The sequence below is a fragment of the Parasutterella muris genome (assembly GCF_943193095.1).
In the GTDB taxonomy this organism is placed as follows: Bacteria; Pseudomonadota; Gammaproteobacteria; order Burkholderiales; family Burkholderiaceae_F; genus Parasutterella; species Parasutterella muris.
Genome location: NZ_CALPCV010000020.1, coordinates 1 through 45,423, shown reverse-complemented (window position 1 = coordinate 45,423; position 45,423 = coordinate 1). Strand labels below are relative to the sequence as shown.

Below are 45,423 nucleotides of genomic sequence, written 5' to 3'. Positions count from 1 at the left end.
ATAAGCCGAAGGGCTCTTTTTAATAATGAGCGGAGGAAGTTTTGGCGTATTCATAATTACAATCGATTATCTAATTAGGTAATCTAGTATAACACAAAAAATCATTTTATTCCACTGAAATAAAATGATTTTTTGTGATTTTTAAATTTTTAGTTCTCTAGTTCTGCAATTTTTCAGTATCGACAAGGAGTTATGCAATGCCGCTAACAAATGATTCGGCAGCGGCGCCGTGCTCTCTCGTTACGGTAAATATTAAATAATTGGAAGAGGAATAAAATGGTAGCAGTATGGATGACCAAAAAAGAAACTGCTGAGTACTTGAAACGAACGCCCCGAACAATCGACATTTGGATCAAACTCAATTATTTCCCAAAAGGCATTTATAAAATGGGTCGCCCTTATTGGAGAGTTGATCAGGTTGATAAATGGATGACCCAGCGGCCTGATCTGAAGCGCTAAAACGCAGAAACCCCGGAGTGAATAACTTCGGGGATTATTTTTTCTTCGTGGGCCATTTAGTGGGCCATTTTTCTTTAATCTCTGAAAACCCGCATGGATATTGGGGTCTTGGTGGAGAAAATGGGGATCGAACCCACGACCTCTGCATTGCGAACGCAGCGCTCTCCCAGCTGAGCTATTTCCCCACCGATTCGGAAACTTTCGACATTGTGCACTAAAAAGAAGCTTCTAGCAACTCAACAAACTAAGGGTTTTTACTTACTTAATAGAAGGTTGGTTAGAATTCAAATAGTTATTGAGCGCTTCTTCTCCGTCAATTTCCTGCGCTTTCTGAATTTGTTCAGCGCTCATTCTGTTTTCCAGTGCGGTAAAAGCCTGTTTAACTTCGTCAGTCGCGTTTTTATCCAATGCGCATTGATTGAGGATCGAATAAGCTGTGACCGGATCAAAATGGATCCAATTGGGCTGAGACAGTCTCATTGCGAATTCACAAACCTGTGAGCGGTCTCCTTTCTGTATAGCTGCCAGCGAGAGTGCGCCGCCTAAATTAAAGTTTTTGCGCACGCCGGTACCGTTCCAGAAACGGTCGGCTTCATTCTGAAGTTCTGATGTTGAGGCTTTTTTAATATAGATATCCAGATACTTCTGGGCCTGATCCCGGCTTCTAACGCTTTGCGGTCCGGTTTGGTAAAGTTTGACAAGAGAAAGCAGATCGTCGTTTCTTGCATATGGCGCCGCCTTTGTCAGCCACTGAACCGCCTTGACCGGATCCGGTTCCACGCCCTGCGCGCCGTCTCGGTAAAGTCTTCCCGTCTGAAGCTCAGCCGCGCCCAAGCCCTTCTCTGCCGCTTTTTCAAACCAGCTGAGTGCCTGCGGATAATCCTGACGATTCCAGTAGCATTCGCCTAAATAAAACATCGCGTTAACGCCGCCCTTCTTAGCAGCGGCCTTGGCCCAGAAAATTGCTTTGTCTTCATCTTTAGGCAGACGATAGCCATGCCCGTACGAATAACTAATGGTATAGAGCTCACTCGGAGAGCCGTTTTCGAGCAGCGTATCAATCAGGAAGCGGCCTTTTGCCTGTGCCTGCGGATCGTCTGTCTTGGCAAGATACTTTTCCCCGGTCACCACGCGCGCCAGTTTGTGTCCGTTTTCTGCGGCTTTTTCAAGCCAATAGTCAGCCTTTTCAGCAGACTTCTCGACTCCGGTGCCGTCGCTGTAGAAAAAGCCCAGAGCGGCCATCGCCGGTACATAATCTTTTTCCGCTGCTGCTTTTGCGAGTTCAAACGCTTTTTCGGAGGACTGCTCAACTCCTGAGCCTCTGCGGTACAGAGTTGAAAGGCGCATCATTGCTTTTGGGCTCCCAAGAGCAGCCGCCTGAGAATAGAGATCGGCCGCTTTAGCCAGATCAACCGGAACATGGTCGCCGTAAAGATAAACTTCAGCTTCCTGAATCAGCTTAGCGATCTTATCTTTGTCTTCAGCAGATACCGCAGCTGCGGGCTCCGAAGCTGACTCTGACGCCGAACTCTCGGCCGAGACCGCGGGTACTGTCTCCGCATTCTGCTGCTGAGCGTGTGCGGTCATAAAAAAGAGCGCCGAACACAAACCACCGACGAGGATGGAAGTTCTGAATTTCAAATGGGCCATGAAAACTCTCCTTCCCGTAATTTTTGCAGATTTATCCCTGCAAAAACGAATCTTTTGTGAGAACGAACAGCGTGATTAAAGACAAATGCCGAACAATATTAGAGGTAATCACGATCAGGAAAATACTTATGATTTTTGTCCTGAAATCACCATTAAACGCTGAAATTGTTTATTACAATTTCAACTTTGCTTTTAATTATAAAAACGCCAATCAACCACCGGATATTAAAGATGAATTTTATAGGGTTATTTGTCAGACAAAATCCGCTTAGAGACTGCGGCTCATGGGGTGGGTTTACTGAACATTACAGACGATTGTTACCCCGTATAGGTGATATTTGAACGAAAATCTTAATAAAAAAACGGATTTATAAAAATTGTTTTTATAAATATATTCATAAATTCAAATAAATAGTAAATCGGTATTACCCCGCTTAGAACAAACGATAATCCCCCTTGAAATGGTGGGGTGAAATCTTTAATATTTGTCTGTAACAATAATAATTCTAAGGATGGACCGCTATGAAGAATGCACGATGGATTAAGCTGGCAAATGATCTGACAAAAGGAATTACGACTGGGGAATTCCCTCTTCATTCCTATCTTCCGACTGAAGCAGAGCTGTGCGCACAGTACAACGTCAGCCGCTATACCGTTCGTCTCGCTCTTGCGGATTTAACTCGCATGGGGTTAATCCGTCGCTGGCCGAGACTTGGTTCTAAAGTCGTCTCGGTGGGTTTTGACGAAAGCTACGCGCGCTCTTTTACTTCAGTCTCTGAAATCGATCATCTCTCAAGTACCCATAAACGTGAAATCCAGTTAACTCAGGAATGCGTTGTCGATCAGGAGCTCGCTCAGAAACTTGAGTGTGAAAAATATCTCCGTTTCCTTCGCTTCACAAATATTCGTACCCATCCGACCGATGAAGGCAAACCGGTTGTCTGGACTGCGGTCTACGTCAACGCCGCCTATTCCAAGCTTCCGGAACTCGCAAGACACAACCCGCTGGTTCTTCTTTCAACGCTGATTGAAAAGGAATACGGAGAAAGATGTCAGGAAGTCACTCAGAAAATTTCCGCGGTTCCCCTTCCCGCTGAAGCGGCGATCAGTCTGAACGCGACACCGGGTTCGCCTGCGCTGAGAATCCTTCGTCACTATCTTGGCATTCGCAGAAATATCCTTGAAATTTCCGAGTCTTATCACCCGGGCGATCGTTATTCTCTCACGATCAACATGCAGAACGGCCGAAGAGATGTTCGGTAATTTGCACTAAAATAAACAGGGCCTTCGGGCCCTTTTCTTTTCCTCGCGTCTTGCGACTTTTTGGTGGATTGCTTCAGTGGCAGAGTCTAAAAACGTATACGGCAGAAAGCCCGGTCAGAAACTTGCGCCGCTTAAAGAGCGGCTGAAAAAGCTCGGTCTCTCAAGAGACTGGGACTTTGTGCTTCATTTGCCGCTGCGCTATGAGGACGAAACCTCTGTGACGCCGATTGCCGACCTTGTCCCCGGTGTGGATCAGCAGGTTGAGGGAGAAGTGGTTCGCAGCCAGGAAAACCGTTTTCGAGGCTCATTCGAGGCTTGGATTGACGACGGATCCGACGTTCTGAAACTGCGTTATCTCCATTACTTCCCTTCTCTGCGCGAGGTTCTGAAGGAAGGAAAGCGTGTGCGCCTTTTCGGCAATCCCCGCCGCAGCTACGGCGGTGAACTCGAAATGATTCACCCGAAAACCCGTAATATCAAGTCGGACGCGGAATTGCCTAAAACGCTGACGCCGGTGTATCCGGCGGGCGAAGGTATTACTCAGCCGTGGCTCAGAAAACGAATTGACCGCGCTCTGATGGACGTGGATATCAAAGACCTGCTGACTGAAGAAGAAAGACAAAGCCTCGGTCTTCCGGAATTGAGAAAGGCGATTGAATCGCTGCACCATCCTGCCCCCGGAGCCAGTCTCGAAGCCCTGCAGGAAAAAACCGATCCGGCCTGGCAAAGACTCAAGTTTGATGAACTGCTCGCGCAGCAAATCGCGCTGAAACGCTCTCGTAAACTCAGAGAGACGAATAAAGCGCCTCTGATGCCCTTTCCGAAAGGAAGGACCGACTCTCTGAGCTTTAAATTTTATAAGTCTCTGCCGTTTAAGCTGACAGGCGCTCAAAAGCGTGTATGGAACGAAATTGTCGGTTCTCTGCAGTCGGATCGTCCGATGAACCGCCTGGTTCAGGGCGATGTGGGAAGCGGCAAAACCGTTATCGCGGCGCTCGCCGCCTGTCAGGTGATTGACTGCGGCTATCAGGCGGCGCTTATGGCGCCGACCGAAATTCTGGCCGAGCAGCATTTCAGAAAGATTATTTCCTGGCTTGAGCCTTTTGGCGTGCGCGTCGTTTGGCTCTCGGGAAAACAAAAGGCGAAAGAAAAGCGCGAGGCGCTTAAGGCGATCGCGGACGGCGCTGAACTTGTGGTCGGCACCCACGCCCTCATTCAGCCTGACGTCGCTTTTAAAGCGCTCGGTCTGGCGATCGTGGACGAACAGCACCGCTTCGGCGTGAATCAGCGCCTGCAGCTGAGAGCAGAACGCGAGGACGGCTTTATGCCGCATCTGCTGATGCTGTCGGCGACTCCCATTCCGCGAACACTCGCGATGAGCTATCTCGCGGACGTGGATGTTTCGGTCATTGATGAACTTCCGCCCGGCCGACAGAAAATCGAAACTAAACTGCTCTCGATGCAGCGTAAGGAAGAACTGATCGAATCGATCGGCCAGTCGCTCAGTCACGGAGCTCAGGCCTACTGGGTCTGTCCGCTCATTGAGGAGAGCGAAAAAATAGATTTAACCGCGGCGACGGAAACCTGCGAACAGATCTGCGCCCTGCTTCCGAACTATCGGATTGAGCTGCTGCACGGCAAAATGACGCCGGAAGAAAAAAACGTCATTATGGACAGATTCGTTAAGGGCGAGACTCAGCTTTTAGTATCGACCACGGTTATTGAGGTGGGCGTCGATGTGCCTAACGCGACCATCATGGTGATTGAACACGCCGAGCGCTTCGGACTGGCGCAGCTTCACCAGCTTAGAGGCCGAGTCGGACGCGGCAGTGAAAAGAGTTTCTGTGTCGCGCTCTTCGGCAATAAACTTTCCGATATCGGCAAGGAACGTCTTAAAGTCTTTAAGAGCACGACGGACGGTTTTGAAATCTCAAGAAGAGACCTTGAACTCAGAGGTCCGGGAGAGTTTCTCGGCGCCCGTCAGAGCGGAGTCGCCCTGCTTCGCTTTGCCAACCTCGACACAGATGTCGATTTGGTGGAAAAGGCGACCCATTTGGCGCAGCGCTGGATTGATGAAAATGACGAGCGGGCTGACACGCATGCAGCCCGCTGGTATGAATCTAAAGAAAAATTCCTTGAAGCTTAATCTTTTTTGGATTCCAGGTTTTCATGGAACGCTTCGCCAAGCTCAGCGGATCTGCGTCTGCAGGCGTCCATCGCGTCCTGCATCATTTCCATGAAGCCTCTTTCCTGCATAACTTTTAATGCTTCATAAGTGGTGCCGCCTTTACTGGTGACTTTTGCACGAAGCTCTGCAGGCGGCTCGTCGCTCTGTCGCGCCAGTTCCGCAGAACCCAGAACTGTGGCAATCGCGAGTCTTCTTGCCTGCACCTCGTTAAAGCCGTAGCGAATACCGGCGTTTTCGAGTGCTTCAATAAAACGGAATACGTAAGCGGGGCCGGATCCGGAAACCGCGGTCACGCCTTCGAGCATCTCTTCCTTATCGCACCAAATCAGATCTCCGCAAGCCGCAAACACCTTCACGATAAAGAGGTGGTCTTCGTCCGCCTCAGCAGTCGCGTAAAGACCGCAGACGCCCTTGCCGATTTTCATCGGCGTATTGGGCATGGCGCGGCAGATTCGATTCTGTCCGAGCATGGCCCGCAGATCTTCAATTCGTACGCCTGCGGCAATAGAGATAATCAGCGCCTCATCCATCCATTCTTTTGCCGAGGCGATCGCGTCGGGAAGCTGCTGCGGCTTAACCGCCAAAACGACAGAATCGATCTGCGCCATCCAGGAGCCGGGTTTGTCATGGACTTGAACGCCGAACTGTTTGCTGAAGCGCTCAAGCTTTTCCGCGTTGCGGTCGATCACATGAATGTCTTCACCGGACCAATCGCTTGTGACCATCTTAGAAATAATGGCGGACGCCATGTTGCCGCCGCCGTAAAAAACAATGGTTTTTCTGTTCATTTTGATTCCTTATTGCCGTAGTCTCTGGGCCCGAAGATCGCGGAACCGACGCGCACCATAGTTGAGCCGCACTCCACTGCTTCTTTCATGTCGGAGCTCATGCCCATAGAAAGCGTATCAATATCAAAGCCCATGTCTTTGAGCTGAGTATATAGAGAAAACATCTCCCGAAGCGGCGCTTTTTTACCTTCTTCCGTATCCGACGGAGCGGGAATCGCCATCAGACCTCTCAATTTGAGATTAGGGAGCGTTGTGACGGCCTGGGCTAAAGCGGGCACATCCATAGGTTCACAGCCGCCCTTGGAGTCTTCACCGGAAATATGGACCTCAATCAGCACGTTCAGCGGCCCAAGCTCCACGGGCCTTTGCTCGGAGAGCCGTTCGGCGATTTTAAGGCGGTCCACGGTCTGCACCCAGTCAAAATGCTCAGCGACCGGGCGGGTTTTGTTGGACTGGAGTCTGCCGATGAAATGCCAGGTTAAATCCAGGTTCGGTTCGTTCTCTCTGAACCATCGGATCTTCTCGATACCCTCTTGGACATAGTTTTCTCCAAAGGCGTGCATTCCGCATCCGACTGCTTCCCGAATCGCCTCAATGTCAAACGTTTTTGAGACCGGAAGAAGAAATACGCTTCCGGCTGCGCGGAGTGATTCTTTCTCTGCAAGGGCTAAATTTGATTTAACCTTTTCGTACCTGTCCGCAAGACCCGGTTTAAGAACTGACATTTCAAACCCCCAAAATTAAATTTCTTGTAAATAGTAGTCTTATTTTAGGGTTAGTAACCAAACTTACAAATATCTGATTAATAAAAACGGGGGATGATTGTCATTAATAAAAAATCATTCTACTCATAATCAATAATATTATTTTTTATCGTAAATGGTATATTATTCACATAACCGAACCGCTTGGATATAAATATAAATATTCAAACGGAGACAAACCACAGTGTAGTACTTGAATATTTCCGAAATACGGGAGCCTTACAATATGCCAAAAACTGAAAAAACAGCGAGAGGGCTTGGAAAGCTTGCCAAGAAACCGACGGCTGCTGCGACTAAGACAACAGATGCCGCCTCTGCTCGTAAAGCTCTTCCGCGTCATTCCTTTGAGACACGTCAAAAAGCGCTGCTTATTTTTAAAAACGGCGGAAGCTACAAGAGCTGCGCCAAGACTCTGAACATTCCGATTTATACTGCGCGCGACTGGCACCGCAGCTTCCTGATTGGCACGTTCCGTGCGGAACACGGTGCGCGTCAGCAGTCCTACACGCCGGAGCAGAAAGCTGAAGTGCTTCGTCTCCGCCGTGAGGAAGGAAAATCCTACAACGCGATTTCGCAGCTCACAAAAGTTAACCGCGCAACAGTCCTTCAGTGGATTCACAAAGATAACGCCGAACGTGCGGAAGCTGCCCGCGTTCAGGCTGGTGAAACCGCTCCGGTTGAATTCGATGTAGAAGACAGCGGCGTCATGACACCGACTGCATAAAAAGCTGTCAGCCCTATAATTAGCAGGATTTTTTAATCCTGCTAATTTTTTTATGACTTTAGAAACACCTGAGGCCCCCTCAGAAGTCCTTCTGCATTCGTGCTGCGCGCCCTGCTCGGCTGCGATTCTCGAGTGGATGCTCGATCACGGGATCAAACCGACGATCTTCTTCTATAACCCGAATATCTATCCGCAGAAAGAATACCTGATCCGCAAGCGGGAAATTGACCGTTACGCGGAAAAACTCGGCGTACGTATTATTGACGGCGATTACTGTCACGAGCTCTGGCGGATCTCTGTACTCGGACTGGAAAATGAACCGGAACGCGGAAAGCGCTGTCTCGCCTGCTTCAGCCACCGCTTATTGGTCACTGCAGAGTGCGCCCGTAAAGAAGGTATTACCCATTACACGACCACGCTTGCCGGTTCCCGCTGGAAAAGCCTGGAACAAATCCGGGCCGCGGCTGAGCGAGCCGACAGTCTCATCCCCGGCGTGCGCTACTGGGATGTCAACTGGAAAAAAGGCGGTCTTCAGGAAAGGCGCTCGGTCCTTCTGAAGGAAAACAACTTCTATAACCAGCTTTACTGCGGCTGTGAGTTCTCAATGGGACACCTTTCCGACGAGCAAAAGATCATCATTCTGAAATAGATAATTAGGCAATTACCTCTCCTTATATTCTTAAAGTTTATGAGGAGATTTTTTTTAATTTTATTTAGATTTGATTTTTGATTTATTAAATAAATCGGGCGGGGTGTTTATATATATGTTTGATTTCTATTTAGTCTGATATTCCTATATTTATTTTTTAATAACCGATTTGTTTTTCAAACTCGATATTGGGTTATTGTTTTAATTATTTATTACCCCTCATAAGAAAATAGCGAACCAGTCGCCCCCTCCTGTCCTCCAGTTGATTTCTTATATATAGTTTTCCAGTCATTTTCTTCCGGAGAAAAAGAAATAATCTTTTTTTTAGAATATTCATACAGTTTTTGTAGTCATCAAAGCAGCGCGGAAACCGTGTGCCGAAAGGATTGCCGCATTCAAAAATTCTCAAAGATGTTGTAAAAAACACACATTCAGTGTTTAAAAAGCTGCTTTATATATAGTGAGTAAATCAGTAAAAGCCGATTTAAAGGGCCTTTGTAAGTGCTTCCCTCCTTTAAAACAGGTGTCATTCTTGTAAAATTGATCCGTACCAGGCCTTGTTCGGCCTTGTTCTAAAAAAACGGCATTTAAAGCCGAACTGCTGAAATCCCGACGGAGTTATTCCGTTTTTATAAGAGAGAAAATATGAAAGAGTCCGATTTGTGCGTCGTCGCCGTCGTTTACGGAGTCGCCACATGGTTCCTTGTGATGACTCTGCAGCTTCCGCCGCAAGCTCAGTCCTATCCGCTGATCCTTTTAACCGCCCTCTACGTCTGTAATACACTGCTTTTGGGCAAACAGCTCTACAGCTTCTTCCGTCATCGTCTCGTCCTGAACGACTTCAGAAAGATTTTTGCTTCCTTTGTGCCCGGCCAGTTCTTCGGCGTTATCGCGGGCTGCCTGATTTATATGGCGGTAGTGAATTATCTCGGCTACTACATTTCGAGCATCCTGTATCTGCTGCTTGCTCAGTTCTTCCTTAAGGTTAAGCCGATTCCCGCGGTCATTACCTGCGCAGTCATCATGATCGTGACATATCTGGTTTTCTCGCTTTTCCTGCACGTTCCGCTGCCGGTCGGCGTTTTCTTTGAATAAGGAGAAGGAACATGTTGGAAACACTTTCTCTGATGGGTGCCGGTTTTGTACACGCACTCTCTCCGCTTAATATCATTCTGATGATCGCCGCCACGGCGCTCGGTATCACAATCGGCTGTCTGCCCGGTCTTTCCGCCGCGATGGGTGTCGCCCTTCTGCTGCCGGTTACATTCGGTATGGATCCGGCCACCGGCCTGATCGTTCTCGGCGGTATCTACTGCGGCGCCATTTTCGGCGGATCTATTTCCGCGATTCTGGTTCATACACCGGGTACGCCCGCTTCGGCAGCGACCGCGATCGAAGGCTACGAGCTTACGAAAAAAGGCATGGCCGCCAAAGCGCTTGCCGTTGCCTGCTTCGCGTCTTTCTGCGGCGGTCTTCTGAGCTGTATCTCTCTATACTTCTTCTCCCCGTTCCTTGCCGAACTTGCGATGAAGTTTAAGAGTCCGGAATACTTCTGGCTTTCCATCTTCGGTCTGACCGTTATCGCGGGCGTCTCCTCCAAGTCTCTGATCAAGGGCTTTATCTCCGGTATTCTCGGTCTTCTCATCTCCACGATCGGTATGGACCCGATGGAAGGCGTTGAGCGCTTCATGATGGGTTCAAGCTCGCTTTACAACGGCGTGAACGTGACCTGTGCGCTGATCGGCCTCTTCTCCATGTCTCAGGTTCTGATCCTTGCTGAGAAAGCGATCGCCAAGCGAGCCAAAGCGGCCAAGTTCTCCGGAAGCCTTCTTTTGAACGGTTCTGAAATCAAGCGCCTGATGCCGACCATTACCCGCTCCTGGGTCATTGGCAACGTGCTTGGCATTCTTCCTGGTGCCGGCGCAACGATCGCCTGCTTCATGGGCTACAACGAAGCAAGACGCTTCTCTCACCATAAAGAAGAATTCGGCAAAGGCTCCATTGAAGGCGTCGCCGGTTCAGAAGCCGCCAACAACGCGGTTACGGGCGGCTCTCTGATCCCGACACTGACACTCGGTATCCCGGGCGAAAGCGTGACCGCAGTGCTGATGGGCGGCCTGATTATTCACGGCCTGCAGCCCGGACCCGAACTCTTCTCCACCTACGCTCCGATGACATACACGTTCTTCGCGGGCTTCGTGCTGGTTCAGTTCGCAATGCTCGGCATCGGCTTAGTCGGCTGCCGCCTCTTTGCGCAGGTCTCCAGACTGTCGGACTCCATCCTGATTCCGTCCATCTTCCTGCTCTGTGTGGTGGGCTCCTTCGCGATCCATAACAACTTCGTTGAAGTCATCATCATGTTCATCTTCGGCATCATCGGCTACTTTGTCCGTAAGTTCGATCTGAATGCCGCCGCGATCGTACTCGGTCTCATTCTCGGACCGATCGGCGAAAACGGTCTGCGCCGCTCTCTGTACCTCAGCGACGGCGATCCTTCGATTCTTTTCAGCACTCCGCTCTGCTGGCTGCTGATCGCGATGTGTATCCTCGGTACCGCTTCTCCCTGGCTCATGGCAAGATGGGAAAAGCATGTTGAGGCCAGATCTCATCACTAAATAAGTGAATCTTTCTAAAGGCGCCGCACAGTCGGCGCCTTTTTGCATTAAAAAAATATTCCTATTATTTGGGGATTGCGTTATCATTTGTAACGTGCGCCGAAACATCGATTATTCGGGGCCTGCCTTGTTCACTTTTAAGGCTTGAAAATACAATTTTGATCCCTCAGGAGGACATTAGACATGAAAAAAGTGCTTTTAGCTATGGCTGTTGCCATGACCGTTCCTATGACAGCTATGGCTTGGGAGCCGACCGGTGATATCAATGTTATCGTCGCTTACAAAGCCGGTTCCGGTACAGATACAGGTGCCCGCCTGCTCGCCACTGAAGCCGCTAAGTACATTCCGAAGACCATCATTATTCAGAACCTTCCGGGCGCTGACGGTAAAATCGGCTGGACAAAATTGGTTAACTCCAAACCCGACGGCCAGACAATCGGCTTTATCAACCTGCCGACATTCACTACTTTAGCTGCCCAGCCGGGGGCTCCCTTTTCTTCTCATGACATTGTGCCTATCGCCAACCATCTGACAGAAACCGGTGTTGTCGCTGTTAAGGCTGATTCTCCATACAAGACAATCGAAGAACTCGTTGCTGCTGCTAAGAAAGGAAATTTGAAGGCTTCCACCAACGGTGTTAAGGCTTCCAACCACACCGCTGCTCAGCTTTTCTCCAAGAGCGCCGGCTTCAACTACAAAGCCGTTCCTTACGGTGGCACAGCTGACCAGCTGCTCGCTCTCCGTCAGGGCGAAGTTGACTTCACATGCGCTAAGGTTGCTGACGTTGCCAAGCTCGTTAAGGGCGACAAACCCGAACTTCGCGTTCTCGCTGTTTTCAATACAAAACGTGACGCCGAACTGCCGAACGTTCCGACTCTTGGTGAAAAAGGCTTCTATCCCGAATGGTACGGCTCTGCCCGCGCTCTTGTCGCTCCTAAAGGCACAAGCCCCGAAATCATTGCTTACTACGTAGACGCCTTCAAGAAGACAATGCAGGATCCGGCTGTTGTTGAAGCCCACAAGAAAGCCGGTATGGCTCTTGACTTCAAAGACAACAAAGAACTCGGCTCTCTGATCGACGCTCAGGACAAGTTCGCTCGTGACGTTGTCAACAACCTCTACAAGTAATCTTGTATAAGCGGCCTTAATAGGCCGTCTCGAATAGGCCCTTCCTCCGCGAAGGGCTTATTTATTTCTTTAATCGAATAAGGAAAGTGTTTCGCCTTTGCGCACGCGCTTTTTCTTAGCAGGTTTCTCCAGATCCCTTCGAATCCACTCACAAATCACCGCGCTGAGTTCGTTGAGTTCACGATCTGAGAGCTCCCTATTCTTTTCAATACCGTGCCACTTGAATAAGCAGCTTCGGCAGCAGCATCCGGTTGCGTGTTGGGCTGTAAAAACCGGCTGTCCTTTGTAAGGCGTCTGTTTGCCGTCGTTTTTCGGATGCGAAGCGCCAATGCGATTTTTTAAAATCTCATGCGCATGCTGATTGAGAAGCTCGGGGCTCCTCAGCTCAGCGAACACACGATCATCGCCTGTGAGGCGAAATTTGGAACGAAATTCGGATCGAGCCAGCGCTTCAAAAAGCGCGTCAAAGGTTTGGTACTTCAGTGTCATTCAAAGAGTCGGACGCTTAAAACCGGATCCAGACACTCCTGAACATAAGCAAGGAAACGCTCTTCGTCGCTCTTGCGCAGCGCTGCGGCGTCCTTCTGGGAGAGGATATACATCATCAGAAGACGCGCTTTTGCCGCCGTGGTTTCTCCGGCAAGCAGACAGCCCAAGTCCAGACACTCGGTCACGCTGCCGCAGTAGTCGCCCGAGTCAAGCACGCGGCCTGAGGCGGCGCGCGTCGCGATAACCACCAGCACGCCCTTTTTAAGGGCTTTTTTAATCGAGGGCATCATGCCGCCCGGAAGGTTTCCTCTTCCGAAGCCTTCAATAATGAGCGCATCCGCGCCCGCTTTCACGGCGGCGTCGACCATGAGGCCTGTGTCGCCCGTTTGCGCCTTAATGATCTCTACGGACGCACTCAAACGCTTCGGCGTCGGAAAATTAAGTCCCGTATCCAGTTCAAGGGCGCCCGCACGAAAGTAAACGCGGTCCTTGTCCGCATAGCCTACGGGACCCCAGCCCGGAGAGGAAAGCGCCGCCGCATTGATCGTATGCGAAATCTGAGCGCGGGAGGCCGCGTGAATTTCGCTATTCATGCAGATCACAACGGTCGGGATATCGCCCTTGCCGTCATGACAAGCCGTGCGTACCGAATCCAGAAGGTTTCTTCCGCCGTCATGGAACGGCACGTCGGAGAACATGGCCGAAGTAAAGACAATGGGCTTGGAATTGCTGTTTTGGAACTTATCCGAGAGTGAAATGCTGACAAAGTACGCGCTCTCCTCGATCGCATCCGGAGCCTGTGTTACTACGACCCCGGCGACATCCGGGTTGGAGAGCGCCTTCTGAATGCTCTTGGAGAGATCGAGCATCATCGCGGGCGTCGGAATATTGCCGCGGAAGCGGAATTGTTTCACCGTATCAAGATTGCAGTAGTCGCTGATTTCCGGAATTTCCTCTAAAAGCGACTGAGTAATCTCCTCTTCACTCAGTTCGCTCTTTTCCGTAAGATTTGGAAGAATTACGTCGCCCACCACAAAAAGGGAAACGGTCTTATCCTCCATGACATCGATATAGCCGTCATCGAGGACTTCAGAGGCCAAATCTTTTTCTTTATAAGGAACGACGTTTTTAGATGTTGTCTTTTCAGATTTGCTCATTTTTTTACGCTTCTTAGATTTAGAAGATTTGGCCACAATATCCTCGAAAGTTAGTAATTCCGTTTCGGCTTCAGGAGCTTTCCGGGGTTCAGAATCCCATGGGGATCCAGCGCCTCTTTGATTCTATCCATCAGTTCAATTTCAAGCGGAGCTTTGAACTGATAATTATGCTCGAGCTTGAGCATACCGATTCCGTGCTCCGCTGAAATCGAGCCCTCAAATTCGTTAACCGCAGTGTAAAGGATGTCGCGAATACCTTCCTCGTGGTGGTATGTCGCTTTCGGGTCCTCGGGGCTGACGAAATTAAAGTGCAGGTTTCCGTCTCCTAAATGACCGTAAATAGAGAGGCCGAGCCAGGGATAGGCTTCAAGGAGTCTTTGGCTTGTGATTTCAATGAATCCGGGAATCTTCGAAATCGGAAGACTGATATCGCTGTGAATGCTGCCGCCCGCGGTTCTGTCGGCAAGCGGAATCGATTCTCTGACGTGCCAGAAGACTTTAGAGTCGCCGATGGAGTTTGCGATCGCCGCATCCGAAATCAGTTCGCTCTCGAACGCGCTTTCCAGAATCGGCATCAGAACGCTCTCCTCGCCTTTCTGCTCGAGAGAAAGCTCTATCAGCACTTTCCATTTTGATTCGGAAAGCTGTGGCACTTCGATATCAGGAAGGTACTTGACCACGCGCTCGATCGGCGCGCTGCTGATAAGTTCAAACGCGGTCAGCGAGGATCCGGCGCTTGCCTTGGCTTTAGCGAGCAGTTCAACCGCTTTTTCGGGAGAATCCAGACACACAAAGGCCGTTTCCTTTTCTTTGGGAATCGGAAACAGCTTCAAGACAACCTGCGTGATAATGCCGAGCGTGCCTTCGCTGCCCACAAATAAATCCTTGAGATCGTAGCCGGTATTGTCTTTACGCAGTCTTCTCAAGCCGTTGTAGATTCTGCCGTCGGCAAGAACCGCCTCGACGCCAAGAATCAGATCTCGTGTTGTGCCGTATCGGAGCACCGCGACGCCGCCCGCGTTGCAGGCCGCGCAGCCGCCGATGGTGGCGTTGCCTTCAGCGGCAAAGGAAAGCGGGAAAAATCGTCCGATGTTCTCTGCCGCTTCGTGCACTTCGGCGAGTGTCATACCCGCCTCTACGGTCATTGTGTCGGAGCTCGGATCGCTGTGCGTCACTTTTTTCATGCGCGTCATGGAAAGTATGATCTGCTTATCCGCTTCGCTCGTGATCGCGCCGCCCGTTAAGCTGGTATTGCCGCCCTGGGTCACGATTGGAAGGTCTAATTCCGCGCATATTTTGACGATCTCGGAGACTTCCTGAGTGCTGCCCGGACGAATAACCGCCAGGGGTTTGCAGACATAATGATCGGTAAAGTCATCTGAGTACGGACCAAAAAGCGACGGGTCATCGATAACATTGTTTGCGCCGACAACGGCTTCAAATCTTGCCTTGATAGCTGACTGCATATTGTTCTTTGATATTAGATTCAATTTTTGGGACTGAGCCCCAACCTTCTGTCGGCGTGTCGGTCGAATCAAAATAACACCCGGCGGCCAGCCGACGGCTTCAAAAATTCTAACATTTTTGACTTTTAATCTTTCTGCTCTGAAGCAGGATAACCGCACGCTTTCAGAAGATTAGACGGTAGAATCCGTTCATCTTAAAAAAACAGAATACAAAATCTTATGCAGTCTCTTTGGATGCTTGTGGCGGCGGTCTTTTTTTCGCTCTATGCCGTTTTCGTTAAATTCGCAGGACTTGAAGGCCTGGGTTCATGGGAGATCCTTCTTTTCAGATCCGCGTTTTGCGTCGTCGTTTTCTACAGCGTCATGAAATACACGGGTATTACCGTGACAACGCACCACCCTTGGCAGCATATTATTCGATCGCTTGCGGGAACAGTTGCGATTCTCTGCGGCATTTTTTCCGTTTCGCACCTCAATATCGGCTTGGCGATGACGCTTAACTACACCGCGCCTTTATTTATCGGCTGCTTTGTGCTTGTCTACGCGGCGCGAAATAAGATTCCGGTCAACTGGAAGCTGCTCAGCATGGTGCTTCTTGGATTTTCGGGTGTTGTGGTGCTTCTCAGCCCGACGATTTCTCCGTCAGAATATTTTTCGGCCGCTGTCGGTATTGGAGCCGGATTTTTTACCGCGGTGGCGACGAGTTTTGTAAAACGCCTGGGCGTTCTTCAGGAGCCGGAATCCCGCATTATTTTCTATTTGGTTTTTACCGGTTTTATCTGCGGTCTGGCCGGTACGCTTTTTACCGGCGGATTTCATGAATGGACCTCGACAGCGGCCTGTATGGTCGCAGGGCTCTGCATCTGCTCTGCTATGGGACAGTTCTGTCTGACTCGCGCCTTTTCAAGAGGCAATCTCGTGCTTTCGAGTTCGCTTCAGTACACCGTGATTCTCTTTTCCACAATCTTCGGAGAGGTGATTTTTAACGAGCCGATTCATCTGACGGCTGTTATCGGAATGCTGATGATCGTTGCGGCCGGTTTGTGCGCAAGCTACTTTGTTCGAGCGGAGATCCGCGAGAGAAGAAAGGCCTCTAAATAGGTTAAAAGCTCAGTATAACTACTTATAATATGTCGGTTAGTTGCAATTGATAAGGATTAAAAAATGAAAGCTTCAATTGTCAAAGGCGACGTTCTTGACCTCGCCTGCGGCGCATTAATCGTCGGTGTATTTAAAGACAGTCTGACACCGTCCGCTCAGGCGCTCGATAAAGCGAGCGGCGGCTTAGTGTCCAAATGGATGGAAAGCGGCGACATTCACGGCTGTGTCGGCAAGTGTGCCGAATTCTTTGGCTTCCCCGGCGCTAAGGCCGAGCGTGTGATTTTTGTCGGCCTGGGCAAAAAGGGCAAAGCTCGTGAGCTGCCGAGAATTCTGAAGCTCGGTCTGGAAAAAGCATATTTGGGCAAAGAAGTCGTCATTACCTGCTTGGAATGGCTTCCTGACGAAATCCCCGAGTGGATCGCTCAAACCGCCGGCCGTATTGCCTGCAATGTATTCGATCGTCCGAGAAACTACAAAACCAAAGACATCGATTGGAAGAAACCCAAGAAAATTGAACTCTTTGTTCCGGACGGCAACGAAGATATCGAAACCGCTTTCCTTGAAGGCTTTACCGTCGGCGAAGGCGTTCGCAGAACCAAAGAATACGGCGATATGCCCGCCAACATCTGCACACCGAAGTTCATGGCTCAGGAATGCATGCAGCTCGGTGAAGAATTCGGTCTTGATGTTTCGGTCTATGACGAAAAAGCGCTGGAAAAGCTCGGTATGGGATGCCTTCTGGGTGTTGCCCGCGGCTCTCATCAGCCTGCCCGCATGGTCATCATGGAATACCACGGCGGCAAAAAAGGCGAAGCTCCAGTCGCTTTGATCGGCAAGGGCCTGACGTTTGACTCCGGCGGTATCTCGCTTAAACCCGGCAAAGGTATGGACGAAATGAAGTACGACATGTGCGGCGCAGCCTCCATGATCGGTGCGATCACGACCGCCGCAGAGCTGAAACTCAAGGTCAATATCGTTGCCGCGCTCGGCTTTACGGAAAATATGCCGGGCAGCGCCGCGACAAAACCGGGCGACATCCTCAAGAGCTACAGCGGTAAGACCGTCGAAATTCTGAATACGGACGCCGAAGGCCGCTTGGTGCTCTGTGACCTGCTCTCTTTTGTCAAAGACAAGTTCAAACCGAAGTGCATGGTTGACGCCGCGACCCTGACGGGCGCCTGCATTATCGCGCTCGGCAACGACATCTCCGGTCTCTTCGCCAACGACGAAGAAATGGCTGTGTCCATGCTGATGGCCGGCGACGCAAGTCTTGATCCCTGCTGGAGACTGCCTTTGGACATCAGCTTCACCAAGTCGCTCAGAAGCAACTTCGCGGATCTCGCAAACATTAGCGACGGCCGCGGCGCGGGCTCCTCTACAGCAGCCGCGTTCCTTGAAGAATTCGTCGGCGATACGCCCTGGGCTCACCTGGATATCGCGGGCACTGCTTGGAAGAGCGGCAAGGAAAAGGGTGCCACAGGCCGCCCGGTTCCTTTGCTGATCAGCTTCCTTAAGGACCTCGATATCGAATAATCGAGGTTTAAAATGTCGGGACGGTTAACAGCCGTCCCTTCTTTTTTATACAAACGGATAATTAAATGGATCGATTTGAATGCGACTACGCCGAAGGCGCTCATCCCAAGATTATGGAAGCGCTGATGAAAACCAATTTCGAACAGTCTCCCGGATACTGCACGGACAGCCACTGTGCATTGGCCCGTAAGCTGATTCAGGAAGCTTGTTCCGACGAAGAAGCGCATGTGTATTTTGTGGCCGGCGGCACTCAGGCCAACGTTTGTGTGATTTCTGCCCTGCTTCGCTCTTTCCAGGGCTGCGTCTGTGTGGAAAGCGGACATATCAACGTCCACGAAGCCGGCGCGGTTGAAGCGACCGGTCATAAAGTTCTTGCGCTCAAAGGAGAAGACGGCAAACTGCAGGCCGAGACGCTCGATAGCTATCTGACTTCCTTCTGGGCCGATCCGAACACAGAACACATGGTTCAGCCGGGCATGGTTTACATTTCTTCTCCGACAGAAATCGGTACGGTTTACAGCAAGTCGGAACTCGAAGCCCTTTACCGTGTCTGTCAGAAATTTGCGATTCCGCTTTATCTGGACGGCGCCCGCATGTCTTACGGTCTGAACGCTGAAGGAAGCGACTTAACGCTCAAAGACATCGATCAGCTGACCGACGTGTTCTACATTGGCGGCACCAAAGTCGGCGCGCTTTTTGGTGAAGCGATTGTCTTTACCCGCGGAAACGGTTTGGACAGAAATTTCAGAACTGTTATTAAGCAGCACTGCGCGATGACAGCCAAGGGCAGACTGCTCGGTGTCCAGTTCGAAACCTTGTTTACCGGCGGTCTCTATAACGAAATCGGCGCGCATGCGGTAAAAGCCGCGATGCGTATTCGTGACGCGCTGAAGGCTAAAGGGTGCCGTGCTCTTGCGGATTCTCCCACTAATCAGCAGTTCTGGTACCTGCCTCGCGCTTACAGAGATGCCCTTCTTCCCGATTTCGCGTTTGAATGCGAAGGAGATGTCGGTCAGGAGGAGTTTCTGGTTCGTTTCTGCACGAGCTGGGCGACGACCGACAAAAGTGTTGATCGTCTGATTAAAGCGATTGAAGCGCTCTAATCTTTTAAATACGGCTCCACGTGCCGAGTCAGATGGGCCTTGAAACGGCGGAAATCTTCCTCAATCTGCGGATTTTTGTAAACGTCTAAAGAACAGAATGTAGGAAGTTTGCCGAGACCAAGGCCCATATATTCAAACTGTTTATGCCAGGGCCAAAGCAGCGCGTCCGCCCCAAGGCCCGAGAAAAATTCTTTCGGCTGCGTCAAGGCTCTTAAAGAGGCGTTCCAAGTGGTGCTCAGCATGTAGCGTTTTCCGCCGAGCGGTCCTCCTGAGCCGTAAAGACGCTCCGGGTGTTCTCGGCTTCTTCCGTCGCTGCCGCAGACAACGGGCTGCGTCATTACTTCGTCAACATATTTTTTTACGCGCCACGGCATCCCCATCGCCCATATAGGCGACTGCAGAAGAATGATATCCGCGTCCAGGATTTTTCGGCATTCCGCATCAATATCGCTGTACTCAGCCATAAGCGTCACTTCGACGCGAGCGCCCTCTTCGCTTAGAAGTGTTTTTGCCAAGTCGCAGAAACTTTGAGTTAAAGTGCCGCCGTGACCGAAATGCTTACAGGTGCCGTTCAGAATTAAAACGTTTTTCATGATTTTCTCCTTTGCATGAAATCCTATCGAAGAGCGCCTCAAAATCTTAATTCTTATTTTTTATCAATCTGATAACCCGCGGGCATAAGCGGCGCGGCAGATTATTTCCGAAAGCAAAAAAATACCCGCCCCGGAATCGTGTCATCCGGAGCGGGCTGCTCAATCAAACGAAATTATTCGTTGTCTTTCGTGCCGGTTAAAAGCGGCATGGAAGAAGTGTTGGATCCGATAAGACCCGCTTTGGAGTAAACAGACAGCTTGTTGCGTGTGTCGACGATGTCGAGGTTGCGCATAGTGAGCTGGCCGATACGGTCGGAAGCGGTGAACATCGAGTCGCCCTTCTCCATTGTGAGACGTTCCGGTTCGTATGTGAGGTTCGGCGAACGGGTGTCAAGGATGGAGTAGTCATTGCCGCGGCGCAGTTCAAGATCGACTTCGCCGGTGACGGCTCTGGCAACCCAGCGCTGAGCGGTTTCGCGAAGCATGATGGCCTGCGGGTCAAACCAGCGGCCCTGGTAAAGCAGACGGCCGAGTCTGAGACCGTTGATGCGCCACTGCTCAATCGTGTCTTCGTTGTGAATACCGGTCACAAGACGATCAAACGCGATGTGAAGAAGCGCCATTCCCGGGGCTTCATAGATGCCGCGGCTCTTTGCTTCAATAATACGGTTTTCAATCTGATCGCTCATGCCCAGACCGTGACGTCCGCCAATGCGGTTGGCTTCAAGCATGAGTTCAACCTTGTCATCAAACACTTTGCCGTTGAGCGCGACAGGGATGCCCTCTTCAAAGCGAACGGTCACTTTTTCGGGTTTGATGTCGCAGTCTTCACGCCAGAAAGGAACACCCATGATCGGGTCAACAATCTTGACGCTGCTGTCCAGATGTTCAAGATCCTTGGCTTCGTGTGTCGCGCCGAGCATGTTGGAGTCGGTCGAATAAGCTTTTTCCTTGCTCATCTTGTAGCCGAAGCCGTTGTCGGCAAGGAACTGGCTCATTTCTGCTCTGCCGCCGAGCTCGCTGATGAACTGAACGTCAAGCCAGGGCTTGTAGATCTTGAGCTCCGGATTGGCGATCAGACCGTAGCGGTAGAAGCGCTCAATGTCGTTTCCTTTGTAGGTGGAGCCGTCACCCCAGATGTTGACGCCGTCTTCTCTCATCGCGTTCACAAGCATTGTGCCGGTAACAGCGCGTCCGAGCGGTGTGGTGTTGTAGTAAGTCACGCCGCCGGTGGAAATGTGAAACGCGTTGCTCTGAATCGCAGCAATGCCTTCGGCAACGAGCTGCTCTCTGCAGTCCACGAGACGTGCGATAGAAGCGCCGAATTCCATGGCTCGGCGCGGAATTGCCTCATAATCATCCTCGTCGGGCTGACCGAGGTTGGCTGTGTAGGCGCACGGGAAAGCGCCCTTCTTTTTCATCCAAAGTAATGCAGAACTGGTATCAAGGCCGCCTGAGAAGGCGATGCCGACTTTCTCTCCCACCGGAAGAGATTTCAGGATGGTTTCCATGTCGTTTATCTCTCTATATATTGAGGCTGTTAAGTTAGCAATCGAGGATGCGGGACAAGTGACCGCAAATCTTCAACGAAGCATTATGACAAAACCCATACGGGGTTTACGCAACTTTGCACAGATTTTTTCTTCGCTTGGGGATTTTCATAATTTGAATATTCCCAATTGTGCGGGATTGCGCTAGCATGAAGAGAACATCAATAACCAAGGAGATTCACGCAAATGTGGGATTTACTGCTTAAAAACGCTCATGTCGTCGACCCTCTCAACCATGTCAATGAAGTCTGCGACGTCGCGATCGAAAACGGAAAAATCGCTGAGGTCGGTAAAGACCTTCAGGGCAAAGCCGAAGAAGTGATTGATTTCACAGGTCTTGTGCTTCAGCCCGGCATCATTGACTCACACGTGCATCTCGGCCGTATGTGGGGCTCGCCTTACGGTCCCAAGATGCTGGCGATGAACGGCGTGACGACAGCCCTTGATATGGCCGGTCCGCTCGAAGACGTGCTCGACAGCGTTCCCGAATACGGCGTCGGTATTAATATGGCGATCCTGCAGTTTGCTTCGCCTCCCTTCACATTCAAGACCAACGCGCCGAGCAAAGAAGAAATGGAAACTCTGATCGACAAGTCGCTCAAAGACGGAGCCCTTGGCGTGAAGCTGCTCGGCGGCCATTATCCGCTGAAGCCCGATGTTTCTTCCCTGCTCGTCAGAACCGCGCTCGAAAAACGCGCTTATGTGGCTTGGCACGCGGGCACAAGTGAACACGGCTCCAATATTGAGGGCATGATCGAAGCGGTCGCTATGGCTGACGGCTATCCCCTGCACCTTGCTCATATCAACGCTTACTGCCGCGGCGCGATTAAACCCTGCATGGAAGAAACCGCCATCGCGATCGATCTTCTGAAGAAAAATCCCAATATCTTCTGCGAAAGCTATGTTTCTCCGAAGAACGGCACGCGTCTCACCTGTGACGCCGAAGGCAAGATCCAGTCCAAGGTGACCGGCAACTGCCTGCGCCACTTCGGATTTAGCGAAGACAGAGACGGCGTCCGCAAGGCGCTGCTCGCGGGTAAAGCCTTCGTGGTGTTCGATGCGGGCGGATACTCCGATCTGATGACCGGTGAAAAAGCGCTCAAGATGTGGGAAGAAGCCGACTCCGATGTCGGCGGAAGCTTCAATATCAATCCTCCGCTGCCGCGCATTGAACTCGCACAGGCCAGACGCGATGATGGCTCCTTCGTCGTTGACGCGATCTCCACCGACGGCGGCTGCATCCCGAGAAACGTGATCCTGAGTCAGGGTCTCTCGCTCGTGAAACTCGACATTCTTACACTGCCGGAATTCGCGCAGAAGACTTCTCTGAACCCGGCCCGTATGCTTCGTCTTGAAAACAAGGGTCACCTCTCCGTCGGAGCCGACGCCGATATCACCGTCTACGATTACGCCACCCAGAAACCCATGGCGTCCTTCATTGAAGGCCGCAAGATTCTCTGGAACGGCGAACTCGTCTCCAAGGGCGCGACCGTCATCTGTACCAAACACGGTAAGGAAGCGATCGAGAAACGCGGCATGAAGGCGATCGTTGTTGATCCGGGCAAACAGATTGAAAGAATCCCTGCCCTTTAATTAACGATATGAAATCAAGCGGCCTCCTTCGGGAGGCCGTTTGCCGTTATTCGCTTTTAATCGGAATCGTTTTGCGTCCGGGCTTTTCCGGAGCTTCTCTAAAAACAGCCGCAATGTGCCGGAAAGAGAGAATCGGATGCCGAAGCATTAATCTCGGTCCGGAATACGCCATGATGACTTTGGCTTTCGTTTTAAAGTCTTTCCCGAAACAGTGAATTTTGCACTTCTTGCAGACGGGCTTTTTGTCGCCGTACGGACAGCAGGCAAGACGCTTGCGCGCATATTCGAAAAACGCCTGACACTCCTCGCAGAGCTCAGAATCCGTGCTGTGATGCGCATGACAGTAAATTTCGGTCATCAGCCGAATTGTCTTAACCTCATCGGCAATATATTTGTTCTGAAGCTGCTTTAAACGTTTTTCACTGAGATCAAGACTCATTTTCAATACCTCCGCCTTTCATTCTAACAACCAAGTGAAAGTCCTAGTCAGACTTACAATTAAAATAAGACTAACGATCAGCAGACAACTAGCCTAAAAACAAAAATGAAGACTAATAATTCTTCCGGTTATACCGCCTCACATTGGGGCATTTTTAAGCCTGTTTTAAATAAAGACGGCCGTATAGAAAAACTCGAGGCGTATAAGGAAGACCACAGACCTAGTCCGAACCTGAATAAAATTACAGAGCTCCCCTACTGCGACAAACGCATCCGCTATCCGATGGTGCGTGAAAGTTATTTCCGTGAAGGCCCCGCTTCCAGAGAGAAACGAGGCTCTGATCGATGGGTTCGCGTCAGCTGGAATGACGCGCTGAGTCTTGTCGCCAAAGAAATGCGGCGTATCTATGATCACTACGGACCGAGCGCGATGTTCGGCCGATCCTACGGATGGATGTCCTGCGGCGAGGTCAATTCTGCGGTGACGCTCAACAGAAGACTTCTTAGGCTCTGCGGCGGTTTTGTCGAATGCGTCAACAGCTATTCCACCGCCGCCATCGCGCCCGTGCTTTCGTGCGTTTTCGGGGATTCCGATCCCCGCTGTTCCGATTGGGACGATATTCTCAACAATAGTCGGCGCGTTGTCTTATGGGGCTGCGACCCGCTGATTACAAATGATGTTGATTGGAGTACCACGCTTCATAACAGCTATCCTAAGTTTGAAGCGCTTAAAGCCTCCGGCATCAAAACCATCGTGGTGAATCCGCTTCGGACTCAGACCGGCGCTTATCTCGAAAGTGAATGGATCGCGCCCTTCCCGGGCACCGACTGCGCTTTGATGCTTGCGATGATTCATACACTGCACCAGAGCGGCCGGCTCGATACGGATTTCATTGAGCGCTGCACCGAGGGATTCAAGCCTTTTATGGCTTATGTGCTCGGCGAAAAAGACGGTGTCGTCAAATCCGCCGAATGGGCCGAAGCTAAGTGCGGCGTTTCTGCTCAAAGGATTCGAGAACTCGCACATGAACTTCGCGACAATCGAACCATGATCATGATGGGCTGGGGACCGCAACGCGCTCAGTTCGGAGAACAGCCGCCCCGAATGGCCGCAGCGCTTGCCTGCGCGCTCGGACATATCGGACTTCCGGGCGGAGGTTTCGGTACTCATTATCATTACTGCAGCGGCGGAAGCCTCTCCGGTATCGGCCCCTCCGTCAGAGGAATCGGTTCAAACGTCAAACCGGTTCTTCCGTATAAACACGACGGGGCCGGAACTCTTGTGATCCCCGTCGCGCGCTTTGCCGAGTGTTTCCTGAACCCCGGAGAAAGCTTTTACTACATGGATAAAAAGCGCACATATCCGGAGATTCGTATGGTTATGTGGGCGGGCGGCAATCCGTTCTCGCATCAGCCGCAGACCAATCGTCTTGCCAAAGCCTGGAAAAAACCGGAAACGGTCGTTGTGACGGACTGCTTCTGGACGCCTACGGCACTTAACGCCGATATCGTTCTTCCGGCATGCACCTTCTTTGAAAGAAACGATATCACAGGCGTCGGAACCTACACCAACGACGGCATCGTCTATATGAAAAAGGCGATCGAGCCGATGTATGAATCCAAGAGCGACTATGAGATCTATTCCCTGCTCGCCGCGAAGATGGGATGCGCCGATTCCTTTACCTGCGGACGCAGCGAAGAGGACTGGATTCGCGTGATTTATCAGGAAGCCGCTTACAGCAGGAGAGGTTTCGGCGTCACGCTTCCGGACTACGAAACCTTTAAGGCCGAAGGCGTTATCCTTTTTGATAAAAAGAAGAACGAAAAGCCTTATATCGCTTTTGAGGATTTCCGCAATGATCCTCAGGCTTATCCGCTCCCAACCCGGAGCGGCAAAATTGAGATCACGAATGAGGAGATTCAGGACTGTCATTACACTGATTGTCCTTCTTATCCGGTTTATCTTGAGCAGACGGAATTTGTGCGTGCGGAAGATAAAAAATATCCCTTTGCGCTCGTCAGCGCTAAAAGTGCGCATCGGCTGCACAGCCAGCTCGGCGGCTTAACTAAAGAGGGAGAAGCCGAGCCCGTCATGGTAAACGAAGAAAACGCGCGCGAAAAAGGCATTGTTTCGGGCGATACGGTTATCGTCAAAAATGACAGAGGCGCAATCCTTGCTAAAGCGCTCGTCACGGCCGATATCCGCAAAGATGTGATCTGCGTGCGGCACGGCGCCTGGTACGAACCCAAAGAAATCGACGGCAGATCGATTGATGTCGGGGGCTGCTCCAATACGCTGACGCCTGATATTCCGACGTCGCGATTTACCTGCGGCAATGTCGCTTCCTGCGGTTTGGCTGACGTTGAGAAGTATGTTCAGGCAGAACAGAAGGCTCAGAAAGAGCCGCTTTAAGACAATCGCGAATATTCGGTCACACACCGTGAGCCCTAAGAGGAGTAGTCTTTAGGCATATATCAAAAACACCATACAGCTAAGGAGCTCTCGGCTATGAGTACCGGAAGCGAATCTATCAATATGCTGAACGGATCGATATGGGACAAGATGATTGTCTTTGCGATTCCGCTTGCGCTCACGGGTGTCCTTCAGCAGCTTTACAACATGGCTGACGTTGCGGTCCTCGGGCACTTCGTATCCAACGAGGCGATGGCGGCTGTTGGGAACAATGTTCCGGTCAACGGCCTCATTATCAGCTTCTGTATGGGCTTGGCGCTGGGCACTAATGTGGTCGTTGCCCGATGTCTCGGTATGAACGACACAATTCGGGCTTCTAAAGCCGTTCACACCTCTATTTTTATCGCGCTCGTATTTGGTCTTGTCGCCATGATCGCGGGGCTTGTCTTGTGCGATCAGATCATGAGCTGGATGGACGTACCCGAAAGTGTTGTTCATCATGCGTCCGTTTATCTTCGGGTGTACTTGCTCGGTATGCCTTTTATCGCGCTCTATAATTTTCTAGCAGCGATCTATCGGAGCAGCGGCGACACCAAAACGCCGCTTTGGGCTTTGTGCGCGGGTACGTTGTTCAATGTGCTCGGCAACTTATTTTTTGTTCTGGTTCTGGATTGGTCTATCGGCGGTGTGGCTTTAGCCACGGCACTCGCCAATGTGCTCGCCTCCTCTATTCTGTTTTTTAAACTGATGAGAAGCGACGGACCTCTGCATATTGAGCTTCACAGAATTTTTAAACCGGACGGTCAATCTGCCCGAATGATTGTCCGAATCGGCTGGCCGGCCGGTCTGCAGAGCTCCGTTTTTTCTCTTTCGAATTTAATTATCCAAAGCGCGATCAACAGCTTGGGGCCGGAAGTCATGGCGGCTTCTGTCGCGGCCTTCACGATTGAAATTAATGTCTACGGCTTTGTGAACGCGTTCGGTTTGGCGGCGACAACCTTTATCAGCCAAAACTACGGCGCCGGAAACGTCGATCGCTGCAAACGAATCACTTGGATCTCCATGGGGCTGAACATCGGTTTTACGCTGGTGCTCTCTACCTTGATCCTTGTGTTCGGACACACGCTGCTCGGTGTCTTTACCCAGAGCGAAGACATTATCGCGCTCGGTATGATTCGTCTGTGGTGGGTGGTCGTCCCGGAGCCGCTGAACGCCGTTATGGAGGTGTTCTCGGACGCGATGCGCGGTTACGGCTATTCGCTTGCGCCCGCAATTATTACCGTAATTGTCATTTGCTCTGTCCGAGTGATTTGGGTGTATACCGCTTTTGCCATGAAGCCGACCTACGAAGTGCTGATGATGGTGTACCCGCTCAGCTGGCTGATCACATCGATCGGACTGGGAATTTTGTATTTCTGGTTTGAGAAGAATCGTCTGCCAAAGTTAAAAGCCGAATAATCTCATTTAACCGCCAAAAACCCTCGCTGAAACGAAAAATCACGCGGGTTTACTCTTTTAGCGCGGAAAAAAGTGAGAAAATAACAGATTCCTATTTTTAATGAACAATGATCGAATAGCTATGAGCGAAACAAAAACGCAGGAACTTGCAAAGAGTTACGATCCCTCTTCGATTGAGGCTAAATGGTATCCCTACTGGGAAAAGAAAGGCTTTTTTAAGGCCGGTACAGATAAGAGCAAAAAGAGCTTCTCAATCCAGCTTCCTCCTCCCAATGTCACCGGTATTCTCCACATGGGACACGCCTTTAACCAGAGCGTGATGGATTCGCTTGTACGCTTCTACCGCATGGACGGCTATAACACGATGTGGATGCCGGGTACGGACCACGCCGGTATCGCCACACAGATCGTTGTCGAACGCCGTCTTGAAGGTCAGGGCAAATCCAGAAGAGATATGCCCCGCGAAGAATTTATCAAAGAAGTATGGGACTGGCAGAAACTCTCCGGAGGCACCATCCTCAAGCAGATGCGCAAACTCGGAGACTCCCTTGACTGGGACCGCCTCTACTTCACTATGAACGAAGATCTCTCGAAGACTGTGATCGACTGCTTCGTTGAACTTTATAACAAAGGCCTGATCTATCGCGGCCGCAGACTGGTCAACTGGGATCCAAAACTGCAGAGCTCGGTGTCCGACCTCGAGGTCGAGTCCGAGGAAAGCGACGGACATCTTTGGGAAATTCGTTATCCGGCAGTTGACGGCGGCGAAGGTGTTGTCGTTGCGACAACACGTCCGGAAACGCTCTTTGGCGACCAGGCGGTCGCTGTCAATCCGGAAGACGAACGCTATAAGCATCTCGTTGGAAAGATGCTTCGTCTGCCCCTCACCGATCGCGAGATTCCGGTGATCGCCGATCCCTATGTAGATAAAGAATTCGGTTCGGGCTGCGTGAAAATCACGCCGGCGCATGACTTCAATGACTTTGAAGTCGGTAAACGCCATAACCTCGAACAGCTCAACATCCTGACCAAGACCGCCCACCTGAACGATAACGTTCCGGAGAAATACCGAGGACTTGACCGTTACGAAGCCCGTAAGCAGGCAGTCGCGGATCTGGAGGCTCAGGGCCTTCTCGTCGGCATTAAACCGCATAAGCATATGGTTCCGCGCGTGCCGCGTACCGGTGAAATCGTGGAGCCGATGCTCTCCGATCAGTGGTTCCTCGCGATGAGCGAACCCGCGCCCGAAGGCTGCCGCTTCCCTGGCAAGTCTCTTGCTGATCTGGGCCTTGAAGCGGTGGATGACAACCTCGTGAACATCTTCCCCGAACAGTGGCGAAAGGTTTACAAGGACTGGCTCTCCAATATTCAGGATTGGTGTCTTTCCCGTCAGCTCTGGTGGGGCCATCAGATTCCTGCCTGGTACGACGAAAACAGCAAGGTTTATGTCGCCCACGACGAAGCGGAAGCTCAGGCGATGGCGGGCGAAGGCGTCAAACTGACCAGAGATGAGGACGTGCTCGATACATGGTTCTCCTCCGGCCTTGTCCCCTTCTCGACGCTGCGCGGCGATCAGACTTCGCTGGACCTCTTCCTGCCTTCAAGCGTTCTCGTGACCGGCTACGACATCCTCTTCTTCTGGGTCGCCCGCATGATCATGCTGACCCGCTTCTTTACGGGCAAGGTTCCGTTTAAAGACGTTTATCTCCACGGCCTCGTGCGCGACGCCGAAGGTCAGAAGATGAGCAAATCCGAAGGCAACACCATTGACCCGATCGACTTGATCGACGGCGTGGATCTCGACCATCTGATTGAAAAGAGCGTGGTGGGTCTGCGTCGGCCGGAAAAAGCGCCGCAGGTTATCAATAAACTCAAGAAACATTATCCGAACGGCATCACCGAAATCGGTGCGGACGGTCTGCGCTTCACGATGGCCGCTTACGCGACCCTTGGCCGCAACATCAACTTTGATGTCAAACGCGCCGACGGTTACAGAAACTTCTGCAACAAGCTCTGGAATGCTTCCCGCTTCGTGCTGATGAACGTGGAAGGAAAAGACTGCGGACTCGAGAAAGACGCTGAACTGATTTACTCCGTACCCGATCTTTGGATCCGTTCCGAGTTTGAGCGCACGGTTAAAGAAGTCCGTCAGGGCTTCACGGATTACCGCCTCGACAATGCCGCCAACGCGATCTATTCCTTCATTTGGAACCAGTACTGCGACTGGTATCTTGAACTTGCGAAAGTCCAGCTCAACAGCGGAAATCCGGCTGTTGAACGCGCGACACGCCGCACGCTTGTGACCATCCTTGAAGGCGTGCTGCGTCTGACGCACCCGATCATGCCGTTCATTACCGAAGAACTTTGGCAGAAAGTCTCTCTGGTTGCCGGCGTCAGAAAGGAAGACGAAGAGACCTCCGTGATGGTTCAGGCCTATCCGAAGTATGAGCCTGCAGCGATTGATGACGAAGCCGATAAGCAGATTGAAGAGCTCAAGGCAGTGATTGCCGCCGTGAGAAACCTGAGAAGCGAAATGCTTCTGCAGCCCTCGAAACGTGTTCCGCTCGCGATCAGCAGCCGCAGCGGCGAAGCCAGAGCCCGTATTGAAAAATCCACCGCATATCTGCAGGCGCTTTGCCGTCTTGAAGAAGTGATTTTCACGGAAAATCTGGAATCGGTTCGTCCGGCCGGATCCGCCGCTCCTGTCGCGGTCGTGGATGATTTCAGCCTGATGCTCATTATCAAGGTGGACGTCGCCGCTGAAAAAACGCGAATCGGCAAGGAAATCGCGAAACTCGAAGCTGAAATCCAGAAAGCGAATGTGAAACTCGCGAACGAGAAATTCGTCAGCAGAGCGCCCGCCGCCGTGATCGAACAGGAAAGACAGCGTTTGGCCGCAAACCAGGCTTTGTTAAAATCGAATCAGGAACAGCTTGCAAAACTTCCGAGCGAATAAATCTAACGCTTCCTTGGAGAACGAATGAAATATAAATTTTTATTGGCGCCGGCAGCACTTCTCTTAACCTCGACTGCCGCAAACGCCGCGACATATTCCATCACGAACTTTGATGTCAGCGGTCTGAATCAGGACGTGATTGAGGACCGCCTTTCTATGGTCGGTCCCCTCTTTAACGGCTGGGACCGCACTTTCAAACAGGGCGATCCCTGGGTAACGGCTTACGGCTTCCACAACCGTATCGCGCACAACCAGAATAAAGACAAGGGCGCAGCGCTTTCGCTCGGCTATGACCATGTCATCGCGGACAACTTCCGTATCGGCCTTGCGCTGAACGGCGGCAAGGGACAGGTTAAGCACGGGGATGTTGACGGTCACGGCTCTTCCACCTTCTACGGAGTCAATCTCTACTCCACATGGACAGGCAAGAAAGTCAACGTGATCGCCAATCTCGGCTATACCCACAGCAAGATCGACAGCAAGTTCAAATATGACGGCTTTGATCTTCCCTTAGGCGACGGCAAAGCGAAGTCCTGGAACGCCGGACTGCGTTTTGAGACGAGTTTCGTCGCGGGCGGCCTGAGCTTTGTTCCGTATTACTCGGTTCGCTTCACTCGTCTGCTGACAGACGACGTGTCTGTGGCTGGGGATCTTCTTGACGGACGGCTTGACGCCTCTTTCTCCGGCGCGAGTATTTGGCAGTTCCCGGTCGGCGTGAACGTCGGCTACGAATACGTATGTCCGGGCGGCTGGAAGAGCCGCAGCATGCTTGACTTTGCGGTGATCCCGACTGCGGGCGATAAGAAGATTACGGCCAACCTTGGCGGATTCGCGTCCGATACAGAGCGCTTTGCCAACTCTCTGCTCTTCCGCGGCAAAGTCGGTCTGCAGCTGAGCAAAGGTCAGCATTCGTTCGGATTCCTGTACTCTGCGGGCGCAGCCGCGCACAGCAGCGTCAGTCAGAACGTGACTGTGAACTATCAGTTCATGTATTAATTTGGCTTGTCCGAAGCAAAAGCTCGGAAAAAACTCCGAGCTTTTGTTTTAATATAAACCTATGTCAGATCTTGCCTTCCATACCGGTATTCCGGACAGACAGCTCTATGCCTGCCGTGCGCTTAAAAAAGCCCAGCGGCTAGGGATGTCCGCATGCGTTCTCGTAGAGACGGAAGGCGACCTGCGCTCTTTTGATGAACGTCTCTGGGCGTTTGACAATACGTCCTTTATTCCGCACGGTCCGGCCGGTTCTGCGGAAATTCAGCGAGGCGCTTTTGTGATCGGACGGCGCCCGTCAGAGCTTCCGGCAGCGGATCTTCTTGTAATGCTGACGCACAACGCGCCCGGAAATATGCAGGATCTGATGCAGCGCTTTCCCAAAATCATTGACGTGGTCGCAAGTGCCGGAGCCGAACTTGAAGAAGGACGCAGCCGTTATCGAAGCTACAAAAAACAAGGGCTGCAGCCCAAAGTTGTCAATCCTAAAAACTAAAAAAGCTCCCGCTTGAGGAGCTTTTTGTTCAGAATCCTTCTCCTTAACGCTTCTCGAAGAATCCCTTCAGCACTTCCGCGCCTTTTAGCACATTGGCGGTGCCGGGGTTCAGGAGTCCCGACAAGGACGCATCCATCTTATCGCTCAGTTCATCCTGCGCGAGCCTTAACGCAAGGGTCGCCGCAGCATTCTTTAATCCGTCCTTGGATTCATGCAGGGCGACTTTGGTCGCTTCTTTCGCGCAGTTCTGCGTCATGATGCGGGAGAGCGCAGCCTTTGCCTTCTGATTTACTTCCTTTGTTTTTGCATCCGGAATCACCGTGATCTGGCGCGCCGCTTTCGTCTTGCCAAGCGTGACAAAAGCCCACTGCGTCATCACGGTTTTATCAGAAGAAGTCAGGTTTTTATAAACACACATACCCAGTTCTTCCGCATACTGACCGGCGTTGGCTGAAGCGGAAAAAGCGCAAAGCACTATCGGCAAAAAAAGCAGTCTCTTACTCATGCAGCTTCCTCTGATGGTTTTAAATTTTGTACACCGCGAGATCATAGCGCTCCGCGTCTTTCAGCGGAGCCTCTGACATATCATTTCAGGACGTATTTTTCCGGTTTAGCCTTGCACGGCGTGCCGTCCGTGATGTAGAGCGTTCTTGTGACCGTATCAATCACCATTGACCAGAGCGAGCTGTGGCAGTGGTAATACGGAAGATCCGGGCCATCGTGACGGCAGATACCGTCGGGGTATCCGGCATGATCGGACAGGATGGCAAAGAGTTTTTTCGGTGTGAGCTTTTTCTTGTCTTTGGTCAGTCTGCGAGCGCGGTCCAGGCGTGTAAAGGTGGAGATATAGGAATAGTTGCGCGCTTCCGGTCCGAGAATCATCTTCAGAGACTGCCAGTGATTGGTGTGGCAGAGCGCTTTGCCGTCGCTGAGAAGAATGTCCAAATCATTCGGTGCATACTCAACCATCACAAGTTCGCCGTCCCAAGAGGCAAGTCCAACGCAGGCGCACCCTGCTCTCGGACATTTAGCGATACAGTCGATCGCCTTGGGTACGGTCGAACAGGAAAGAGCGGCGCGCAGAACGACCTGAAGCGGCACTCCGACTTTCCCGCCGTTGACACTCATTGCGTTCATGGAGAGCGCAACACCGTATTCATTTAATCCTTTGCCGCCGACAAGACCCGCTTCAGTGACGATGAGCGACTTGGCATATCCTTCCTGCTCTACTTCAAGCAGCACGGTTGTGCCCTCGCCGACCGTCCACCAGTCCCAGTTCTGTGCGAGCAGTGTATGGCCGTTTTTGGAGACTTCCGGCGGAACACCGATCACGGTGCAGGCGTCTTCGTTAGATGGAATGTCCGTGAACATGATTTCCGATCGGCAGTTCAACACAAGCACGGTCTGCAGATCGATCCCCGCGCCGTCGGCGATGCCCTTCATTTCCTCAATCAAATCCGGACGGAACGCGCGGATCGGTTCCTCGAAAGCGGCGGCTTTCTTGTACGCGGTTTCCCAGGCAATGTGATTCTCTTTGTCAAAAAGCAGCTTGTATTCTTCAATCAGTTTGTGAATGAGCTCTTTGGCCTGAGTGCCGTACAGCAGCCCGCGTTCATACGGCGTGCCGCTCATCTTTATATATAAATGAGTCATTTTTTCTGAACCGTTTGGATTCGAAACAAAGAAAATTTTACGTCGAAAACGCTTTCCGATCGGTTTTATCCGGCAGTTTGAAAAATCGCATCTTATCGGACTCCGAAGCGACGGAAAACTACTAGAATTCAATACTCGTTATGGACACAGAAGCGGCGTTACAAATTGTTAAGATGCTAAGCTTTTGAAAATATATATAGATAGTGAGGGATGAATCAATGAGCCGAATGACAAAAAAAGAACTAATTACAAAGCTGGCTGCGAGTGCACGCAAGGTCGGCAACGCCAATCCCTTCGCGATGGGATTTATTGCTTTTGACGACTTGAGAATGAAGCTTGAGGGACCGATGACAACCACCGGTCAGCAGTGGTACGAAACTCATGCGGACGATCCGATGGGCTTAAATGACGTCCTGACTGTTCCCGATGACATTGAGCTTGACGCGTTCGTGAAGAATGTATTTAAGAATTTAACGGAAAACGGCGGTCTTAATCTGTGGGTTATTCCGACAGAGCGTTTGGCTGACGTGCTTAAGTTTCTGATGTGTCATCCGCGCTTCAGGGGCAACCTTCTTGATGTGGACGACGGAGATCCCTGGGATATGCCGAGCATCAATTTTGAAGATCTCTGCGCTCAGGCGGAAAACCAATTCTTATCCAATCAGCCGATTAATGTCGTGTTTGAATATCAGGACGCCGATACCGGGCTTGTTGTCCACAGAATTACTCTGAACGAAAAGGACTTCTGGTTCTTCGTGGATGAACAGCAGATGAAGATCGCCGATCGCCGCTGGTAATTTTGCAGAATCATGAATTCCTGTATTAAATTCTCACTGACTAAGGCGGCAGCCGCGCTTTTAGGCTTTGCGCCCGCGGCTGCATTCGCGTCGGGTTACCAGCTCTCCCCGCTTGAGTCCTATCTGATTCAGGCGTTCGCGCAGGAGCAGATTGAAGGGTTTATTAATACAGGAACCTCATCTTTATTTGAAAACCCGAAGGTTTTTTACCTTCGGGCAAAACCGTTTGCGAAATTTGCCGCGGCGGATGCAAAAAAAGCGTCCGATCGCTATGTTGGAAAGTACGGCATTATTAATTCCAACGTTTTTCGTGTGGTCGGAGACCGAGAAAAAATCATTTATACGGTTAAGAATCCTTCTTACACCATTACGCTCAGCACCTCTGTCGACTCTGACAAAAGTCTTCTGAAGGATGTTTTTCCGGGAAGACGCCATGGCTTTTACTGCCGTATTGACGAGATCGGAGATAAAGAAGCTTCTTTTGGCGACTGTATCCCGCTCGGACAGTTTGAAGCGTCAAAGGCCGCGCAGGTGGAAAATGTCATCCATCGATATTTGAAAGGCGAAAAGATCACGGATCCGAATATGCCGACCTACGCCATGATGGCTTATATGGCAATTGTTTCCGCAAAACTGCTTGCTGAAGACTCAGTGTGCCGCACAACCGTTATTGAAGAGGTTAGCTACACGCCGGCTGACAGAAGGCTCTGCACACAGGAAGTCTCTGAATTATGGCAAAACGCGGCTTTAAACCCGCGCTTTGATGAAACGATGGATCGAGTTGAGGATCGGCTCAGAGAAGACGGCGTGGATGTCGAACTGATCAAACAGGCCGCGAGCGCCCTCGATTAGTCTGCGTTATTTGCTTTTATCCAGACGAGCTGCTTCAATATCCTCATCCGTCTTATTGAGGACCAGCTTTTCGATTTCCAGAGGAGTAATGCCGCTCTTGGCGTCGCCCTCAAAAACAAACTGCTGAACTTTGCTCTTGATTTCTTTCTGACGCGGAGATCCTTTGGCGCGTTCAACGTAGATGCGAATGAGGTCAATGATGCCTTCTTCTGTTTTTCCTTTATAGGCATGATTGATGCATTCCAGGAACTCCTTCTTGAGTCCGCTGTCAATTTCAATCTGCATTAATTCTTTTGCCATATTTTTTCTCTCCGATATCAGTCCGATATTTTATAGCGCGCAAGCGCCGTGCGGCATTGGTTTTAATACGTAGAGTGCCGAATGCGGTCAAAGCGCTGGAAGCGGTATGCCCAGGGACCTGACTCGCCTGCGGGATGCTCTTCAACCCAGACACGCTTCCAGTCATGTAAATCCAGACCGTCAAACGTGGTGTCACCTTCAAAATCCTGCAGAATTTCAGTGATCCAGGCGGTGTCCACAATGGGGAGCGCCTGACGATAAAGGTTTGCGCCGCCGATAATAAAGATATTGTCGTTCGGCGTAAAAAGTTTGACTGCATCTTCCAGAGAATGGACGACTTCGGCTTTATCGGCCTTGTAGTCCGGCTGCCGTGTGACCACGACGTTGCGTCTTCCGGGCAGCGGCCGTCCAATCGACTCCCAGGTGTGCCGACCCATGATGATGGGTTTGCCGATCGTGATCTGTTTAAAAAACTTCAGATCTTCCGGGAAATGCCAGGGCAGCTTGCCGTCTTTTCCGATGACGCCGTTTTGGCTTCTTGCAACAATAAGACTGATATGAGGTTTCATGAAGAAAAGTTCCGTTGAGAATCAAACTGCGATAGGTGCTTTAATGGCCGGCCACGGATCGTAGTCGATGAACTCAAAATCTTCAAATTTATAGTCGAATATCGAGTCCGGCTTGCGTTTGATAATAAGTTTAGGATACGGCCGAGGTTCGCGAGAGAGCTGAAGTTCGACCTGTTCAAAATGGTTGTTGTAGATATGGCAGTCCCCGCCCGTCCATACAAAGTCCCCCGGCTCAAGACCGCACTGCTGCGCAATCATGCAGGTGAGCAGCGAGTAGCTGGCGATATTGAACGGAACACCGAGGAAAATGTCACAGCTTCTCTGATAGAGCTGACAGGACAGTCTGCCCTCGGCGACGTAGAACTGGAAGAACATATGACAAGGCGGCAGCGCCATCTTGTCCACCTCTCCGACGTTCCAAGCCGACACGACGAGTCGGCGGGAATCCGGATTGGTCTTAATCTGTTCGATGACATTGCTGATTTGGTCAATATGGCGGCCGTCGGCTGCCGGCCAGCTGCGCCACTGCACACCGTAAACGGGGCCGAGGTCTCCGTTTTCGTCTGCCCACTCGTCCCAAATCGTGACTTTATTGTCGTGCAGATATTTAATATTGGAGTCGCCGCGCAGGAACCAAAGCAGCTCGTGAATAATCGAGCGGGTATGCAGTTTTTTCGTTGTGACCAGCGGAAAACCTTCCTGCAGATTAAAACGCATCTGATAGCCGAACAGAGAACGTGTGCCGGTGCCCGTGCGGTCAGATTTGCTGAGGCCGTGTTCATAGACATCTTTCATAAACGTTTCATACTGATTCGACTTCATCATGTCCGGTGTCCTTTACATATTTAATCTGTTGATGTGTTTTCAAAGGAATCACCATTCTAACGAAAAAGGCAGTTCATATAAACACGGGGGATAAAGCATCATCAGGACTATAGCTAAGGCAGGAGAAAGAGATCGCTGAAGAGTCAGGATGGAGGACAAAGTATTTCGATTTGAATCCGAAACTCATTGAATAATTGGTAATAAAACTGCCGTAAATGTAACAAAAGAAGGAAGTTTAGGTAGCGAGCTTACAATCGCTTGCATCAGAAATATTTGCATTCACCTCTTTCTTTGCTTTCCCTATACGATGTCAATCAATGAGAACGCGCAAACGTCCTCAGTTTTCCTCCTAGATAGTTTTGACGAGGCCCCTTCGAGCAGACCGGGCCTATTTTTTTGCCCGCTTTTCTTCTGATGCGTATTTCGTGCGCGTGAGGCGTTACAGACCTTAATTTCCTTGATAATTGCGATATTGCATTTTTAATATTCCTTCGAAAATTAAAACGTGAAATTTCGAGTTATTTTCCTTTCCGCCGCTTTGGGCTTTTCTCTGGCAGCCTGCTCTCAGACGGCTCAGCATCAGATGCCGCTCGGACAGAACTCGTTCTACAGCTACGAGCTTCAGACGAAAGCTTTTGTTGCAGAAAACCGCCACTTTGTCACCGACGATAAAACCGCGGAAATTGAAGGCAATTCTCCTTTCGAAATTGTTCCGAAACATCCGAACGGCAAAGCGATTCTCATGATCCACGGTCTCGGGGATTCGCCTTGGACCTATCATGACTTCGCGCGCACGCTCGCTGATCAGGGCTATCTGGTCCGTGCAATCCTTCTTCCGGGACACGGAACCAAACCTCAGGACATGATCGGCGTCACATCCGAGGACTGGACTCGGGCCGTGAACGAGCAAATGGACCTGTTAAAGGAAAAATACAAGGATATTTGGATCGCGGGCTTCTCTACCGGCTGCAATCTTGCGATCTCATACGCGGAGAAGTATAAGGACGTCTCCGGACTGATTCTATTTTCGCCTGCGGTAAAAGTGCGAACTTCTCTTCTGCCTCTCGCGCCCTTTGTGAATCTGTTCGTTACCTGGCTCAGAAAGCCCGATGAGACCACTTACAACATGGGCCCGTTTAAATACAACAACGTGCCGCTGGATGCGATCGTGGCGTTCAAGCATACGATGGACGACGCCGATGCGCTTTTAAAAGAGAAGAAACTCGATATCCCGGTTGTCGTGATGATGACCGAGCACGACAGCGTGGTGGATACACAGGACCTGCTCCCGCTTTTTGACCGGCAGCTCGCCAATCCCGCTTCAAAAATCATTTGGTACGGTTCTGTGCCGAAGGATTTGAAGCTCTCGGAAAAGGTAATCGTTAAGACCGATTATCTTCCTGAGGAGCGCATCAAGTCTTTTGCGCATATGTCTATGTCCTATTCGCCGGATAATCCCTGGTACGGGGCAAACGGCAAATACCGTTTCTGCCGCAACAGCATGAGCGCCGAGGATATTAAAAAATGCCGTGAAAGCAAAGAAGTCTGGTACGGAGCCTGGGGCACACACGACGGAACTCATCCGTTCGCGCGTCTCACGTTCAACCCTTATTACAATTGGCAGGCCGCAGAGATACTCAAAGTGCTCAGTTCTGTCCCCTCCAAGACGGCCGATTCTGGCATCATTAAGCCTTCTGAATCGAGTCGCGAACCATAGGAAATTTTTGTGAAAAAGACACTATTAGCTGCAGTTTCGGCCGCCGCTGTACTTTTGGCCGGATGTTCGGATAAAGAAGTCGCAAGCGTTTCGCTCGGACTCTTTACGTTTAAAGACATCAAACTGGAATCTTTTGTCGATCCTCAGGTACCGGGCATCACCTGCCACGTTGCCTATATCAATTCTCCTCTGCAGCTCTCTGATCCTTCAAACAGCGCTGTGACCTGTGTGCAGACCGGAGAAATCACGCCTGAGATGATCGCAGGCATCGACCACAGCTCCGACGGTGAAGTGGTGTTTAAGAAGAGTCAGAGCGTGTTCTTTAAAACGCTCCGTATCCGAAGGATTTTCGATATGAAGCATCAGACTCTGGTCTACCTCGGCTACTCCACCAAGATCGCCAACGGAAGCTTTAAGCATTCGCTTTCCTCGGTGCCGCTCTGGGGGACTAAGGCATATAAACCGGAAGGCTACCGGCAGCAGAAATAAGCTATAGTTAAAGCCGATTTCCAATTCGGTGTCCAATTTAATTACCAACCCGCTGTCAAGCGGATCAATTTAACGGAGAACGTAAATGAGTGAAGTTGTTGTCACAGACAAAGCCCCTGCCGCTGTGGGCACATATTCTGCCGGTATTAAGGCCGGAAAAACCGTGTTCCTTTCCGGTCAGCTCGGCCTTGATCCGGTTTCCGGAGAACTTGCTGAGTCTTTTGAAGCGCAGTGCCGCCAGGCATTCAGAAATGTTTTCGCTCTGGTGGAAGCTGCAGGCGGAAAACCCTCCAACATCGTTCGTCAGACCGTTTTCTTAACCGACTTGGCAAACTTCGCGACAGTGAATAAGGTCATGTCCGAAATCTTCACAGCGCCCTATCCCGCAAGAAGCTGTGTGCAGATCTCCGCACTTCCGAAAGGCGGTTTGGTTGAAGTTGAAGCGACAGTAGTGCTCGACTAACGGTTACGCGCTCCTACCAAGGCGTGCTTCTTGGCAGGAGACGATTGACCATATCGCGGATCGCCGGCTCGTCGTCCTTGAGATTATCTCTGAGCGAGTCGGAAGATCCGTATTTTTTTAGGTTCACAATGTCCGTACTGCCGATCTCGTGAATAAGCATAAGTTTGGCGTCGACTAAGTACGGAACCTTTTTTGTGTATTTTGCGTCGTAAACAATGACGGCAGGACAGCTCTTCTCAGCCTTTGCGACCGTTCTGACGGTCAGTCCTTTATCGGCGACAGCTTGTCTTAAAGCGATAAAAAACGCGGGAGGAACATTTTTATTGTCGACGATGCACACTGTGTCGAATCCGAAGGAATCGGTAATGTAGTATCCGGGGTCATCGCCTGCGCAGCCGGAAAGAAGAATCGGCAGGCCTAACGATAAACCGCAAAATATTTTTTTAAGCATGAAGCATCCTTAACAATGGTCTTTTTATAAAGACCGAAATTTGTTTCTCAGGCGAAAAGCTTTGTCTGAAGAATAGCTAACTTTTTCGATGCTAATATACTGGAGTCAATAATTCAACATCGGCAGCACGGCTTAGAAGCGCCTGTAATAGCGGATGGTATCGTTTCTGAAACATTTTCAGATAAGCGGACTCGGCAGAAGCGTATAAAATAACGCTTTATTTTCAATCTGATGCTTTCAACAATGAATAAGTCTAGTCATCTGCCAATCGCGCTTTGGAATCCTCTTTGGACCATTATTTGGTCATTTTTATTTACTCCGATTTTCGGAGCGTTCCTGCAGCGCACGAATTGGAGCGATATGGGCGAAGCGGATGAGACATCAACCTGCGGATTATGGGTCTTCCTGGGGTTTGTTTACATGGGCGGATATTTATTTGCCGAACCCTGGCTTCCTGAAAGCGAATTTTCTGAATTCTATTTCTTCGGATCCTATCTCATTGTTTACATTCTCTGGATTGTGACTTCAGGCTGGAAACAGGTCAAAGCCGTTAAAGAGCGTTACGGCGGCGATTACCATCACAAACTTTGGGGCAAGCCGATCATGCTCGGCGCCGCGGGTCTTCTGCTGTGGATGGCCATTTCTCTGACTTACATTATCGGTCTTCTGGCTTCCGGCATTATCAGCGCCGATATCGTCAAGCCTTAACCGTATGAGCAGTTATTTCGACAAGCTCCCTAACCTTGCGCCGCTTAAAACAAAAACGGCCGCGCAGCCGGGCGCTTTCGATCCTTATGCGTTTCTCAGTGTTCGAGAAGAACCTCAGGCTCCGGAAGAGCGCTTCAAGGAAGCAAGAAATCTGCTGATTTCCGAGCCGCATACGGCGCTTAAATATCTTGAAAGCGCCGCCAATGAAGAACATGCCGCCTCTCTTGATCTTTTGGGAATGCTGTATGCGACCGGTGAGCTTCTGGAGAAAAATGAAAAACGTGCGGCTGAACTTTTCAGAAAAGCCGCTGTTCTCGGTGAATCCCGCGCCAAATTTCATTTAGCGATGGCGCTTCGCGAAGGGTTCGGCACACAAAAGAATCTTCAGGAGTCCTTTGCCTGGCTTCGCATTGCGGCGAGAGAAAAATTTCCGGAAGCGATCTTTGCGCTTGCCGAAGCCTATGACTTGGGTATCGGAACGGAGAAAAATCCGGAAATTGCCGAGCGCTTTTTTAGTGAGGCCGCCTTTAAAGGCGAAAAGCGAGCCGTAGAGCGCATGATACGGCTCTCTTCTCAAGGGCCCATGCCGAATCCGAGACTCTGTCTGAGATGGCTCTTTAAAGGCGCGGAAGCCAAAATTCCCTACTGCCTGCTTGCCATCGCACGCTACTGGCTCGAGCATCGCACTCCTGCCGTCGAAAAGGCGCTCGGATTCTTGGAGGAAGGCGCGCTCATCGAAGATATCGCCTGCCTGAATGAATTAAGCGCATTCTGGTCTTCAGGCCGCTTTGCGCCCAAGGATTATGTCAGCGCGGTGGTCTACGCGCATATGGCCGCAACACGTTCAGACTGGAGAGCTCAGAGGCGTCTGGAAAAACTCAGAAAAACCGCGCAGCGCGAAGAGCTGATGGAAGCGGCCGCGATCGCTTCGATGCCAAGCTCCGAAGAAGTTGTGGCTGCGCTCATCAAGCGGCGCCAAAAGCGCGCGGCATAAAAATAAAGCCGGAGAAATCCTCCGGCCCTTCCCTTTAGTCTTCCCAGCTTACGGGGTCAGTACGTTCTCGCAGCGGGTGGAAATGTTCGCGATAAGAATCACGCAGTGCCTGCAGGAATTCCGCAGCCGTCGGCGCAATATCGGAAGCTAAAATTCCGCTGTCGCATCCTTCAGCGGCTAAACCGTGCAGGTAGACCGCAGAAAGCACACAGTCCATCAGTTCGTAGCGCTGAGCAAACATCGCCGCGATCATGCCTGAGAGCGCATCTCCGGAACCCGCAGTTGCCAGGGCCGGTGTGCCGGTCGGATTGATCCAGCTGATGGAGCTTCTCTGACAGACAATGGTTCCAGCGCCTTTTAAGACTGTGACGGCGCCGGTAAGCACCGACAGATCCAAAGCGCGGTTCAGACGATCCGCTGTAATTTCTTCTAGCGGGCAGCCGAGGATTCTGGCCGCCTCGGCATTATGCGGCGTAATCACGGTATGCGCACGGCGGTGTGTCACAAGAGAGAGAAGCTCTTCGTCGCCCGCGACCATGGTCAGCGCGTCCGCGTCAATGACAAGCGCGGCGTCCGACTGCAGACATTCAATGAACCTTGCCTTAGCTTTTTCCGAGAAGCCGAGTCCGCATCCGATGACGACGGCATCCATTTCGGAAAGGTCAAGTTTGTCACGGAACATCAGCTCGGGAACCGACGGATCAAGATCCATCTTCTCTTCAACAAGTTCGACGTAGACGCGGCCTGCGCCCATGTAAAGCGCGCTGCGCGCGGCAATGAGGGCCGCGCCGACGGTTCCTTTTCCGCCGCCGATAACGCCGACGCGTCCGTAATCCGCTTTAGACGTGTTTTTGGTTCTGGAAGCACAGACGTGCTTGAAATCCTTAACTTCAGTCAGATTGATTTTTGTGAGCGGAATGGAGATGCCGAGGTTTTCAACCTGAACTTCTCCGCAGGCGTCTTTACCGATTGAAGTATAGAGGCCGGGTTTTCCGCTGAGGAAAGTAATGGTTGCGTCAGCGCGGCAACCGGCTCGTCCACCGACCCAGTTGCCTGTCTGAGCATCAAGCCCCGTCGGAATATCCAGGGAGACATGCAGCGCTCTTCTTTCATTGAACCACATCGCCGCGTCCAGATATTCTCCGACGAGCGCTCTGGTCTGTCCGATTCCAAAAAGCGCGTCCACGACAATCTGCGCTTTCGGGGTGTCGTAAGGATCGGTATAAATTGTCGCACCGGTCGCTTCCCAAGCGGCAAGCGCCTCTTTTGCCTGTTCCGTTTTCGGAGTCTTCCCTCCGACATTGACGACGCTCACCTGATAGCCGAGTTCCGAAAGAATTTTTGCGCAGACATATCCGTCGCCGCCGTTGTTTCCCGGACCGCAGATCACCGTGACCGGGCAGGTTTCGGGATGAAGTTCGCGGATATATTCCGCGGCGGCTTTCCCTGCCCTCTGCATCAGGACGTCGGGGCCGAGAATACGGGCATATTTTTCTTCCAGCTCACGAAGCTGAGCTATTTCCAATAATGAAACGGACATGTATGAATCCTTTTATAAAACTTGAGCAAGATTTACGGGTCTGCTTAAAGACTAATTTTTCTTTAAAAAGCGCATCGGACTGTAAGGCGTGGGGTCGATATCAGGCTGCGCGCCTGCAACAATTCTGCTCAGCATTTCAGCGCAGCCCTCTGCAAGAGACCAGCCGTTGAGGCCGTGGCAGATGTTCAGGTACAGGCCTTTATAGGGGGTTTCACCGCAGGACGGCAGGCTGTCCGGATGCACCAGGCACTGACCCATCCAATTGGTAGAGTCGCTCCATACGGCCGACATGGGCAAAAGCTTGCAGGCGCTTTCATAGAGCTCTTCTATGATTTTGTCGGTCATTTCCTGAGTGACGTCGCCAAGCCAGTAGCGGCCGCAGACGCGAAGCCTTTGTCCGAGTTTTGTGACCAATACATCTTTGTTGTCGAAGCTGACCGTGTGCATCGGCGGAACATTCATCGGATCAATTTTAGCCGTGATAGTCCAGCCTGTAAGGGTCATGACGGGCAGATCGAACAGCGGTTTAAAGAGCGCGGGGGCGCCGAGGTTATTGCTGAGAATCACCGCGTCGGCTGAAATCTCGCCTTTGTCGGTCTTGACACCGGTCACGGTATGATTTTCTCCGGTCACAAGAGCCTCTACCTTGGTGTGGTACATCATTGTGAGATTCTTGTGCGCGATGTTGAATGTCTGAATCTGCTTTGCGAAATAAGAGGCGTTTCCGGAGAGTTCCTGAGGAATATAAAACGCGCCCGGGAAAGGTTCCGGAACATCTTCGAGACTCGGGTCAATTCGTTTTGCTTCATCGGCCGAGAGCCATTCTCCGTTCTTTTCCGGTCGTTCCTCTTTATGAGCTTCCTCCCACGTCTGGTTATTGGTATAGACACGAAGCGTTCCGTAGACCTGTTCGAAAGACAGACTTTCCACTCGAGAAATGAATTCGGTCAGACCGACACTGTAGCGGGCAAGCTGCAGCAGTGAATCACGGTTGTTTTTCCACACATCGGCGCTTCTGGCGTTGGCGAGCGCGTTAAGGAATTTAATCTGTTTGATGGATACATCCCAGCTGAGGCGGCGGGTTTTTGCAAAAATAGAAGCCAGGCCCGCCTTATCTTTAAAGGGCGAGCACAGCATCTGTACGCCTTCTGGTCCCATATATCCGGCTAATCCGAAACTGCATTCCTGATTGGGGGTGGACGCAGTTTCGATAAGCGTGACGGTATGGCCGTGCCTGAGCAAGTTATGCGCGCAAGCAATTCCGGTAATTCCTACTCCGACAACGATGATATGCATTCAGTCTAACCTCTTATAATGTATCGGTATTTTAATCGCTTTTAGCGGGTTCTCTCAAATGGAAAGTGGCATGAAATCACTGCTGACTATCGACGAGCTATCACAGGCAACCGGGGTTAGCGTGCGAACCTTGAGATATTACGTTTCCAGCGGGGTTTTAGATAAGCCGACAGGCGAAACTCGAAACGCCCGATACGGAACACATCACCTCGATCAGGTACGCAATATTAAGAAGCTTCAGGAGGAAGGCCTGACGCTGAATCGTATCCTTGAGATTAAAAAAGAGAGCCTGCGCGATAAACTAAACAAAAAGGAGATCGGAGAGCCGATCACCACAATTGAGATTCCGACGGATAAGGGTATCTCGATTGTTTTTATGAAAGAATTATGCGGACTCAAAAAGGAAGAAATGATCGAAATCGCAAAAGATTTTGCTCAGTATCTTGAGATGAGGCAAAAGGAGAAAACAGGATGTCAGACAAAGAAAGCCTAATTGACGGAATTATTAATTTGCTTACCGGCAAAAAAAATGAGCCTATTTCCGTTGAAGGCTATGAATTTGCTGGACGAGTTAAATTAGGCAGACATTCCTTGGTTCTGAACGGAGCCGGGGTTCGGACGATCGGCGATAAAAAGATTTACGCGTTAGGACTCTATCTTCCGGAAAAAACACAGCGCGAAGATACCGCACGCGCCCTGCTCGGCGCACGAAGAGCCGAGATTGTCATTTTAAGTCCGCTGGACGCCTCAAAATTTATTGATTCCCTGCATGCCGGCATCTCTGAGAATACCAACGAGACCTCCAGAGATTTTATTTCCAATGAGCTCAGCCAGATTGAGGAGTTTATGAAAGACCTCTCCAATTTGGAACCCGGAGATGTGGTGGACGTGGATTGGATTCCGTCCAGAGGAACTTTTGTTTATTACAACCGCCAGCTGATGGGCAACCCGGTGCGGGGCAAAGCGGTTTACGATGCGGTGCTTTCTATTTGGCTCGGAAAGAACGCGCTTGAGAGCGAACTGAGAGACGAGCTTCTCGACATTAAATAAAAAAACACCGCCCGTTCATAATGAACGGGCGGTCTGTTATCCGTTTAGGATTCGTCTAATTACTTAACGAACTTCGGATTGATCAGGTTCTGAGTGTTGAAGATGGCATCCCATTCAGCCTGTGTGAGCAGGTGCTGTTCATCAACAACGAT

At 50.9% G+C, this 45,423-nt stretch carries 43 protein-coding genes and 1 tRNA gene; 26 read left to right on the top strand and 18 right to left on the bottom strand.

Going from position 1 to position 45,423, the window contains the following annotated elements:
- The first annotated feature begins 276 nt into the window (after nt 1-276).
- Nucleotides 277-459, top strand: a complete 183-nt coding sequence (locus tag NFR90_RS08230; protein WP_251452182.1) for a helix-turn-helix transcriptional regulator — start codon at nt 277-279, stop codon at nt 457-459.
- Between the two features lie 109 nt (nt 460-568).
- Here the strand turns inward: NFR90_RS08230 and NFR90_RS08225 are convergent.
- Both NFR90_RS08225 and NFR90_RS08220 read right to left on the bottom strand, forming a co-directional pair.
- Nucleotides 569-644 (bottom strand) — tRNA-Ala (locus NFR90_RS08225).
- A gap of 73 nt (nt 645-717) precedes the next feature.
- A complete protein-coding gene (locus NFR90_RS08220; RefSeq protein ID WP_160334510.1) occupies nt 718-2,109 on the bottom strand; it encodes a tetratricopeptide repeat protein in 1,392 nt (463 codons plus the stop codon).
- A 522-nt stretch (nt 2,110-2,631) separates the two neighbouring features.
- Here NFR90_RS08220 and NFR90_RS08215 point away from each other — a divergent pair.
- Together NFR90_RS08215 and recG are read left to right on the top strand one after the other, a co-directional pair.
- Nucleotides 2,632-3,372, top strand: a complete 741-nt coding sequence (locus NFR90_RS08215) for a GntR family transcriptional regulator (RefSeq protein ID WP_160334511.1) — start codon at nt 2,632-2,634, stop codon at nt 3,370-3,372.
- Nucleotides 3,373-3,448: 76 nt separating this feature from the next.
- Complete coding sequence (gene recG / locus NFR90_RS08210; RefSeq protein WP_251452181.1) at nt 3,449-5,518, top strand: ATP-dependent DNA helicase RecG; 2,070 nt, start codon at nt 3,449-3,451, stop codon at nt 5,516-5,518.
- On the opposite strand, the gene proC is transcribed toward recG, so the two are convergent.
- Together proC and NFR90_RS08200 are read right to left on the bottom strand one after the other, a co-directional pair.
- Nucleotides 5,515-6,348, bottom strand: coding sequence for a pyrroline-5-carboxylate reductase (gene proC / locus NFR90_RS08205; protein WP_251452180.1), 834 nt, complete (start codon nt 6,346-6,348; stop codon nt 5,515-5,517). The two genes, recG and proC, sit on opposite strands and share 4 nt — an antisense overlap.
- A complete protein-coding gene (locus tag NFR90_RS08200) occupies nt 6,345-7,073 on the bottom strand; it encodes a YggS family pyridoxal phosphate-dependent enzyme (RefSeq protein WP_160334514.1) in 729 nt (242 codons plus the stop codon). The genes proC and NFR90_RS08200 overlap by 4 nt, the downstream gene beginning before the upstream one ends.
- A 265-nt stretch (nt 7,074-7,338) precedes the next feature.
- Here NFR90_RS08200 and NFR90_RS08195 point away from each other — a divergent pair, with 265 nt between their 5' ends.
- The 5 genes from NFR90_RS08195 to NFR90_RS08175 all read left to right on the top strand — a co-directional run bounded on the left by NFR90_RS08195 (nt 7,339) and on the right by NFR90_RS08175 (nt 12,228).
- Nucleotides 7,339-7,836 carry a helix-turn-helix domain-containing protein gene (locus NFR90_RS08195; protein ID WP_237178697.1) on the top strand — a complete coding sequence of 166 codons (498 nt, stop codon included), beginning with the start codon at nt 7,339-7,341 and terminating at the stop codon, nt 7,834-7,836.
- A gap of 52 nt (nt 7,837-7,888) precedes the next feature.
- Nucleotides 7,889-8,485 carry an epoxyqueuosine reductase QueH gene (locus NFR90_RS08190; RefSeq protein WP_160334515.1) on the top strand — a complete coding sequence of 199 codons (597 nt, stop codon included), beginning with the start codon at nt 7,889-7,891 and terminating at the stop codon, nt 8,483-8,485.
- Between the two features lie 645 nt (nt 8,486-9,130).
- Entirely contained in the window at nt 9,131-9,580 is a 450-nt protein-coding gene (locus tag NFR90_RS08185; RefSeq protein ID WP_160334516.1) for a tripartite tricarboxylate transporter TctB family protein, read from the top strand.
- An 11-nt stretch (nt 9,581-9,591) separates the two neighbouring features.
- Nucleotides 9,592-11,100: a tripartite tricarboxylate transporter permease gene (locus NFR90_RS08180; RefSeq protein ID WP_160334517.1), complete on the top strand. Its 1,509-nt coding sequence runs from the start codon at nt 9,592-9,594 to the stop codon at nt 11,098-11,100.
- Between the two features lie 183 nt (nt 11,101-11,283).
- Entirely contained in the window at nt 11,284-12,228 is a 945-nt protein-coding gene (locus tag NFR90_RS08175) for a Bug family tripartite tricarboxylate transporter substrate binding protein (protein ID WP_160334518.1), read from the top strand.
- Between the two features lie 69 nt (nt 12,229-12,297).
- Here the strand turns inward: NFR90_RS08175 and NFR90_RS08170 are convergent, their stop codons facing one another.
- From NFR90_RS08170 to NFR90_RS08160, 3 genes are read right to left on the bottom strand one after another with little or no spacing between them, the layout of a single operon-like run.
- Entirely contained in the window at nt 12,298-12,717 is a 420-nt protein-coding gene (locus NFR90_RS08170) for a DUF4186 domain-containing protein (protein ID WP_251452179.1), read from the bottom strand.
- Nucleotides 12,714-13,874 (bottom strand): asparaginase, encoded by a 1,161-nt coding sequence (locus NFR90_RS08165; protein ID WP_251452178.1) that lies wholly within the window; start codon nt 13,872-13,874, stop codon nt 12,714-12,716. Before NFR90_RS08165 ends, NFR90_RS08170 begins: the two co-directional genes overlap by 4 nt.
- Nucleotides 13,875-13,924: 50 nt before the next feature.
- Entirely contained in the window at nt 13,925-15,340 is a 1,416-nt protein-coding gene (locus NFR90_RS08160; RefSeq protein WP_251452177.1) for an FAD-binding oxidoreductase, read from the bottom strand.
- A 219-nt stretch (nt 15,341-15,559) separates the two neighbouring features.
- Here NFR90_RS08160 and NFR90_RS08155 point away from each other — a divergent pair, with 219 nt between their 5' ends.
- The 3 genes from NFR90_RS08155 to NFR90_RS08145 all read left to right on the top strand — a co-directional run bounded on the left by NFR90_RS08155 (nt 15,560) and on the right by NFR90_RS08145 (nt 19,077).
- On the top strand, nt 15,560-16,441 hold the full coding sequence (locus NFR90_RS08155) for a DMT family transporter (protein ID WP_251452176.1): 882 nt from the start codon (nt 15,560-15,562) through the stop codon (nt 16,439-16,441).
- A 63-nt stretch (nt 16,442-16,504) separates the two neighbouring features.
- Nucleotides 16,505-17,974: a leucyl aminopeptidase gene (locus tag NFR90_RS08150; protein WP_251452174.1), complete on the top strand. Its 1,470-nt coding sequence runs from the start codon at nt 16,505-16,507 to the stop codon at nt 17,972-17,974.
- 65 nt (nt 17,975-18,039) lie between these two features.
- Nucleotides 18,040-19,077 (top strand): threonine aldolase family protein, encoded by a 1,038-nt coding sequence (locus NFR90_RS08145; RefSeq protein WP_251452172.1) that lies wholly within the window; start codon nt 18,040-18,042, stop codon nt 19,075-19,077.
- Here the strand turns inward: NFR90_RS08145 and NFR90_RS08140 are convergent.
- Nucleotides 19,074-19,670, bottom strand: coding sequence for an NAD(P)H-dependent oxidoreductase (locus NFR90_RS08140; protein ID WP_251452170.1), 597 nt, complete (start codon nt 19,668-19,670; stop codon nt 19,074-19,076). The two genes, NFR90_RS08145 and NFR90_RS08140, sit on opposite strands and share 4 nt — an antisense overlap.
- Nucleotides 19,671-19,843: 173 nt before the next feature.
- Nucleotides 19,844-21,181 carry an argininosuccinate synthase gene (gene argG / locus NFR90_RS08135; RefSeq protein WP_160334525.1) on the bottom strand — a complete coding sequence of 446 codons (1,338 nt, stop codon included), beginning with the start codon at nt 21,179-21,181 and terminating at the stop codon, nt 19,844-19,846.
- 225 nt (nt 21,182-21,406) lie between these two features.
- Here argG and NFR90_RS08130 point away from each other — a divergent pair, with 225 nt between their 5' ends.
- On the top strand, nt 21,407-22,813 hold the full coding sequence (locus NFR90_RS08130; RefSeq protein WP_251452168.1) for an amidohydrolase family protein: 1,407 nt from the start codon (nt 21,407-21,409) through the stop codon (nt 22,811-22,813).
- Between the two features lie 46 nt (nt 22,814-22,859).
- Here the strand turns inward: NFR90_RS08130 and NFR90_RS08125 are convergent, their stop codons facing one another.
- The gene (locus tag NFR90_RS08125; protein WP_251452166.1) at nt 22,860-23,252 is read right to left on the bottom strand and encodes a nitrous oxide-stimulated promoter family protein; all 393 of its coding nucleotides are present in this window, start codon (nt 23,250-23,252) and stop codon (nt 22,860-22,862) included.
- 105 nt (nt 23,253-23,357) lie between these two features.
- On the opposite strand from NFR90_RS08125, the gene NFR90_RS08120 reads away from it, so the two are divergent.
- From NFR90_RS08120 to NFR90_RS08100, 5 genes are all read left to right on the top strand, one after another.
- Nucleotides 23,358-25,664, top strand: coding sequence for a molybdopterin-dependent oxidoreductase (locus tag NFR90_RS08120; RefSeq protein ID WP_251452164.1), 2,307 nt, complete (start codon nt 23,358-23,360; stop codon nt 25,662-25,664).
- Nucleotides 25,665-25,760: 96 nt separating this feature from the next.
- Nucleotides 25,761-27,122: an MATE family efflux transporter gene (locus NFR90_RS08115; RefSeq protein ID WP_251452162.1), complete on the top strand. Its 1,362-nt coding sequence runs from the start codon at nt 25,761-25,763 to the stop codon at nt 27,120-27,122.
- A 121-nt stretch (nt 27,123-27,243) separates the two neighbouring features.
- On the top strand, nt 27,244-30,078 hold the full coding sequence (locus tag NFR90_RS08110) for a valine--tRNA ligase (RefSeq protein ID WP_251452159.1): 2,835 nt from the start codon (nt 27,244-27,246) through the stop codon (nt 30,076-30,078).
- A gap of 24 nt (nt 30,079-30,102) precedes the next feature.
- Nucleotides 30,103-31,074 carry an autotransporter outer membrane beta-barrel domain-containing protein gene (locus NFR90_RS08105; RefSeq protein WP_251452155.1) on the top strand — a complete coding sequence of 324 codons (972 nt, stop codon included), beginning with the start codon at nt 30,103-30,105 and terminating at the stop codon, nt 31,072-31,074.
- A 61-nt stretch (nt 31,075-31,135) separates the two neighbouring features.
- A complete protein-coding gene (locus tag NFR90_RS08100) occupies nt 31,136-31,567 on the top strand; it encodes a DNA polymerase III subunit chi (RefSeq protein WP_251452153.1) in 432 nt (143 codons plus the stop codon).
- A 43-nt stretch (nt 31,568-31,610) separates the two neighbouring features.
- Here NFR90_RS08100 and NFR90_RS08095 read toward each other — a convergent pair whose 3' ends face one another.
- Nucleotides 31,611-32,072 carry a hypothetical protein gene (locus NFR90_RS08095; RefSeq protein ID WP_251452151.1) on the bottom strand — a complete coding sequence of 154 codons (462 nt, stop codon included), beginning with the start codon at nt 32,070-32,072 and terminating at the stop codon, nt 31,611-31,613.
- Between the two features lie 80 nt (nt 32,073-32,152).
- Nucleotides 32,153-33,220, bottom strand: a complete 1,068-nt coding sequence (locus tag NFR90_RS08090; protein ID WP_251452149.1) for a C45 family autoproteolytic acyltransferase/hydrolase — start codon at nt 33,218-33,220, stop codon at nt 32,153-32,155.
- 218 nt (nt 33,221-33,438) lie between these two features.
- Between NFR90_RS08090 and NFR90_RS08085 the strand changes: the two genes are divergently transcribed.
- The gene (locus tag NFR90_RS08085; RefSeq protein ID WP_160334535.1) at nt 33,439-34,017 is read left to right on the top strand and encodes a hypothetical protein; all 579 of its coding nucleotides are present in this window, start codon (nt 33,439-33,441) and stop codon (nt 34,015-34,017) included.
- 12 nt (nt 34,018-34,029) lie between these two features.
- Nucleotides 34,030-34,869, top strand: coding sequence for a carboxymethylenebutenolidase (locus NFR90_RS08080; protein WP_251452148.1), 840 nt, complete (start codon nt 34,030-34,032; stop codon nt 34,867-34,869).
- A gap of 6 nt (nt 34,870-34,875) precedes the next feature.
- Here NFR90_RS08080 and NFR90_RS08075 read toward each other — a convergent pair whose 3' ends face one another.
- From NFR90_RS08075 to thyA, 3 genes are all read right to left on the bottom strand, one after another.
- Nucleotides 34,876-35,169, bottom strand: a complete 294-nt coding sequence (locus NFR90_RS08075) for a 4Fe-4S ferredoxin (RefSeq protein WP_160334537.1) — start codon at nt 35,167-35,169, stop codon at nt 34,876-34,878.
- Between the two features lie 62 nt (nt 35,170-35,231).
- Nucleotides 35,232-35,738, bottom strand: a complete 507-nt coding sequence (locus NFR90_RS08070) for a dihydrofolate reductase (protein ID WP_251452147.1) — start codon at nt 35,736-35,738, stop codon at nt 35,232-35,234.
- 21 nt (nt 35,739-35,759) lie between these two features.
- On the bottom strand, nt 35,760-36,563 hold the full coding sequence (gene thyA, locus NFR90_RS08065; RefSeq protein ID WP_160334539.1) for a thymidylate synthase: 804 nt from the start codon (nt 36,561-36,563) through the stop codon (nt 35,760-35,762).
- Nucleotides 36,564-37,068: 505 nt separating this feature from the next.
- Between thyA and NFR90_RS08060 the strand changes: the two genes are divergently transcribed.
- From NFR90_RS08060 to NFR90_RS08050, 3 genes are all read left to right on the top strand, one after another.
- A complete protein-coding gene (locus NFR90_RS08060; RefSeq protein ID WP_251452146.1) occupies nt 37,069-38,280 on the top strand; it encodes an alpha/beta hydrolase in 1,212 nt (403 codons plus the stop codon).
- 9 nt (nt 38,281-38,289) lie between these two features.
- Nucleotides 38,290-38,769: a CreA family protein gene (locus NFR90_RS08055; protein WP_251452144.1), complete on the top strand. Its 480-nt coding sequence runs from the start codon at nt 38,290-38,292 to the stop codon at nt 38,767-38,769.
- Nucleotides 38,770-38,854: 85 nt separating this feature from the next.
- On the top strand, nt 38,855-39,232 hold the full coding sequence (locus NFR90_RS08050) for a Rid family detoxifying hydrolase (RefSeq protein WP_160334541.1): 378 nt from the start codon (nt 38,855-38,857) through the stop codon (nt 39,230-39,232).
- A 13-nt stretch (nt 39,233-39,245) separates the two neighbouring features.
- Here NFR90_RS08050 and NFR90_RS08045 read toward each other — a convergent pair whose 3' ends face one another.
- Nucleotides 39,246-39,683, bottom strand: a complete 438-nt coding sequence (locus NFR90_RS08045) for a hypothetical protein (protein ID WP_160334542.1) — start codon at nt 39,681-39,683, stop codon at nt 39,246-39,248.
- A gap of 243 nt (nt 39,684-39,926) precedes the next feature.
- Between NFR90_RS08045 and NFR90_RS08040 the strand changes: the two genes are divergently transcribed.
- Nucleotides 39,927-40,391: a hypothetical protein gene (locus NFR90_RS08040; protein WP_251452142.1), complete on the top strand. Its 465-nt coding sequence runs from the start codon at nt 39,927-39,929 to the stop codon at nt 40,389-40,391.
- 4 nt (nt 40,392-40,395) lie between these two features.
- On the top strand, nt 40,396-41,385 hold the full coding sequence (locus NFR90_RS08035) for a tetratricopeptide repeat protein (protein WP_251452141.1): 990 nt from the start codon (nt 40,396-40,398) through the stop codon (nt 41,383-41,385).
- A 34-nt stretch (nt 41,386-41,419) separates the two neighbouring features.
- Here NFR90_RS08035 and NFR90_RS08030 read toward each other — a convergent pair whose 3' ends face one another.
- Together NFR90_RS08030 and NFR90_RS08025 are read right to left on the bottom strand one after the other, a co-directional pair.
- The gene (locus NFR90_RS08030) at nt 41,420-42,925 is read right to left on the bottom strand and encodes an NAD(P)H-hydrate dehydratase (RefSeq protein WP_251452140.1); all 1,506 of its coding nucleotides are present in this window, start codon (nt 42,923-42,925) and stop codon (nt 41,420-41,422) included.
- Between the two features lie 51 nt (nt 42,926-42,976).
- A complete protein-coding gene (locus tag NFR90_RS08025; RefSeq protein WP_251452139.1) occupies nt 42,977-44,221 on the bottom strand; it encodes an NAD(P)/FAD-dependent oxidoreductase in 1,245 nt (414 codons plus the stop codon).
- 70 nt (nt 44,222-44,291) lie between these two features.
- Between NFR90_RS08025 and NFR90_RS08020 the strand changes: the two genes are divergently transcribed.
- On the top strand, nt 44,292-44,714 hold the full coding sequence (locus tag NFR90_RS08020) for a helix-turn-helix domain-containing protein (protein ID WP_160334547.1): 423 nt from the start codon (nt 44,292-44,294) through the stop codon (nt 44,712-44,714).
- A complete protein-coding gene (locus tag NFR90_RS08015) occupies nt 44,693-45,271 on the top strand; it encodes a chalcone isomerase family protein (RefSeq protein WP_251452138.1) in 579 nt (192 codons plus the stop codon). Before NFR90_RS08020 ends, NFR90_RS08015 begins: the two co-directional genes overlap by 22 nt.
- Nucleotides 45,272-45,423: the final 152 nt, after the last annotated feature.

Bases quoted from the DNA above. Each gene is read 5' to 3' on its own strand.
- NFR90_RS08175 (WP_160334518.1), top strand. From the start codon at position 11,284: ATGAAAAAAGTGCTTTTAGCTATGGCTGTTGCCATGACCGTTCCTATG.
- NFR90_RS08115 (WP_251452162.1), top strand. From the start codon at position 25,761: ATGAGTACCGGAAGCGAATCTATCAATATGCTGAACGGATCGATATGG.
- NFR90_RS08030 (WP_251452140.1), bottom strand. From the start codon at position 42,925: ATGTCCGTTTCATTATTGGAAATAGCTCAGCTTCGTGAGCTGGAAGAA.
- NFR90_RS08185 (WP_160334516.1), top strand. From the start codon at position 9,131: ATGAAAGAGTCCGATTTGTGCGTCGTCGCCGTCGTTTACGGAGTCGCC.
- NFR90_RS08155 (WP_251452176.1), top strand. From the start codon at position 15,560: ATGCAGTCTCTTTGGATGCTTGTGGCGGCGGTCTTTTTTTCGCTCTAT.
- NFR90_RS08040 (WP_251452142.1), top strand. From the start codon at position 39,927: ATGAATAAGTCTAGTCATCTGCCAATCGCGCTTTGGAATCCTCTTTGG.
- NFR90_RS08035 (WP_251452141.1), top strand. From the start codon at position 40,396: ATGAGCAGTTATTTCGACAAGCTCCCTAACCTTGCGCCGCTTAAAACA.
- NFR90_RS08190 (WP_160334515.1), top strand. From the start codon at position 7,889: ATGACTTTAGAAACACCTGAGGCCCCCTCAGAAGTCCTTCTGCATTCG.
- NFR90_RS08090 (WP_251452149.1), bottom strand. From the start codon at position 33,220: ATGACTCATTTATATATAAAGATGAGCGGCACGCCGTATGAACGCGGG.
- thyA (WP_160334539.1), bottom strand. From the start codon at position 36,563: ATGATGAAGTCGAATCAGTATGAAACGTTTATGAAAGATGTCTATGAA.
- NFR90_RS08070 (WP_251452147.1), bottom strand. From the start codon at position 35,738: ATGAAACCTCATATCAGTCTTATTGTTGCAAGAAGCCAAAACGGCGTC.
- NFR90_RS08140 (WP_251452170.1), bottom strand. From the start codon at position 19,670: ATGAAAAACGTTTTAATTCTGAACGGCACCTGTAAGCATTTCGGTCAC.
- NFR90_RS08120 (WP_251452164.1), top strand. From the start codon at position 23,358: ATGAAGACTAATAATTCTTCCGGTTATACCGCCTCACATTGGGGCATT.
- NFR90_RS08105 (WP_251452155.1), top strand. From the start codon at position 30,103: ATGAAATATAAATTTTTATTGGCGCCGGCAGCACTTCTCTTAACCTCG.
- NFR90_RS08100 (WP_251452153.1), top strand. From the start codon at position 31,136: ATGTCAGATCTTGCCTTCCATACCGGTATTCCGGACAGACAGCTCTAT.
- NFR90_RS08095 (WP_251452151.1), bottom strand. From the start codon at position 32,072: ATGAGTAAGAGACTGCTTTTTTTGCCGATAGTGCTTTGCGCTTTTTCC.
- NFR90_RS08145 (WP_251452172.1), top strand. From the start codon at position 18,040: ATGGATCGATTTGAATGCGACTACGCCGAAGGCGCTCATCCCAAGATT.
- NFR90_RS08080 (WP_251452148.1), top strand. From the start codon at position 34,030: ATGAATTCCTGTATTAAATTCTCACTGACTAAGGCGGCAGCCGCGCTT.
- NFR90_RS08195 (WP_237178697.1), top strand. From the start codon at position 7,339: ATGCCAAAAACTGAAAAAACAGCGAGAGGGCTTGGAAAGCTTGCCAAG.
- NFR90_RS08165 (WP_251452178.1), bottom strand. From the start codon at position 13,874: ATGAGCAAATCTGAAAAGACAACATCTAAAAACGTCGTTCCTTATAAA.
- NFR90_RS08220 (WP_160334510.1), bottom strand. From the start codon at position 2,109: ATGGCCCATTTGAAATTCAGAACTTCCATCCTCGTCGGTGGTTTGTGT.
- NFR90_RS08170 (WP_251452179.1), bottom strand. From the start codon at position 12,717: ATGACACTGAAGTACCAAACCTTTGACGCGCTTTTTGAAGCGCTGGCT.
- NFR90_RS08085 (WP_160334535.1), top strand. From the start codon at position 33,439: ATGAGCCGAATGACAAAAAAAGAACTAATTACAAAGCTGGCTGCGAGT.
- NFR90_RS08050 (WP_160334541.1), top strand. From the start codon at position 38,855: ATGAGTGAAGTTGTTGTCACAGACAAAGCCCCTGCCGCTGTGGGCACA.
- NFR90_RS08160 (WP_251452177.1), bottom strand. From the start codon at position 15,340: ATGCAGTCAGCTATCAAGGCAAGATTTGAAGCCGTTGTCGGCGCAAAC.
- NFR90_RS08045 (WP_160334542.1), bottom strand. From the start codon at position 39,683: ATGCTTAAAAAAATATTTTGCGGTTTATCGTTAGGCCTGCCGATTCTT.
- NFR90_RS08015 (WP_251452138.1), top strand. From the start codon at position 44,693: ATGTCAGACAAAGAAAGCCTAATTGACGGAATTATTAATTTGCTTACC.
- NFR90_RS08020 (WP_160334547.1), top strand. From the start codon at position 44,292: ATGAAATCACTGCTGACTATCGACGAGCTATCACAGGCAACCGGGGTT.
- NFR90_RS08150 (WP_251452174.1), top strand. From the start codon at position 16,505: ATGAAAGCTTCAATTGTCAAAGGCGACGTTCTTGACCTCGCCTGCGGC.
- NFR90_RS08180 (WP_160334517.1), top strand. From the start codon at position 9,592: ATGTTGGAAACACTTTCTCTGATGGGTGCCGGTTTTGTACACGCACTC.
- NFR90_RS08075 (WP_160334537.1), bottom strand. From the start codon at position 35,169: ATGGCAAAAGAATTAATGCAGATTGAAATTGACAGCGGACTCAAGAAG.
- NFR90_RS08110 (WP_251452159.1), top strand. From the start codon at position 27,244: ATGAGCGAAACAAAAACGCAGGAACTTGCAAAGAGTTACGATCCCTCT.
- NFR90_RS08230 (WP_251452182.1), top strand. From the start codon at position 277: ATGGTAGCAGTATGGATGACCAAAAAAGAAACTGCTGAGTACTTGAAA.
- NFR90_RS08200 (WP_160334514.1), bottom strand. From the start codon at position 7,073: ATGTCAGTTCTTAAACCGGGTCTTGCGGACAGGTACGAAAAGGTTAAA.
- argG (WP_160334525.1), bottom strand. From the start codon at position 21,181: ATGGAAACCATCCTGAAATCTCTTCCGGTGGGAGAGAAAGTCGGCATC.
- NFR90_RS08125 (WP_251452166.1), bottom strand. From the start codon at position 23,252: ATGAGTCTTGATCTCAGTGAAAAACGTTTAAAGCAGCTTCAGAACAAA.
- NFR90_RS08130 (WP_251452168.1), top strand. From the start codon at position 21,407: ATGTGGGATTTACTGCTTAAAAACGCTCATGTCGTCGACCCTCTCAAC.
- NFR90_RS08215 (WP_160334511.1), top strand. From the start codon at position 2,632: ATGAAGAATGCACGATGGATTAAGCTGGCAAATGATCTGACAAAAGGA.
- NFR90_RS08025 (WP_251452139.1), bottom strand. From the start codon at position 44,221: ATGCATATCATCGTTGTCGGAGTAGGAATTACCGGAATTGCTTGCGCG.
- proC (WP_251452180.1), bottom strand. From the start codon at position 6,348: ATGAACAGAAAAACCATTGTTTTTTACGGCGGCGGCAACATGGCGTCC.